This is a genomic window from Streptomyces sp. bgisy159 (assembly GCF_965341775.1).
Classification (GTDB): domain Bacteria; phylum Actinomycetota; class Actinomycetes; order Streptomycetales; family Streptomycetaceae; genus Streptomyces.
The window spans coordinates 111,936-166,584 of the sequence record NZ_CBDQZH010000007.1 but is presented as its reverse complement, the minus strand read 5'-3'; the positions used below and the strand labels follow the sequence as shown (position 1 = coordinate 166,584).

At 73.8% G+C, this 54,649-nt stretch carries 56 protein-coding genes (2 of these 56 only partly in view); 20 read left to right on the top strand and 36 right to left on the bottom strand.

What is annotated here, in order from left to right; genetic code table 11:
- The 5 genes from ACSLTV_RS10145 to ACSLTV_RS10125 form a co-directional block, all read left to right on the top strand.
- Positions 1-577 carry the final stretch of a ferredoxin reductase family protein gene (locus ACSLTV_RS10145; RefSeq protein WP_435611996.1) on the top strand. It extends 776 nt beyond the left edge of the window, so 577 of the gene's 1,353 nt are visible here — the last part of the coding sequence; its start codon lies off the left edge, out of view; it ends in the stop codon at positions 575-577.
- Positions 578-587: 10 nt separating this feature from the next.
- A complete protein-coding gene (locus ACSLTV_RS10140; protein WP_432155711.1) occupies positions 588-1,049 on the top strand; it encodes an FMN-binding protein in 462 nt (153 codons plus the stop codon).
- 78 nt (positions 1,050-1,127) lie between these two features.
- Positions 1,128-2,510, top strand: a complete 1,383-nt coding sequence (locus ACSLTV_RS10135) for a ferredoxin reductase family protein (RefSeq protein ID WP_432155710.1) — start codon at positions 1,128-1,130, stop codon at positions 2,508-2,510.
- 49 nt (positions 2,511-2,559) lie between these two features.
- Positions 2,560-3,348, top strand: coding sequence for an FMN-binding protein (locus tag ACSLTV_RS10130; protein ID WP_435611995.1), 789 nt, complete (start codon positions 2,560-2,562; stop codon positions 3,346-3,348).
- A 37-nt stretch (positions 3,349-3,385) separates the two neighbouring features.
- Entirely contained in the window at positions 3,386-4,126 is a 741-nt protein-coding gene (locus tag ACSLTV_RS10125; protein ID WP_432134630.1) for an FAD:protein FMN transferase, read from the top strand.
- Between the two features lie 171 nt (positions 4,127-4,297).
- On the opposite strand, the gene ACSLTV_RS10120 is transcribed toward ACSLTV_RS10125, so the two are convergent.
- Genes ACSLTV_RS10120 through argC form a run of 5 tightly spaced genes read right to left on the bottom strand, consistent with a single transcriptional unit; the run spans position 4,298 to position 9,128 of the window.
- On the bottom strand, positions 4,298-4,840 hold the full coding sequence (locus ACSLTV_RS10120) for an arginine repressor (protein ID WP_432134481.1): 543 nt from the start codon (positions 4,838-4,840) through the stop codon (positions 4,298-4,300).
- Positions 4,841-4,847: 7 nt separating this feature from the next.
- Complete coding sequence (locus ACSLTV_RS10115) at positions 4,848-6,044, bottom strand: acetylornithine transaminase (protein WP_435611994.1); 1,197 nt, start codon at positions 6,042-6,044, stop codon at positions 4,848-4,850.
- Positions 6,041-6,955, bottom strand: coding sequence for an acetylglutamate kinase (gene argB, locus ACSLTV_RS10110; RefSeq protein WP_432134483.1), 915 nt, complete (start codon positions 6,953-6,955; stop codon positions 6,041-6,043). Before argB ends, ACSLTV_RS10115 begins: the two co-directional genes overlap by 4 nt.
- Positions 6,952-8,103 carry a bifunctional glutamate N-acetyltransferase/amino-acid acetyltransferase ArgJ gene (gene argJ, locus ACSLTV_RS10105; RefSeq protein ID WP_432134484.1) on the bottom strand — a complete coding sequence of 384 codons (1,152 nt, stop codon included), beginning with the start codon at positions 8,101-8,103 and terminating at the stop codon, positions 6,952-6,954. Before argJ ends, argB begins: the two co-directional genes overlap by 4 nt.
- Positions 8,100-9,128: an N-acetyl-gamma-glutamyl-phosphate reductase gene (gene argC / locus ACSLTV_RS10100; protein WP_432155707.1), complete on the bottom strand. Its 1,029-nt coding sequence runs from the start codon at positions 9,126-9,128 to the stop codon at positions 8,100-8,102. Before argC ends, argJ begins: the two co-directional genes overlap by 4 nt.
- A 47-nt stretch (positions 9,129-9,175) precedes the next feature.
- On the opposite strand from argC, the gene ACSLTV_RS10095 reads away from it, so the two are divergent.
- Together ACSLTV_RS10095 and ACSLTV_RS10090 are read left to right on the top strand one after the other, a co-directional pair.
- The gene (locus ACSLTV_RS10095) at positions 9,176-9,352 is read left to right on the top strand and encodes a hypothetical protein (protein WP_435611993.1); all 177 of its coding nucleotides are present in this window, start codon (positions 9,176-9,178) and stop codon (positions 9,350-9,352) included.
- 42 nt (positions 9,353-9,394) lie between these two features.
- Entirely contained in the window at positions 9,395-9,856 is a 462-nt protein-coding gene (locus ACSLTV_RS10090) for a carboxymuconolactone decarboxylase family protein (protein WP_432134487.1), read from the top strand.
- Between the two features lie 18 nt (positions 9,857-9,874).
- Here the strand turns inward: ACSLTV_RS10090 and ACSLTV_RS10085 are convergent, their stop codons facing one another.
- From ACSLTV_RS10085 to ACSLTV_RS10070, 4 genes are all read right to left on the bottom strand, one after another.
- A complete protein-coding gene (locus ACSLTV_RS10085) occupies positions 9,875-12,349 on the bottom strand; it encodes an alpha-L-arabinofuranosidase C-terminal domain-containing protein (RefSeq protein ID WP_435611992.1) in 2,475 nt (824 codons plus the stop codon).
- A 155-nt stretch (positions 12,350-12,504) separates the two neighbouring features.
- On the bottom strand, positions 12,505-13,074 hold the full coding sequence (locus ACSLTV_RS10080) for a histidine phosphatase family protein (protein ID WP_432134489.1): 570 nt from the start codon (positions 13,072-13,074) through the stop codon (positions 12,505-12,507).
- A gap of 94 nt (positions 13,075-13,168) precedes the next feature.
- A complete protein-coding gene (locus tag ACSLTV_RS10075) occupies positions 13,169-13,588 on the bottom strand; it encodes a GNAT family N-acetyltransferase (protein ID WP_432134490.1) in 420 nt (139 codons plus the stop codon).
- A gap of 63 nt (positions 13,589-13,651) precedes the next feature.
- Entirely contained in the window at positions 13,652-15,088 is a 1,437-nt protein-coding gene (locus ACSLTV_RS10070) for a PLP-dependent aminotransferase family protein (protein WP_432134491.1), read from the bottom strand.
- Between ACSLTV_RS10070 and ACSLTV_RS10065 the strand changes: the two genes are divergently transcribed.
- Both ACSLTV_RS10065 and ACSLTV_RS10060 read left to right on the top strand, forming a co-directional pair.
- The gene (locus tag ACSLTV_RS10065; RefSeq protein WP_432134492.1) at positions 15,087-16,004 is read left to right on the top strand and encodes a DMT family transporter; all 918 of its coding nucleotides are present in this window, start codon (positions 15,087-15,089) and stop codon (positions 16,002-16,004) included. The genes ACSLTV_RS10070 and ACSLTV_RS10065 overlap by 2 nt on opposite strands.
- A 115-nt stretch (positions 16,005-16,119) precedes the next feature.
- On the top strand, positions 16,120-16,323 hold the full coding sequence (locus ACSLTV_RS10060; RefSeq protein WP_432134493.1) for a DUF1918 domain-containing protein: 204 nt from the start codon (positions 16,120-16,122) through the stop codon (positions 16,321-16,323).
- Between the two features lies 1 nt (position 16,324).
- Here ACSLTV_RS10060 and ACSLTV_RS10055 read toward each other — a convergent pair whose 3' ends face one another.
- Positions 16,325-17,569, bottom strand: coding sequence for a glycoside hydrolase family 10 protein (locus ACSLTV_RS10055; RefSeq protein ID WP_435611991.1), 1,245 nt, complete (start codon positions 17,567-17,569; stop codon positions 16,325-16,327).
- 181 nt (positions 17,570-17,750) lie between these two features.
- Between ACSLTV_RS10055 and ACSLTV_RS10050 the strand changes: the two genes are divergently transcribed.
- Positions 17,751-18,623 carry a 3-hydroxybutyryl-CoA dehydrogenase gene (locus ACSLTV_RS10050; protein ID WP_432134495.1) on the top strand — a complete coding sequence of 291 codons (873 nt, stop codon included), beginning with the start codon at positions 17,751-17,753 and terminating at the stop codon, positions 18,621-18,623.
- Between the two features lie 193 nt (positions 18,624-18,816).
- Entirely contained in the window at positions 18,817-19,074 is a 258-nt protein-coding gene (locus tag ACSLTV_RS10045; protein WP_432134496.1) for a hypothetical protein, read from the top strand.
- On the opposite strand, the gene ACSLTV_RS10040 is transcribed toward ACSLTV_RS10045, so the two are convergent.
- From ACSLTV_RS10040 to infC, 10 genes are all read right to left on the bottom strand, one after another.
- A complete protein-coding gene (locus ACSLTV_RS10040) occupies positions 19,071-19,601 on the bottom strand; it encodes an NUDIX hydrolase (protein WP_432134497.1) in 531 nt (176 codons plus the stop codon). The genes ACSLTV_RS10045 and ACSLTV_RS10040 overlap by 4 nt on opposite strands.
- Positions 19,602-19,698: 97 nt before the next feature.
- Entirely contained in the window at positions 19,699-21,039 is a 1,341-nt protein-coding gene (locus ACSLTV_RS10035) for a transcriptional regulator (protein ID WP_435611990.1), read from the bottom strand.
- A 208-nt stretch (positions 21,040-21,247) separates the two neighbouring features.
- Positions 21,248-22,294 (bottom strand): PP2C family protein-serine/threonine phosphatase, encoded by a 1,047-nt coding sequence (locus ACSLTV_RS10030; protein ID WP_435611989.1) that lies wholly within the window; start codon positions 22,292-22,294, stop codon positions 21,248-21,250.
- Positions 22,295-22,477: 183 nt separating this feature from the next.
- On the bottom strand, positions 22,478-24,991 hold the full coding sequence (gene pheT / locus ACSLTV_RS10025) for a phenylalanine--tRNA ligase subunit beta (RefSeq protein ID WP_432134500.1): 2,514 nt from the start codon (positions 24,989-24,991) through the stop codon (positions 22,478-22,480).
- A complete protein-coding gene (pheS, locus tag ACSLTV_RS10020; RefSeq protein WP_432134501.1) occupies positions 24,991-26,112 on the bottom strand; it encodes a phenylalanine--tRNA ligase subunit alpha in 1,122 nt (373 codons plus the stop codon). Before pheS ends, pheT begins: the two co-directional genes overlap by 1 nt.
- Before the next feature lie 136 nt (positions 26,113-26,248).
- Positions 26,249-27,388: an ATP-binding protein gene (locus ACSLTV_RS10015; RefSeq protein ID WP_432134502.1), complete on the bottom strand. Its 1,140-nt coding sequence runs from the start codon at positions 27,386-27,388 to the stop codon at positions 26,249-26,251.
- 90 nt (positions 27,389-27,478) lie between these two features.
- Positions 27,479-28,327, bottom strand: a complete 849-nt coding sequence (locus tag ACSLTV_RS10010; protein WP_432134503.1) for a TrmH family RNA methyltransferase — start codon at positions 28,325-28,327, stop codon at positions 27,479-27,481.
- A 100-nt stretch (positions 28,328-28,427) separates the two neighbouring features.
- Entirely contained in the window at positions 28,428-28,811 is a 384-nt protein-coding gene (rplT, locus tag ACSLTV_RS10005) for a 50S ribosomal protein L20 (protein WP_432134504.1), read from the bottom strand.
- A 96-nt stretch (positions 28,812-28,907) separates the two neighbouring features.
- Positions 28,908-29,102, bottom strand: coding sequence for a 50S ribosomal protein L35 (gene rpmI / locus ACSLTV_RS10000; RefSeq protein WP_007829094.1), 195 nt, complete (start codon positions 29,100-29,102; stop codon positions 28,908-28,910).
- 111 nt (positions 29,103-29,213) lie between these two features.
- Positions 29,214-29,867: a translation initiation factor IF-3 gene (gene infC / locus ACSLTV_RS09995; RefSeq protein ID WP_432134631.1), complete on the bottom strand. Its 654-nt coding sequence runs from the start codon at positions 29,865-29,867 to the stop codon at positions 29,214-29,216.
- 373 nt (positions 29,868-30,240) lie between these two features.
- Between infC and ACSLTV_RS09990 the strand changes: the two genes are divergently transcribed.
- Positions 30,241-30,633, top strand: coding sequence for a DUF1844 domain-containing protein (locus ACSLTV_RS09990; RefSeq protein ID WP_432134505.1), 393 nt, complete (start codon positions 30,241-30,243; stop codon positions 30,631-30,633).
- Between the two features lie 69 nt (positions 30,634-30,702).
- On the opposite strand, the gene ACSLTV_RS09985 is transcribed toward ACSLTV_RS09990, so the two are convergent.
- Positions 30,703-31,446, bottom strand: coding sequence for an SseB family protein (locus ACSLTV_RS09985; protein ID WP_435611988.1), 744 nt, complete (start codon positions 31,444-31,446; stop codon positions 30,703-30,705).
- A 150-nt stretch (positions 31,447-31,596) separates the two neighbouring features.
- On the opposite strand from ACSLTV_RS09985, the gene ACSLTV_RS09980 reads away from it, so the two are divergent.
- Complete coding sequence (locus ACSLTV_RS09980; protein WP_435611987.1) at positions 31,597-32,640, top strand: serine hydrolase; 1,044 nt, start codon at positions 31,597-31,599, stop codon at positions 32,638-32,640.
- On the opposite strand, the gene ACSLTV_RS09975 is transcribed toward ACSLTV_RS09980, so the two are convergent.
- Genes ACSLTV_RS09975 through ACSLTV_RS09965 form a run of 3 tightly spaced genes read right to left on the bottom strand, consistent with a single transcriptional unit; the run spans position 32,626 to position 35,074 of the window.
- The gene (locus ACSLTV_RS09975; RefSeq protein ID WP_432134508.1) at positions 32,626-33,015 is read right to left on the bottom strand and encodes a hypothetical protein; all 390 of its coding nucleotides are present in this window, start codon (positions 33,013-33,015) and stop codon (positions 32,626-32,628) included. The two genes, ACSLTV_RS09980 and ACSLTV_RS09975, sit on opposite strands and share 15 nt — an antisense overlap.
- A gap of 59 nt (positions 33,016-33,074) precedes the next feature.
- Positions 33,075-34,253, bottom strand: coding sequence for a type VII secretion-associated serine protease mycosin (gene mycP / locus ACSLTV_RS09970; RefSeq protein ID WP_432155700.1), 1,179 nt, complete (start codon positions 34,251-34,253; stop codon positions 33,075-33,077).
- Positions 34,250-35,074, bottom strand: a complete 825-nt coding sequence (locus ACSLTV_RS09965) for a hypothetical protein (RefSeq protein ID WP_432134510.1) — start codon at positions 35,072-35,074, stop codon at positions 34,250-34,252. The genes mycP and ACSLTV_RS09965 overlap by 4 nt, the downstream gene beginning before the upstream one ends.
- A gap of 1,916 nt (positions 35,075-36,990) precedes the next feature.
- Here ACSLTV_RS09965 and ACSLTV_RS09960 point away from each other — a divergent pair.
- Entirely contained in the window at positions 36,991-38,193 is a 1,203-nt protein-coding gene (locus ACSLTV_RS09960; RefSeq protein ID WP_432134511.1) for an amino acid deaminase/aldolase, read from the top strand.
- A 13-nt stretch (positions 38,194-38,206) separates the two neighbouring features.
- On the opposite strand, the gene ACSLTV_RS09955 is transcribed toward ACSLTV_RS09960, so the two are convergent.
- The 4 genes from ACSLTV_RS09955 to ACSLTV_RS09940 are packed head-to-tail and all read right to left on the bottom strand — an operon-like array spanning position 38,207 to position 42,061.
- Positions 38,207-38,470: a DUF2510 domain-containing protein gene (locus ACSLTV_RS09955; RefSeq protein WP_432134512.1), complete on the bottom strand. Its 264-nt coding sequence runs from the start codon at positions 38,468-38,470 to the stop codon at positions 38,207-38,209.
- 26 nt (positions 38,471-38,496) lie between these two features.
- Entirely contained in the window at positions 38,497-39,297 is an 801-nt protein-coding gene (locus tag ACSLTV_RS09950; protein ID WP_432134513.1) for a 3-oxoacyl-ACP reductase, read from the bottom strand.
- Positions 39,294-40,685, bottom strand: coding sequence for an aldehyde dehydrogenase family protein (locus ACSLTV_RS09945; protein WP_435611986.1), 1,392 nt, complete (start codon positions 40,683-40,685; stop codon positions 39,294-39,296). The genes ACSLTV_RS09950 and ACSLTV_RS09945 overlap by 4 nt, the downstream gene beginning before the upstream one ends.
- An 11-nt stretch (positions 40,686-40,696) precedes the next feature.
- Positions 40,697-42,061 (bottom strand): glutamine synthetase family protein, encoded by a 1,365-nt coding sequence (locus ACSLTV_RS09940; protein ID WP_432134515.1) that lies wholly within the window; start codon positions 42,059-42,061, stop codon positions 40,697-40,699.
- An 85-nt stretch (positions 42,062-42,146) separates the two neighbouring features.
- Between ACSLTV_RS09940 and ACSLTV_RS09935 the strand changes: the two genes are divergently transcribed.
- From ACSLTV_RS09935 to ACSLTV_RS09925, 3 genes are all read left to right on the top strand, one after another.
- On the top strand, positions 42,147-42,893 hold the full coding sequence (locus ACSLTV_RS09935) for a FadR/GntR family transcriptional regulator (RefSeq protein WP_432134516.1): 747 nt from the start codon (positions 42,147-42,149) through the stop codon (positions 42,891-42,893).
- A gap of 123 nt (positions 42,894-43,016) precedes the next feature.
- On the top strand, positions 43,017-44,462 hold the full coding sequence (eat, locus tag ACSLTV_RS09930; protein WP_435611985.1) for an ethanolamine permease: 1,446 nt from the start codon (positions 43,017-43,019) through the stop codon (positions 44,460-44,462).
- Between the two features lie 34 nt (positions 44,463-44,496).
- Complete coding sequence (locus tag ACSLTV_RS09925; protein WP_435611984.1) at positions 44,497-45,180, top strand: gamma-glutamyl-gamma-aminobutyrate hydrolase family protein; 684 nt, start codon at positions 44,497-44,499, stop codon at positions 45,178-45,180.
- A 576-nt stretch (positions 45,181-45,756) separates the two neighbouring features.
- On the opposite strand, the gene ACSLTV_RS09920 is transcribed toward ACSLTV_RS09925, so the two are convergent.
- The 3 genes from ACSLTV_RS09920 to ACSLTV_RS09910 all read right to left on the bottom strand — a co-directional run bounded on the left by ACSLTV_RS09920 (position 45,757) and on the right by ACSLTV_RS09910 (position 48,121).
- Positions 45,757-46,689 (bottom strand): LysR family transcriptional regulator, encoded by a 933-nt coding sequence (locus tag ACSLTV_RS09920; protein WP_432134519.1) that lies wholly within the window; start codon positions 46,687-46,689, stop codon positions 45,757-45,759.
- Between the two features lie 71 nt (positions 46,690-46,760).
- Positions 46,761-47,492, bottom strand: coding sequence for a helical backbone metal receptor (locus ACSLTV_RS09915; protein WP_432134632.1), 732 nt, complete (start codon positions 47,490-47,492; stop codon positions 46,761-46,763).
- A 62-nt stretch (positions 47,493-47,554) separates the two neighbouring features.
- A complete protein-coding gene (locus ACSLTV_RS09910; RefSeq protein WP_432134520.1) occupies positions 47,555-48,121 on the bottom strand; it encodes a helix-turn-helix domain-containing protein in 567 nt (188 codons plus the stop codon).
- 418 nt (positions 48,122-48,539) lie between these two features.
- On the opposite strand from ACSLTV_RS09910, the gene ACSLTV_RS09905 reads away from it, so the two are divergent.
- Positions 48,540-49,460 carry a 5'-3' exonuclease gene (locus tag ACSLTV_RS09905; protein ID WP_432134521.1) on the top strand — a complete coding sequence of 307 codons (921 nt, stop codon included), beginning with the start codon at positions 48,540-48,542 and terminating at the stop codon, positions 49,458-49,460.
- Between the two features lie 97 nt (positions 49,461-49,557).
- Positions 49,558-50,406 (top strand): siderophore-interacting protein, encoded by an 849-nt coding sequence (locus tag ACSLTV_RS09900; protein ID WP_432134522.1) that lies wholly within the window; start codon positions 49,558-49,560, stop codon positions 50,404-50,406.
- On the opposite strand, the gene ACSLTV_RS09895 is transcribed toward ACSLTV_RS09900, so the two are convergent.
- Both ACSLTV_RS09895 and ACSLTV_RS09890 read right to left on the bottom strand, forming a co-directional pair.
- Positions 50,301-50,630: a GNAT family N-acetyltransferase gene (locus ACSLTV_RS09895; protein WP_435611983.1), complete on the bottom strand. Its 330-nt coding sequence runs from the start codon at positions 50,628-50,630 to the stop codon at positions 50,301-50,303. The genes ACSLTV_RS09900 and ACSLTV_RS09895 overlap by 106 nt on opposite strands.
- The gene (locus ACSLTV_RS09890; protein WP_432134523.1) at positions 50,624-50,899 is read right to left on the bottom strand and encodes a hypothetical protein; all 276 of its coding nucleotides are present in this window, start codon (positions 50,897-50,899) and stop codon (positions 50,624-50,626) included. The genes ACSLTV_RS09895 and ACSLTV_RS09890 overlap by 7 nt, the downstream gene beginning before the upstream one ends.
- A gap of 87 nt (positions 50,900-50,986) precedes the next feature.
- Between ACSLTV_RS09890 and ACSLTV_RS09885 the strand changes: the two genes are divergently transcribed.
- Positions 50,987-51,964 carry a pseudouridine synthase gene (locus ACSLTV_RS09885; RefSeq protein WP_432134524.1) on the top strand — a complete coding sequence of 326 codons (978 nt, stop codon included), beginning with the start codon at positions 50,987-50,989 and terminating at the stop codon, positions 51,962-51,964.
- A 62-nt stretch (positions 51,965-52,026) separates the two neighbouring features.
- Here the strand turns inward: ACSLTV_RS09885 and ACSLTV_RS09880 are convergent, their stop codons facing one another.
- The 3 genes from ACSLTV_RS09880 to ACSLTV_RS09870 form a co-directional block, all read right to left on the bottom strand.
- Entirely contained in the window at positions 52,027-53,631 is a 1,605-nt protein-coding gene (locus ACSLTV_RS09880; RefSeq protein WP_435611982.1) for a cytochrome P450, read from the bottom strand.
- A gap of 69 nt (positions 53,632-53,700) precedes the next feature.
- Positions 53,701-54,321 carry a GTP-binding protein gene (locus ACSLTV_RS09875; protein ID WP_432134526.1) on the bottom strand — a complete coding sequence of 207 codons (621 nt, stop codon included), beginning with the start codon at positions 54,319-54,321 and terminating at the stop codon, positions 53,701-53,703.
- A protein-coding gene (locus tag ACSLTV_RS09870; RefSeq protein WP_432134527.1) for a DUF742 domain-containing protein crosses the window boundary here: on the bottom strand, positions 54,302-54,649 show its 3' portion. 93 nt of this gene lie beyond the right edge of the window; 348 of the gene's 441 nt are visible here — the last part of the coding sequence; the start codon falls outside the window, past its right edge; its stop codon occupies positions 54,302-54,304. Before ACSLTV_RS09870 ends, ACSLTV_RS09875 begins: the two co-directional genes overlap by 20 nt.

The following is a 54,649-nucleotide window of genomic DNA, read 5'->3' as shown; positions in this document are numbered from 1 at the left end:
GCGGGCCGGGCAGTTCTTCCGGTGGCGGTTCCTGACCCGGGAGCTGGCCTGGACCTCGTCGCCGTACTCGCTGTCGGCGCCGCCCCGCGGGGACCTGATGCGGATCACGGTGAAGGCGCTGGGCACGCACAGCGCGGGCGTGGCCCTGCTGCGTCCCGGCACCCGCGTGTGGGCGGAGGGACCGTACGGCGCGCTGACCGCCGACCGGCGGACCTCGCCCCGGTCGCTGCTGATCGCGGCCGGCGTCGGCATCACCCCGCTGCGCGCGCTGTTCGAGACGCTGCCGGGCGAGGTCACCCTGCTGTACCGGGCGCACGGCGCGGAGGACCTGGCGCTGGGCGGGGAACTGGAGGCCGTGGCGGCCTGGCGCGGGGCGCGGGTGCTGTACGCCCTCAACGGCCCGCACGGCGAGCGTCCCCGGCTGGACGCCGAGTCGCTGCGGTCGGCCGTGCCCGGTCTGCACGCGCACGACGTCTACCTGTGCGGCCCGCCCGGCTTCGCCCGGGACGTGTACGCGGCGCTGCGCGCCGCCGGGGTTCCGGACCGCCGTATCCACCACGAGTCGTTCGAGCTGTGAGGTCCGTGACGTGCACGCGCTGAAGAAGACCCGTCCGCTGCGCCGGATCGTGCTGGCGGGTGCCGCCACCGTCTCCGGGTTCGTCCTGCTGCTGTCGCTGAAGCCGCACACCGCGCCCGAGGCGGCGGCGCCCCCGCCGTCCGCCGCGTCGAGCGCGCCGAGCGCGTCGGGCGGCTCCAGCGGCACGAGCGGGGTCGACACGACGGTCACCGGCGACTCCGTGGACACCCGCTGGGGCCCTGTCCAGGTCCGGATCACCGTACGGGACGGGAAGATCACGGACGTGACGGCCGTGGAGTACCCGCAGGACAACCCGCGCGACGAACAGATCAACGCCTATGCCCTGCCGCGGCTGCGCAGCGAGGCGCTGGCGGCCCAGAGCGCGGAGATCGACACCGTCTCGGGGGCGACGTACACCAGTGACGGTTACCGGGAGTCACTCCAGTCCGCGCTCGACTCGGCCGGACTCTGAACGGGCGGCGCGGCACTGAACACTCGGCCGTCGTGGCACGTATCTGTGGGCCAAGGGTCAAGTCCCCACGGAGGAACCGTGACCACCACGATCGCAGGCGGGCGTGCCGCCCGCCGCCAGACGATGCGCCGCATCCGTCCGCGCCGCTCCCCGGCCGTCCCGCTGCTCGTCGCCGTTTGGGCGGGCGCGGCGGGAGTGCTGGGGCTGTGGTGGGCCAACACGCCGGCCGTCGCCGACGACACCGGCTGGATCCTCAACGCCGGCCGGATCACCGGACTGCTGGCCGGCTACCTGATGGCGCTGGTGGTGCTGCAGATGGCCCGGGTGCCCGCGCTGGAGCGCCGGGTGGGCTCCGACCGGGTGGCGCGCTGGCACGCGATGAGCGGCCGTTACACGCTCAGCCTGGTGGTGGCGCACGTCTTCCTCACCATGTGGGGGTACGCGCTGCAGGCCGGCAAGTCGCTGGGCGACATCGTCGGGCAGACCGTCGACTCCGTCAACCAGCTGCCGGACATGGGCAAGGCCGCCATCGGCACGGGCCTGCTGTTCGTCATCGGGCTGGTGTCCGTCGGCGGGGTGCGGCGCCGGCTGCCGTACGACACCTGGTACCACGTCCACCTGCTGACCTACGCGGCGGTGTTCCTGACGTTCTGGCACCAGATCACCACCGGCAACGACTTCGCCGTCGAACCGGCGGCGAAGACCGCCTGGTACGCGCTGTACGGCACGGTCACCGCCCTGGTGGTCTGGTACCGGATCCTCACCCCGCTCCGGCTGAACCTGCGCCACCGCATGAGGGTGGAGGCGGTCATCGAGGAGACGCCGGGCATCGTGTCGGTGCTCATCGGCGGACACAGACTGCACCGGATGGGTGCGGAGGCCGGGCAGTTCTTCCGGTGGCGGTTCCTGGCGCCGGGGATGCGGTTCAGCTCCCACCCGTACTCGCTGTCGGCCGCCCCGCGCCCCGACCTGCTGCGGATCACGGTCAAGGCGATCGGCGACCACAGCGCGGCGCTGCGCGGGCTGACGCCGGGAACCCGGGTGTGGGCCGAGGGCCCGTACGGCGCCCTGACGGCGTCCCGGCGCAGCCGGGGCAAGGTGCTGCTGGTGGCCGGCGGGGTGGGCATCACCCCGATGCGGGCCCTGTTCGAGACGCTGCCCGGCGCGGCCGGCGACATCACGCTGCTGTACCGGGCCAACAGCACCCAGGACCTGGCGCTGTGGGACGAGCTGGCGCGGATCGCCGACGAGCGCGGGGCGCGGCTGATGTACGCGGTGAACAGCCCGGACGGTGAGCGGCCCGACATCTCGGCCGACTCGCTGCGGCGCAAGATCCCCGACATCGAGGAGCACGACGTCTTCATGTGCGGCCCGACCGGGTTCGCCCGGGCGGTGTACGAGGCGCTGCGCGGCGCCGGGGTGCCGGCCCGCCGTATCCACCACGAGTCCTTCGAGATGTGAGCGGTCGTCGGGACCCTGCGGGCCTCGCGAGATCAGGAGCTTGGAACAGATGAGGAAGAGCCACCCCGTCCGGCGTGTCGTGCTCGCCACCGCGGCGACCGTGTCCGGCATCGTGCTGCTGCTGTCGATGAAGCCGGCGTCGGACCCGGCCGCCGCCTCGGCGGCGGGCTCGCCGCCCGGCTCGTCGGCGGTGAACCAGGAGTCCGCCCAGGGCGGGGCGGGAGCCCCGGCGGCCGGCACCGTCATGGGGGACGCGGCGCAGACCCAGTACGGGGCCGTGCAGGTCCGGCTGACCGTGAGCAACGGCAGGATCACGCAGGCGGAGGCGGTGCAGGCGCCCAAGGGCGGGCGCAGCGACCAGATCACCGCGGACGCGGTGCCGAAGCTCAACCAGGCGGCGGTCGCGGCGCAGAGCGCGCAGATCGACATGGTGTCCGGGGCGACGTACACCAGCACCGGCTACCGGCAGTCGTTGCAGTCGGCGATCGACAAGGCGAACGCCGGGGGCGGCGGGGCCGCCGAGGGGTCCGGGAAGGGGGCCGGGGAGTCCGGCGCCGCGCAGGCCTCCGGGACGTTCACCGGGTCGGTGGCGCAGACGCAGTACGGGCCGGTGCAGGTGCGGATCACCGTCAGCGCCGGGAAGATCACCGCCGCCGAGGCGGTGCAGGCGCCCAAGGGCGGGCGCAGCGACCAGATCACCGCGGACGCGGTGCCGAAGCTCAACCAGGCGGCGGTCGCGGCGCAGAGCGCGCAGATCGACACGGTGTCCGGGGCGACGTACACCAGCACCGGGTACCAGCAGTCACTGCAGTCCGCGCTGGACCAGGCCGGTGGCTGAGACGACTCCCGCCGCGGTGCGGCACGCGGAGGAGGTCATGGGGACGGTCTTCTCCTTCGACGTCCGCGGCGGGGAACCCGGTGCGGTCCGGTCGGCGCTGGAAACGGCGGTGGCCGGGCTGCACCGGATCGACGAGGTGTTCAGCACCTACCGTGAGGACAGCGACGTCTCGCGGCTGGCTCGCGGGGAGCTGACCGTCGGCGAGTGCGACCCGATGGTCGCCGAGGTGCTGGAGCTGGGCGGCCGGGCCCAGTCGCTGAGCGAGGGCTGGTTCAGCATGCGCTACGAGGGGCGGCTGGACCCGACCGGAATCGTCAAGGGGTGGGCCGTGGAGCGGGTGGCGCGCGGCCTGGCGGAGGTGCGCGGGGTGAGCGGGGTCAGCGTGAACGGCGGCGGGGACGTGCAGTTGCTGGGCGCGCCGGCGCCGGAGCGGCCCTGGCGGGTCGGGGTCTCGGATCCGCTGCGGCCGGGCGGCCTGGCCGCGGTGGTGTCGGCGGCCGGGGTCGGCGAGCTGGCCGTGGCGACCTCGGGGACGGCGGAGCGGGGCGCGCACATCGTGGATCCGCGCACCGCCCGGTCGGCGGTGACGGACCTGGTCGCCGTGACGGTCGTCGCCCCTCGGCTGACGTGGGCGGACTGCTGGGCCACCGCCGCCTTCGCGATGGGCTCCCGGGCCGGGCTGGCCTGGCTGGAGACCCTTCCCGACGTCGAGGCCCTCCTCATCACGGCCGGCGACGAGGTCCGCTGCACGGGTGGCCTGGCGGCCCGCCTGGGCTGACCGGGCGCGCCGGGCACGGGAAACCACGCGCCCGGCGGGCCGCCCGTCCGGCCCCTACGAAGTCCGCGGCCCGCCCCGCAACGCCCGCCCCGGGCGCACTCTCAGGGGCGCGGGGAACTGCGCGACACACCACCGCACCCCCACCCCCGAAACGCCACCCCGGCCCGCCCCTCAGTGACCGTTCTGCGCCAGCCGCAGCAGGTGGTCGGCGAGGGCCTGCCCGCCGCTGGGCTCCCTGCTGATCAGCAGCAGGGTGTCGTCGCCGGCGATCGTCCCGAGGATGTCGTGCAGTTCGGCCTGGTCGATGGCCGACGCCAGGAACTGGGCCGCACCGGGTGGCGTCCGGAGCACGACGAGGTTGGCCGAGGCCTCCGCGGAGATCAGCAGTTCCGAGGAGAGCCGCCGCATCCGCTCCTCCTTGGCCGACTCCCCCAGCGGCGCGCGCGGGGTGCGGAAGCCGCCCTCGCTGGGCACCGCGTAGATGAGGTCCCCGTCGGTGTTGCGGATCTTCACGGCGTTGAGCTCGTCGAGGTCCCGGGAGAGCGTCGCCTGTGTGACGCTCAGCCCGTCGTCGGCGAGCAGCTTCGCCAGCTGGCTCTGCGAGCGCACCGGCTGCCGGTTGAGGATGTCCACGATCCGCCGGTGCCGTGCGGTGCGGGTCTGCGGCACGGCGGGCCCGGCCCCGTGCTGATCGTGGTCCTGCGCCTGGCTCATGGTCGTCTCATTCTCCGGCTCGTCGGTCCCCACCCACTGCGTCGAGGATGCCGGGCAGGGCCCGCACCAGCGCCTCCACGTCGTCATCGCCGAGATTCAGCGGCGGCATCAGCCGAATGACGTCGGGGGCGGGCGCGTTCACCAGGAACCCGGCTTCCTGAGCCGCCTGCTGCGCCTGGGGCGCGAGGGGCTCGGTGAGCACGATACCCAGGAGCAGGCCCGCGCCCCGGACATGGTCGATCAACGGGTGGTTCAGCGACTCGACACCGTCCCGCAACCGCTCGCCCTGCCGCTTGACGTTCTCCAGCAGCCCGTCGGCGGCGATGGTGTCGAGCACGGCCAGCCCGGCCGCGCAGGCGACGGGGTTGCCGCCGAACGTCGTTCCGTGCTGGCCCGGCCCCAGCAGGTCGGCCGCGCGCCCGAAGGCGACCGTCGCGCCGAGCGGCAGGCCGCCGCCGAGCTGCTTGGCCAGGGTGACCACGTCGGGCAGCACCCCTTCGTGGGCCTGGTAGGCGAACCAGTGCCCGGTGCGGCCGACGCCGGTCTGCACCTCGTCGAGCACGAGCAGCGCGCCGGTGGCCGCGGTGATCGCCCGGGCCGCCTTCAGATAGCCGGGCGGGGGGACCACGACCCCGTTCTCCCCCTGGATCGGCTCGATGATCACCAGGGCGGTGTCCTCGGTGACGGCGGCGGCCAGCGCCTGGGCGTCGCCGTACGGGACGTGGGTGACCTCGCCGGGCAGCGGCAGGAACGGCTCCCGCTTGCCGGGCTGGCCGGTGAGCGCGAGGGCGCCCATGGTCCGGCCGTGGAAGCCGCCGTCGGTGGCTACGACGTGGGTCCGGCCGGTCAGCCGGCCCATCTTGAAGACGGCCTCGTTGGCCTCGGCGCCGGAGTTGCAGAAGAACACCCGGCCGTCGCGGCCGAACAGCTCCAGCAGCCGCTCGGCGAGCGCGACCGTCGGCTCGGCCAGGAACAGGTTGGAGATGTGGCCGAGGGAGCCGATCTGCCGGCTCACCGCCTCCACGATCGCCGGGTGGGCGTGGCCGAGCGCGTTGGTGGCGATGCCGCCGACGAAGTCCAGGTACTCCCGGCCGTCGGCGTCCCACACCTTCACCCCGGCGCCGCGCGCCAGGGCCAGGCGGGGGGTGCCGTAGTTGTTCATGAGCGCGCCCTGCCAGCGCGTGGTCAGCTCCTCGTTGGTCACGACTCCCCCTCGGTGTCCGCGTCGGGCACGACCATCGTGCCGATGCCCTCGTCGGTGAAGATCTCCAGCAGGATCGAGTGCTGGACCCGGCCGTCGATGACGCGCGCGGTGTTCACCCCGCCCCGGACGGCGTGCAGACAGCCCTCCATCTTCGGGACCATGCCGGAGGACAGCTCCGGCAGCAGCTTCTCCAGCTGGGACGCGGTGAGGCGGCTGATCACCTCGTCGGAGTTCGGCCAGTCCTCGTAGAGGCCCTCGACGTCGGTGAGGACCATGAGGGTCTCGGCGCCCAGTGCCGCAGCGAGTGCCGCAGCCGCCGTATCAGCATTGACGTTGTAGACATGCCCGTCGTCCTTGCTGCGGGCGATCGAGGAGACGACCGGGATGCGGCCGTCGGCGAGCAGCGCCTCGATCGCGCCGGTGTCGATGTCGGTGATCTCGCCGACCCGCCCGATGTCCACCGGCTCGCCGTCGATCTCGGGCTGGTGCTTGGTGGCGGTGATGGTGTGCGCGTCCTCACCGGTGAGGCCGACGGCGAGGGGGCCGTGCCGGTTGAGCAGCCCGACCAGTTCGCGCTGGACCTGGCCGGCCAGCACCATCCGTACGACGTCCATGGCGTCCTCGGTGGTGACGCGCAGGCCGGCCTTGAACTCGCTGACGATGCCGTGCCGGTCGAGGGCGGCGCTGATCTGCGGGCCGCCGCCGTGCACGACGACGGGTTTGAGGCCGGCGTGGTGCAGGAAGACGACGTCCTGGGCGAAGGCGGCCTTCAGGTCCTCGTCGACCATGGCGTTGCCGCCGAACTTGATGACGACGGTCTTGCCGTTGTGCCGCACCAGCCAGGGCAGTGCCTCGATGAGGATCTGGGCCTTGGGCAGGGCGGTGTGCTTGCGCGCGGGTGTGTTGGTCATGACGAGTAGGCGCTGTTCTCGTGGACGTAGTCGGCGGTGAGGTCGTTGGTCCAGATCGTGGCGGTCTCGGCGCCGGCCGCGAGGTCGGCGACGATGTGCACCTCGCGGTAGCGCATGTCGACCTTCTCGCGGTCCTCGCCGACCGAGCCGTTCTTGCAGACCCAGACACCGTTGATGGCGACGTTGAGCCGGTCGGGCTCGAAGGCGGCCGTCGTCGTGCCGATGGCGGAGAGCACCCGGCCCCAGTTGGGGTCCTCGCCGTGGAGGGCGCACTTCAGGAGGTTGTTGCGGGCGATGGAGCGGCCCACCTCGACGGCGTCGGCCTCGGTGGCCGCGTTGACGACCTCGACCTTGATGTCCTTGCTCGCGCCCTCGGCGTCGCGGATCAGCTGCCGGCCGAGGTCGTCGCAGACCTGGCGGACGGCCTCCGCGAACTCCGCGGGGTCCGGGGCGGTGCCGGAGGAGCCGGAGGAGAGCAGCAGCACCGTGTCGTTGGTGGACATGCAGCCGTCGGAGTCGACGCGGTCGAAGGTGACGCGGGTGGCGGCCCGCAGGGCCGAGTCCAGCGTCTCCTGGTCGACGTCCGCGTCGGTGGTGAGGACGACGAGCATGGTGGCGAGGCCGGGGGCGAGCATGCCGGCGCCCTTGGCCATCCCGCCGACGGTCCAGCCGTCGCGGGCCGCGACGGAGGTCTTGTGGACGCTGTCGGTGGTCTTGATGGCGATGGCGGCCTTCTCGCCGCCGTGCTCGGACAACTGGGCGGCGGCGGTCTCGATGCCGGGCAGCAGCTTGTCCATGGGGAGCAGGACGCCGATGAGGCCGGTGGAGCAGACGGCGACCTCGATGGCGCCGCGGCCCAGGACCTCGGCCACCTTCTCGGCGGTGGCGTGGGTGTCCTGGAAGCCCTTCGGGCCCGTGCAGGCGTTGGCTCCGCCGGAGTTGAGGACGACGGCGGACACCTGACCGCTCTGCACGACCCGCTCGGACCACAGCACCGGAGCGGCCTTGACGCGGTTGGCGGTGAAGACGCCCGCGGCGGCGCGGCGGGGCCCGTGGTTGACCACGAGGGCCAGGTCCGGGTTGCCGTTCTCCTTGATCCCGGCGGCGATGCCCGCCGCCGTGAATCCCTTGGCTGCCGTCACGCTCACGGCGCAACTCCGATCGTAGTCAGTCCGGTGGTCTCGTCGAGTCCCAGGGCGAGGTTCATGCTCTGGACGGCACCGCCCGCGGTGCCTTTGGTGAGGTTGTCGAGGGCGCTGATCGCGATGATCCGGCCGGCCGCCGCGTCGTACGCGACCTGGATCTGGACGGCGTTCGAGCCGTACACGGACGCGGTGGCGGGCCACTGCCCCTCGGGGAGCAGGCCGACGAACGGCTCGTCGGCGTAGGCCTTGTCGTAGGCGGCGCGGACCGCCTGAGCCGTCACCCCGTCGACGGCCTTCGCGCTGCACGTGGCGAGGATGCCGCGGGGCATCGGCGCGAGGGTCGGTGTGAAGGAGACGGAGACCCGCTCGCCGGCCGCCCCGCTGAGGTTCTGGATCATCTCGGGGGTGTGCCGGTGGCCGCCGCCGACGCCGTACGGCGTCATGGAGCCCATGACCTCGCTGCCCAGCAGGTGGGCCTTCGGGGCCTTGCCCGCGCCGGAGGTGCCGGAGGCGGCGACGATCACCGCCTCCGGCTCGGCGAGGCCCGCCGCGTACGCCGGGAAGAGGGCGAGGGTCGCGGCGGTGGGGTAGCAACCGGGCACCGCGACGCGCTTGGACCCCTCCAGCGCGGCGCGGGCGCCCGGAAGTTCGGGGAGGCCGTAGGGCCAGGTGCCGGCGTGCGGGGAGCCGTAGAAGGCCTCCCAGTCGGCGGCGTCCCTCAGACGGAAGTCGGCGCCCATGTCGATCACGAGGACATCGGGGCCGAGCTGTTCGGCGACGGCGGCGGACTGGCCGTGCGGCAGCGCCAGGAAGACGACGTCGTGCCCGGCGAGCGTCTCGGCGGTGGTCTCGCTCAGCACCCGGTCGGCCAGCGGCCACAGGTGCGGCTGGAGCGCGCCCAGCCGCTGCCCGGCGTTGGAGTTCCCGGTCAGGGCGCCGATCTCGACCTCGGGGTGGGCCAGCAGCAGCCGCAGAACCTCGCCGCCCGCGTATCCGCTCGCTCCGGCCACTGCCGCACGTACTGCCATGGACTCCTCCTCCTGGATGGCATGACTATACGTTTCGCTGCACGTTTATGCAATTGGGTGAGTGCCGGGCGCACCCGCTCACCCCGGTCCGCGCCACGCTGCGCCGGATCGCGCCCACGGTGACCCTGGACGAGCGCTCCAAGGGGCTGCCGCCGTGCGGCGAAGGGGGACCGCCTCGACCGGAGGACCCCCGGCTCGGGTGGCTGCGCCGCGACGGCCGCTGACGTTCCCCCCGCGAGCGCACTCCAGGCTCTAGGGTCGTGTTCATGACCGACCGAGAGCCCGACACGAGCGGGAGCACCACGCGCGCGGAGCGCTTCGCCCGGGGACTGGACGTGCTGCGGAGCGTCGACGGCGAGGCCGGGGAGCGGGTCGTGGACTCGCTCGCCGACATCAGCCCGGAGCTGGCCCACCAGATCGTCGCCTGGGGGTTCGGCGAGATCTACGCGCGGCCCGGCCTCGTGCCGCGCGACCGCCAGCTGGTGACGCTGGGCGCGCTCACCGCGCTCGGCGGCTGCGAGGCCCAGTTGGAGGTGCACGTCAACGCCGCGCTGAACGTGGGTCTCACGCCCGGACAGATCGTCGAGGCGCTGCTGCACTCCGCCGGGTACTGCGGGTTCCCGCGGGCGCTCAACGCGACGCTGGTGGCGAAGAAGGTCTTCGCCGAGCGCGGGCTGCTGCCGGTCGGGCAGCAGCCCGCGGACGGGACACCGGGTTCGCCCGCCTGATCCGGGTCCGCGTGAGCGCTACCTCTGTCTGATCCGCAGGAACGTCACCGAGTTCGCCGGGAAGGTGTACGTGAACCTCGCGGACACCCCGTCGAGGGTCGAGGTCACCGGCGTGACCGGGGTGTCCGTCTCGGTGTTGACCGCGTCGGCGGCGGCCGCCAGCGTGGTCACCCGGGCCCGGGAGCGGACCTTGACGTCGCCGAGGTCGATGGCGGTGCGGGCCCGGGCGTCCTGGGCGTTGACGACCTTGACGATCAGCTCACCGGTGTGCCGGTCCTCGGTGACGACCTGGCGGAAGGGCTCGGCCTTCTGGTCGTCGGTGAAGCTGCCCCACTCCTGGCCGTCGAGGTAGAGGGTCACCTGGCGGCCCCGCACCTTGACGTCGAGGTCGTAGGCGCGCCCGGTCTCGACGGATCCGGCCTTGGTGATCAGCGTGGACTTGGCGCCGTCCGCGGCCTGTTCGACGGCGGACCGCGTGTTGTTCCAGCCGCCGAGGTTCCACCAGTAGTAGTTGCCGGTGTCCTTGACTCCGAAGGCGACGAGGAAGCCTTCCTTGCCGGACTTCTTGGTGGCCTTCACGTGCAGGTCGTAGTCGTGCCAGCTCGGGTCGCCGGCCTGGACGAGGGTGTTCTCGGCCGCCTCGTCGGTCTGGACGTACTGGCCGTCCCGGATGCTCCAGCTGCCGCCGCCGGTGTGGGTCCAGCGGGAGGCGTCGCCGGAGAAGTCGTCGTCGAAGAGGGGGGCGCCGTCGGCGGCGGTGACCTTCACGTCGTCGTACGCCGCGCTGGTGGCCCAGGTGGACAGGCCGATGGCGCCGGTGATCGGGCCGCCGGCGGCGGGTGTGCCGCTGGCCCGCGAGGGGACCACGCGGTCGCCGGTGTTGGTCATGAACAGCTTCTGGACCTCGTAGTTGGCCGAGTTCCAGGAGGCGTGGTTGTTGAACCAGACCATGTCGGGACGCCACTGCACGTAGTCCTCGTTGGCGAACAGCGGTGCGTAGGAGGCCAGCCGGACGACGTCCGCGTTGCGCTCCAGGCCGGTCATGAAGGCCGCCTCGGCGAGGCCGTTGCGCCAGGCGTTGCCCTGGGAGGCGTACTCGCCGAGGAACACCTTGGGGCCCTGGCGGTCGTAGGAGTCGTAGCGGTCGTTGTTCCGCAGGAACCACTGCGGGCTGTTGTAGTAGTGCTCGTCGACCAGGGCGACGTCCGCGTCGCGGTTGAGCTTCCAGGCGGTGTCGAAGATCGCGCCGGTGTCGTCCGGGCCGGAGTTGGAGATGACGGTGATCTCCGGGTACTCGGCCTCGATGGCGGCCCGGAACTTCTGGAAGCGCGCGAAGAACTCCTCGGGCAGGTTCTCCTCGTTGCCGACCTCGATGTGGGTGAGGTGGAACGGCTCGGGGTGGCCCATCCGGGCGCGGACCTTGCCCCAGGTGGAGGTGGCCGGGCCGTTGGCGAACTCGACGAGGTCGAGGGTGTCCTGGATGTGCCGCCGGAGCAGCGCCTCGTCGTCGACGGCGCGGTTCTGTCCGCAGCCGGTCACCAGCGCGGGGACGACGGGCAGCGGCATGGCTCCGACGTCCTCGGCCAGGCGGAAGTACTCGTAGTAGCCGAGCCCGTAACTCTGGTTGTAGCCCCAGAAGTTGGCGTTGGTGGCGCGTTCCTCGACCGGGCCGACGGTGTCCTTCCACTGGTAGGAGCGGGCGCGCTGCCAGCCGCCGGCCTCGCTGTAGTCCTGCATGGAGCCGGTGTTGACCAGGCAGCCGCCGGGGAAGCGGACGAAGCCGGGCCTGAGGGCCTCGATCTTCTCGGCGAGGTCCTTGCGCAGTCCGTTGGGCTCGCCGCGGTAGGTGTCCCGGGGGAAAAGGGACACCATGTCGAGGGCGACCGGGGCGGTGGAGGCGACGGTGAGCCGGCCGTAGCTGCTGGTGCGGCCGGCCGTGAAGGTGGCCCTGTACTGTGCCCAGCCGCCCTCGACCGCGACCCGGCGGGCGGTGGCCAGCGGGCCGGGGGCGTCGGTGAGGGAGACGGTGAGGGTGGTGCCGCTCTCGGCGCGGGCCCACACCGAGAAGTCGTACCTCTTGCCCTTCTCGACCCGGACGCCGGTGTTGTAGCCGCTGTTGGTCACCGACGAACCGGCGTCCAGGGAGAGGTAGGCGCGGTTGCGGTCGTTGAGCCGGCCGGAGTCGTCGCGCACCTGAGCCGTGCCGTCGACGGACCAGGAGGTCAGCGGGGTGTAGGAGCGGTTGTCGACGGCGGAGTACTCGAAGGACCGGTTCTGCACGAGTTCGGCGTACAGGCCGCCGTCCGCGGCCCGGTTGATGTCCTCGAAGAACACGCCGTACATGGTGTCGGCGATGGACGCGCCCCGGGCGGCCGGGTCGACGGTGATCGTGTAGTCGGTGACGGCGGCGGCCTGGGCGGGGGCGGGCAGCGCGGCCGAGGCGGCGAGCAGGGCGGTGACGCTGAGACCGAGTCTCCAGCGGGTGCGTGACATGTGGGCTCCGCGGCTCTCTGTACACAGATGTTCGGGATATCGGACACTGGTCAGCACTTCGAACGAAAGATAGGCAAGAGGTGACAGGGCGTCAATGGTTCACACAACGATCAAGGGGCGGGCGGAGCCGCGGCGGCCGCCCCCGCAGGCTTGCGTCACCCGTCGAAGCGCAGGTTCCAGCGCCCGCCCAGCCCGGTCACCGTGGTCGTGGAGAGGGGGCGGATGTCGATGTTCCAGTACGTCGCCGGCGGGGCCTTGAGCGCGTAGACCAGCGCCGCGCGGATCACCGACGGCTCCGCCACCGCCACGATCCGGCCGCCGTCGCCCACCGGCCGCGTGTCGAGCCAGGCCCCCACCCGCACGATGAACGCGGTCAGCGACTCGCCGCCGTGCGGTGTCGAGCGCGGATCGGCCAGCCAGGCGTCCACCGCCTCCGGCTCACGGGCCATCGCCTCGCCCAGGGTGAAGCCGCGCCAGCGACCCATGTCGCAGTCCCGCAGCGCGAGCTGCACCAGCGGTGCGTAGCCGAGCGCGTCCCCGGTGGCCCGGCTGCGCGGCGTCGGCGAGCAGTAGCGCAGGTCGGCCGCGGCCAGCGGGACCAGCCCGCCCGCGGCGCGCTGCACCTCGCCCCAGCCTGCCTGGTCCAGCGGCTGGTCGTCCTCGAAGCGCTCCGCCATCAGGGGCGTGCTGCGCGCGGCGGCGACGAACGTGACCCGAAGTGACATGCGTGGATGGTGAGCCGCGAAACTACGCAGGTCAAGAGGTGTTACCTCGGAGTTATCGAGAGTTCCCCGGCAGGTGTTCCGGGCAGGCGGAGCGTCAGCCGGAGCCCAGCGCCATCCAGTGCTCGGGCCGCTGAAGCGGCGCGAAGCCGAGCTTCTCGTACACGCCGTGCGCGTCATGGGTGGCGAGCATGATCCGGCGCAGCCCGTACGGCGCCAGCCGGTCCCGCACGGCGGCCACCAGGGCGGTGCCGAGTCCCTTGCCGCGCACCGCCGGGTCGACGTACACGTCGCACAGCCAGGCGAAGGTCGCCCGGTCCGTCACCACGCGGGCGTAGGCGACCTGCTCCCCGGAGGCGGTGTCGTAGACGCCGAAGTTCAGCGACCCCTCGATCGCCCGGTCCTGCTTCTCGCGGGGGCGCCCGAGGGCCCAGTAGGCGTCGGTGGACAGCCAGCGGTGGACGCGCTCGGCGTCGATGCGGGCGGGGTCGGCGGAGATCTCGTAGCCGTCGGTCATGACGGGAACCTCTCAGGTCGGGGCCGTGGTGTCGAACGGATTGATCGGTGCCGCGGCCGCAGGTCAGGGCAGAACCTCGTCGCAGGCGGCCCGCAGCCGCCGCACGCCCTCGCTGATCTCGCTCTCCCCCGCGACCGCCGCGAAACTCAGGCGCACATGGGGAGCCGGGGGTTCGGCGCTGAAGTACGGGCGGCCGGGGGTGAGGGCGACCCCCGCGCGCAGGGCGGCCGCGGTGAACGCGCCCTCGTCGGTGCCGTCCGGGAGACGCAGCCACAGGTGGTAGCCGCCGGACGGCACGTGCGCGAGGCCGAGCTCCGGCAGCCGCAGCCGCAGGGCGGCGGTCATGGCGTCGCGGCGTGCCTTCAGCTCCGCGGCGACGGTGCGCAGATGCCGCGGCCAGGCGGGCGAGCCGACCAGTTCCAGGGTGGCCTCCTGCAGCGGCCGCGGCACGAAGAACATGTCGACGACCTGGATGGCCCGCAGCCGCTCCAGGACCGGTCCGCGCGCGGCCAGCGCGCAGACCCGGAAGCTCGGCGAGGTGGCCTTGGTCAGCGAGGCGATGTGCACGACGACGCCGTCGGGGTCCTCGGCGGCGAGCGGGCGGGGCAGGGGCCCGGCGTCCTCGTGGGCGAGCCGCCGCACGAAGTCGTCCTCCACGACGAAGGCGCCGGCCTCCCGGGCGATGCGCAGCACCTCGGCGCGCCGCTCGGGGGCGAGGACGGCTCCGGTGGGGTTCTGGAAGAGCGGCTGGCAGACGAGGACGCGGGCACCGCTCGCGCGGAACGCGTCGGCCAGCAGGTGCGGCTTGACGCCGTCGGGGTCGACCGGGACGGGGACGGGGCGCAGGCCGGCCGAGCGGGCGATGGCGAGCATGCCGGGGTAGGTGGGCGACTCCACGAGCACGGGCGCGCCGGGCGGGGCGAGCGCGCGCAGCGCGGTGGTCAGGGCGGCCTGGCCGCCGGCGCTCACCAGTACCTCGGCGGCGCTCACGCCCCCGCCGAGCTGGCGGGCGAACCAGTCCCGCAGCTCCGGCAGCCCCTCCAGCGGCGGCCGCCCCCAGGCGCCGGGGCGGCGTCCGGCCCGGGCCAGCGCCGCGGCCATGGCGCGCTCGGGCTGCAGCGAGGGGTGCAGATAGCCGCCGTTGAACTCGATCACCCCGGGCGGCGGCGCGGCCAGCGACACGGTGACCCCGGCGGCCTCCACGGAGCGCGGTACGAGATCGCCGGCGCCGCCGGCGCTCAGCGCGACCTCCTGCCAGGAGGTGTCGCCCTCGGGCACGGCCCGCGGCCGGGGCCGGGCACGGAAGGCGCCGGCGCCCGGCCGGGTCACCACCAGCCCCTCGGCGGCCAGCTGGGCCAGCGCCCGGGAGACGGTGACGGGGCTGACCCGGAAGCGGTCGACGAGCGCCCGGCTCGACGGGAGCTTTCCACCGGGAGAGTAGCGGTCCAGCTCTCTTCGCAGCTGATTCGCCAGTTCGTCCACGCTGCTACGCTCTTGCATGAAGACACAGAGTAGCGCTACCGCCTCACCTCGGATAGCGGTCGGCGGTCCGGTCCGGGCGCGGTCGGCCGGCACCCTGCAGGCGGGGCTCGGCGTCGTCGCCTTCTCGCTGACCTTCCCGGCCACCGCCTGGGGGCTGGAGGGCTTCGGGCCCTGGTCCCTGGTCGCCGTGCGCAGCGTGCTGGCCGCGGTCATCGCGGGCGGCTGCCTGCTGGCACTGCGGATACCGCCGCCCGCACGGCGGCACTGGCCGGGGCTGGCGGTGGTCGGCGCCGGCGTCGTGCTGGGTTTCCCGCTGCTGACCACGCTGGCGCTGCGGACGTCGACCACCGCGCACGCCGCCGTCGTGGTCGGGCTGCTGCCGCTGACCACCGCGGCGGTCTCCGCGCTGCGCATGGGCACCCGGCCCTCGCGCACCTTCTGGCTGGCGGCGCTGGCCGGCGCGGGCGCGGTCGGGGTGTTCACCGTGCGGCAGAGCGGCGGCGCCCTGACCACCGCCGACCTGTACCTGTTCGGCGCGCTGCTGGTGTGCGCGGCCGGGTACACCGAGGGCGGCCGGCTGGCCCGGGTGCTGCCGGGCTGGCAGGTGATCGGCTGGGCGCTGGTGCTGTGCCTGCCGCTGACCCTGCCCGCCGCGGCACTCGCCCTCGCCCACGAGCCGGTCCGGCTGACCGCGCACAGTGTGGCGGGGCTGCTGTGGGTGGCGGCGGGCTCGCAGTTCCTGGGGCTGGTGGTCTGGTACCGGGGCATGGCGGCGATCGGCGTCCCGAAGGCCAGTCAGTTGCAGTTGGCGCAGCCCCTGCTCACACTGGTGTGGTCGGTGCTCCTGCTCGGCGAGCACCTGACGGCGGCCGCCCCGTTGACGGCCGCGGCGGTGCTGGTCTGCATCGCGGTCACCCAGCGGGCACGCGGCTGAACGGGCCGGACGGCCCGCGGCCGGGCCGAGCGGGCCCGCTTCCCGGCGGACCACCGCACCGTAGACTCGAAATGCCACGGAGCCGCTCCCGCACACATCGTGAGGAGGCCGACAGATGCGCGCATCGGTGGGCGACCACCTTGTCCAGCACGGCAGGGTGGTGGGCCAGCACGATCAGGTCTCGGAGGTCGTCGAGGTGATGGGCGAGCAGGGCAACCCGCCCTACCGCGTCCGCTTCCCCGACGGGCACGAGGCCGTCATGTCACCGGGCCCGGACTGCGAGGTCCGGCACCGCGACCAGCAACGGATGCAGAGGTAGTTCAGCGCGGGGGCTTCGCCGGCCGCGTGTAGTGGTCGGCGATCACCCGCGCCAGGGCCCCGGCCCGGTCGGTCCGCACCTCCCGGGCCGCGAAGAAGACATGGCCGCGCGCCTCGGGGTACTTCTTGGCGAGCGTCAGGTGCCGGGACAGCTCGGCCGGATCCCGCCAGGCGGCGGGCTGCGCCGGGTCACCCGCCTTGTACAGCGCCTCCCCCAGGTAGAGCCGGGTGCGGCTGCCCCGCGCGACCTCCGCCCACCAGGGCACCAGCTTGGCGTAGTCGGCGGCGGCCAGGCCGATGTTCCAGTACAGCTGGGGGCAGACGTAGTCCAGCCAGCCCTCGCGGACCCACTTGCGGCTGTCGGCGTAGACGTCGTCGTACGACTGCAGCGCCCGGGTGTCCGAGCCGCGCGGGTCGGTGGCCGCGTTGCGCCACACGCCGAAGGGGCTGATCCCGAACTGGGTGGCCGGCCGGATCGCCTTGATGCGCCCGGCGGTCTCCACGATCAGCTGGTCCACGTTGGCGCGCCGCCAGGCCGCCCGCCCGGAGTGGCCGCCGCCGTAGCGGTCGTAGGCGTCACCGTCGTCGAAGGTCTGGCCCGCCACCGGGTACGGGTAGAAGTAGTCGTCGAAGTGGACGGCGTCGAGCGGGTACTTGCGCACGGCGTCGAGGATGGCGTCCTGGACGAAGGCGCGGACCTCCGGCAGCCCCGGGTTGTAGTAGAGCTTGCCGGCGTACCGCACCACCCACTGCGGATACCGGCGGGCGGGATGGGAGGCGGCCAGGCGGGTGGGGTCGGCGTGCTGGGCGATCCGGTAGGGGTTGAACCAGGCGTGCAGCTCCAGCCCGCGGGCGTGCGCCTCCGTGACGGCCGTGCCCAGCGGGTCCCAGCCCGGGGCCCTGCCCTGGGTGCCGGTCAGCACCTCGGACCAGGGTTCGTACGGGGAGGGCCACAGGGCGTCGGCGGTCGGCCGGACCTGGAGGATCACGGTGTTCAGCCGTCGGCGTACCGCGAGGTCCAGCCAGGAGAGCAGTTCGGCGCGCTGTTCGGCGGCGGTCAGCCCGGCCCGGGAGGGGAAGTCCCGGTTGGCGACGCTCGCCACCCACATGCCCCGCATCTCGGCCGGTTCCGCACGCGGATGGCCGGTGCCAACCGGCGCGGCCGCGGGTGCGGCCGCCGCCGAGCCCGTCGTCGTGACCGCGGTCAGGGCCGCGAGCGCGAAGGCCCGTCGGGTCAGTCGTCCCATGGCTTGTCCCGAGAACTCAGTGGATCCGCCCGGTCACGGATCGCGTCCGCGCCCCAGCATGCCGCCACCCTGCTGATCGATCATCGATACTTACTAGTAACGTGCACGATCGGAGCAGGCGTGCCGCGACCCGGAGGGCCTGCGCCGCACAGCCGGGACGAAGACAGGCGAAGGGAACGATGTGACGGGCACCCCAGCGGGAGACATCGCACGCGTCGGCGTGGTGGGCTGCGGGCAGATGGGGGCGGGCATCGCCGAGGTGTGCGCCCGCGCCGGACTCGACGTCAGGGTCGCCGAGACCACCGGCGAGGCCCTGGAGATCGGCCGCACCCGGCTGTTCAACTCCCTGGCCAAGGCCGCCGAGCGCGGCAAGATCACCGAGGAGGAGCGGGACGCCACCCAGGAGCGGCTCAGCTTCACCACCGACCTCGGGGAGTTCGCCGACCGCGATCTGGTGATCGAGGCGGTCGTGGAGAACGAGCAGGTCAAGACCGAGATCTTCCAGGTCCTCGACCAGGTGGTGACCCGTCCGGACGCCATCCTCGCCTCCAACACCTCCTCCATCCCCCTGGTGAAACTCGCGGTCGCCACCTCTCGGCCCGACCAGGTCGTCGGCGTCCACTTCTTCAACCCGGCCCCGGTGCAGAAGCTCGTCGAGCTGATCCCCGCGCTGACCACCTCCGAGGGCACGCTCGGCCGGGCGCAGCTGTTCGCCGAGAAGATGCTGGGCAAGCACGCCATCCGCGCCCAGGACCGCTCCGGCTTCGTGGTGAACGCGCTGCTGATCCCCTACCTGCTCTCCGCCATCCGGATGTTCGAGACCGGCATCGCCAGCCGGGAGGACATCGACAACGGCATGGAGCTGGGCTGCGCTCACCCCATGGGCCCGCTGAAGCTGTCCGACCTGATCGGGCTGGACACCGTGGCGTCGGTCGCGCAGTCGATGTACGACGAGTTCAAGGAGCCGCTGTACGCCGCTCCCCCGCTGCTGCAGCGCATGGTCGACGCGGGCCGGCTGGGCCGCAAGACCGGCGCCGGCTTCTACACGTACTGACCACGGACCGTGGCCACCGAGGGCCCGGCGCTCTTCCGAGCGCCGGGCCCTCGGCATTCACACACCGTGTGCGCGAGGGACCCGCATATGCCCCGCGCACACGCTCCCCCCGCGCCCACCAGGCGAGTTGACTCTTCATGCGCATGCAAGGGATGTGAATCCACGTGAGTCGACCACGGAAAGGAGCGGAGACGTGACCGCCGAGTCCGAACATCCCGTGACCACCGAGGAACTCGCAGAGTTACGCCGCCGGCTCGACGTGGCGTACGCCCGCGTCGAGGGGGGCTTCGCCCTGCTGACCCATCGCACCAAGGAGACCGCCAGGGAGCTGGACCAGCTGAGCACCCGCGTCATCACCCTGGAGCACCGCCGCTGGCCGCTGCCGTCGCTCGCGGCGGTCACCGGGATCGGCGCCCTCGTCGTCGCGGTCTGGCAGGCGCTCGGTCGTTAGCCGAGCCGCTGGTGGTGCAGGAGCAGTAACGCGGCCGCCATGTTGGCGGCCGGGACCTCCCCGCGGGCGATCATGTCGGGCACGAGTTTGAGCGGGACCCACTCGCGCCGGTCCGACTCGAAGGCGTCCACGGGGTGCCCCAGGTACTCGCCCTCGTCCGACCAGTAGACGTGGTGCCGGGCGTCGGTCAGGCCGTTGGACGGCTCCACGGTCATCAGGTGGTGCAGGGGCCCCGGCCGCCAGCCGGTCTCCTCCTCCAGCTCCCGCGCCGCCGCTGCGCGTATCTCCTCACCGTCCTCGACGACACCGGCCGCGAGTTCCCACCCCCAGCTGTCGGTGATGAAGCGGTGCCGCCACAGCAGCAGCACCTCGTTGGCCGGGTTGACCACCGTGGCGACGGCGACCGGCCGCAGCCGGATCAGGAAGTGGTCCAGATGGCGGCCGTCGGGGAGTTCGACATCCGCGAGGTTGACGCTGAACCAGCGGTTCTCATACACCGTTTGTTCGTTCTGTTTCGTCCACTGCACGGTTCTGCCACCTTCCGTTGGGTAAGGGGCAATATCGCAGCAGGGACACGGAACGGGTCAGGACCCACGGCGGCCCGGAGCCGGGCCCACGGCACGTCTACAGCGGTACCCGCAGTGCTCCGTCGATCAGTTCGGCGGCTTCCGCGGTGCCGGCGCCGCCGCTGCGCACCAGGTGTTCACGCACCGCCCGGAGTCTGTCGCGCAGCCGCTGCGACTCCATCCCCCGGGCCTGCTCGGCCATCTGCACCGCGATGGCCACGGCCTTGTCGGCGTTGCCCTGCCGCAGTTCGATCGTGCTCAGCATGGCCAGCCGGTGCACCCGGCCCCGGTCGTGCGCCGGGTTGTCCACGGCGGCCGCCGCGTGCTCGGCCGCCGCGTTCAGATCACCGAGACTCAGCAGGGCCTCCGCCACCTGCACGTTCACCAGGCCCGGCTGCACGTACCCGGTCTCGTCGGGCTCACCGCCGGGCCTGATGCGCTCGGCGGCGGCCTCCGCGCGCCGGATGCAGGACAGCGCGCTGCCGCCGTCGCCGAGGTGGGCGTACGCCTTGGCCTGCATCGCGTACAGGTCGGAGACCAGTGCGGGGGTGATGTGGTGGCCGGCGGCGCGCAGCGCGGCCTCCGCGAAGGCGACGGCCTGCCGGTACTCCCGCATGAACAGCGACTGGTTGACCAGCAGCGCGATGACGTACGCGCCCAGCCCCCGGTCCCCGCTGGCCTTCGCGAGGCGCAGCGCCTGGTGGAAGTAGCGCTGGGCGAGCCCGTGCGCGTCCGAGTCGTAGGCGCAGATACCGGCGACCGCCACCAGGCCCCCGGTCGCGCGGTGCAGTTGGCGTCCGGTGGCGTCGGTGTACCCGCCGCGCAGCAGGGGCGCCGCCTCGGCGTTGAGGAACCCGACGATCCGGGAGCGGGTCGCCACGCCGCCCGCCTTGCGGTACATCTGCTCGTAGTGGGTGCGGGCCGCACGCAGCATGTGGATGTCGGCCGGCGTGACCCGGTGCCGGCCGCCGCGCGAGACGTCCACGTCCTCGGGCGGGTTCTCCCACTCCCACACCGGCATCACGGCCGGTGTCCCGGTGACCGCCGGGGCGCCCAGGAGGTGGGGGCGCTGCTGCTCGTCGGAGCGCCACAGGGCGGTGGCCCGCTCCACGAAGCCGGAGAGCGAACCGGCGTGCGGGGCGGCCGGCTCACCCGGGACGCCGAGGCCGATGTCGTCCAGGGTCACCGACCGGTGCAGCCGGACCGCGAGCACCTCGCAGATCAGGTCGGGCACCTGGCCGCGCGGCCGCTGGCCCTTCAACCAGCGGGCGACCGCCGTGTGTTCGTAGCGCAGGGAGAGTCCGCGGGCGCGTCCCGCCTGGTTGACGTGGGCGGCGAGACCGGCGTGCGAGATGCCCGCCTCGTCCAGGATCGCGTCGAGCAGAGTGTTGGGCTGCATGGGTGCCCCCCGGTCGCCTCGGTGGTCGTCAGCGTAGTGGCTCCGCGTTCACACGGGGTGTGAACCAAGTGCCCGAATCCGCAGGGTGCGCGCACTGTCGCGGAGCGTTTCGAGTCGGTTGACTGAAATGCCGGGTCGCCGGCTCCCCCTCGTTGTTACGGCGACCCGGTTCACCGCTGGGCGACCCGGTTCACCGCTGGGCGACGCGTCATCCGGTGCGGTGCGCCGCGGCCCGTCCGGCGCTCGCCGGCGCCCGCGAAGTCGGGTGCGGGGAACGGTCGTTGCGCAGGGCGAGCAGCGCCATGTCGTCCTGCGGCCGGCCCGCCGTGTGCCGGACGAGCGCGGAGACGACGGTGCGGGGGACGAGGTGGGTCGGGTGACGGGCCACCCGGCGCAAGGCCGCCGGCAGCGAGAAGTAGCGGCCCCTGGCATCCCTGGCGTCCTCCACGCCGTCCGTGTAGAGGACCAGGGACTCGCCAGGGAGCAGCGGTCCGCAGGAGGTGGCCGCCAGGTCGGGCGGGAGGGGGAAGAGGCCCAGCGGTGGCAGCGGGTCCGTCCGGCACCCGGGCTCGACCCGGTCGCCGCTGATCAGATACGGCCAGGGGTGACCGCAGTTGAGGGCGCGGACCTCGCCGTCCCGGGCGATCTCCAGGAGCAGCAGCGTGACGAACTCCTCCGCGACCGGGTGGTCCGGGTCGCGTCCGCTCACCGCCGGGTGCTCCTCCCGGGCCCGCTGGCGCAGATGCCGGGCCAGGGTGCGGTCGAGTCTGCGCAGCACTCCGGCGAGGTCGGGCTCGTCGTGGGCGGCCTCGCGGAAACCGCCTAGCAGGGCGCCGACGGTGGCCGGCGCGGCCAGTCCGTGCCCGCGGACGTCGCCCATCACCACCCGTACGCCGTGCTCCCCGGCGATCACGTCGTAGAGGTCGCCGCCCACGCCGGCGCCGCGGTCGGCGGAGAGCTGGGCGGCGGCGACGTCCAGCCCGTCGACGCGGGGCGGCAACGGTCGCAGCAGCACGCTCTGCGCGGCTCCGGCGACCCGCCGGACCTGCCGCAGCTCCCGTATCAGGGCCCGCCGCACGTGACAGACCAGCCCGGTGCCGACGGCGAAGAACACGGCGCTGCTGACCAGCCGGGCGCCCAGCGAGGTCTGCTGGGCGAGCGGGCAGACGATCTTGTAGGCGATCGCGACGGCGCCCCAGACCATGGGCAACCCCGACGCGAGGACTCGCCGCAGCGGCCGCCTGATGCCGAACATGTCGATGGCCCCCCATCCAGGCCCGGACAGCACAGACAGACCGGCCCCGAAGGACCGGTCCGATTGTGTCGAGTCCATGACCCAGGCGGGCCATACCGCCCGAGTTCATCACCCGGATGAGTGAAGTGACCGCTCAGGGGTGGGGGGCCGTACCGGCAGCCCCCCACCGCGGCGGCGGGACGGCTAGCCGCGCAGAACGGCCCCCGTGCGCTCGCCCGCGAGGGCGACCGCCGCGTCCCGGGCCGCCGACGCCTCGTCGACGGTCAGGGTCCGGTCACCGGCGCGGAACCGCAAGGCGTAGGCCAGCGACTTCTTCCCGTCCCCCAGCTGGTCCTCGTTCTCGTAGACGTCGAACAGCCGGATGGACTCCAGCAGCGCGCCGGCGCCTTCCCGCAGCGCCGCCTCGACCTCGACGGCCGGCACCGGGCGGTCCACCACGAGGGCGACGTCCTGGGTGGCGACGGGGAACGTGGAGATGCCCGGCGCCTGGGGGGTGTCGTCTCCGACCCGCTCCAGCACGTCGAGGTTCAGCTCCATCGCGCAGGTGCGGGCGGGCAGTCCCAGCGCCTTCAGCACCCGCGGGTGCAGCTCGCCCGCGTGCCCCACGACCGTCTCCGTGCCGTCGGCGACGACCGTGAACTCGGCGCACCGGCCCGGGTGCCAGGGCCCGTACGCGCCCTTGCGGACGGTGAGCTCGGCACCGGCCTCACGCGCGACCAGACGCCCCGCCTCGACGGCGTCGGCCCAGTCGGCCGGGCGGCCCGCGCCCCACCAGCCGGCCTGCTCGCGGGCGCCCGCGAGGACGACGGCGGCATGGCGCGGCTGCTCGGGCAGCTCGCCGTTCAGCCCGGCGATCTCCTCGTCGGTGGGCCGCCGGTCCACGGGCAGGGCGACGGCGCGCCGCTGCTCCCCGCGCGGGTGGAAGACCAGCCCCGTCTCGAACAGCGCCAGGTCGTGCGAGCCCCGGCCGTCGTTGCGCCGCAGCGCGCCCAGCAGGCCCGGCAGCAGCGTCGTACGGAGCGCGGGCTCCTCGTCGTTCAGCGGGTTGGTGAGCCTGACGACCCGGCGGGTGGGGTCGTCGGACGCCAGGCCGAGCTGGTCGAAGACCTGCTCGCCGATGAACGGGTAGTTCGGGGCCTCGACGTACCCGGCGCCGGCCAGCGCCCGGCCGACGCGGCGGTGCAGCCGCTGGCGGTGGGTCAGACCCCGGCCGGACGGCGGCTTGGGCAGCGTGGAGGGCAGGTTCTCGTAGCCCTCCAGGCGGATGACCTCTTCGGCCAGGTCGTTCTGCTCCAGCAGGTCGGGCCGCCAGGACGGGACGGTGACGATCAGCTCGTCCTGCCCGTAGACGTCGCAGCCGATCTCCTGGAGGCGGCGCACGACGGTCTCACGACCGTACTCGACGCCCGCGACCTGGTCCGGGTGGTTCGCCGGGACGGTGATGGTGTGCGGCGCGGAGGGGGCGACGACCTCGGTGACGCCGGCCTCGGCCGTGCCGCCGGCGAGCAGCACCAGCAGGTCCACGGTCCGCTGCGCGGCGGCCGCGGCGGCGGCCGGGTCGACGCCCCGCTCGAAGCGGCGCGACGCCTCGGACGACAGCTTGTGCCGGCGGGCGGTACGGGCGATGGAGACGGCGTCGAAGTGGGCGGCCTCGATGACGACCTCGGTCGTGGCGTTCTCCACGTCCTCGTGATCGGCGATCTCGGTGTCGGCGCCGCCCATGACACCGGCGAGGCCGATGGGGCCGCGCTCGTCGGTGATGACCAGGTCCTCGGCGTCGAGGGTGCGCGCCACGCCGTCGAGGGTGGTGAGCTTCTCGCCCGGCTCGGCCCGGCGGACCCCGATGGCGCCCCGGACCAGGCCGCGGTCGTAGGCGTGCAGGGGCTGGCCCAGCTCCATCATCACGTAGTTGGTGACGTCCACGGCGAGCGAGATCGGGCGCATGCCGACCTTCTGCAGCCGGCGCCGCAGCCAGATCGGGGAGCGTGCCTCGGGGCTGAGGCCGGTCACCGTGCGGGCGGTGAAGCGGTCGCAGCCGGCCGGGTCGGAGACCTGGACCGGGTAGCCGAACGCGTTCGGGCCCGGTACGTCGAGCAGCGCCGGGTCACGCAGCGGCAGGCCGTAGGCGATGGCGGTCTCGCGGGCGACGCCGCGGATGGACAGGCAGTCGCCGCGGTTGGCGGTGACGGCGATGTCGAGGACCTCGTCGACCAGTTCCAGCAGCTCGACGGCGTCCCGGCCGACCTCGGTCTCCGGCGGCAGCACGATGATGCCCTTGGTGCCGTCGTCGCCCATGCCCAGCTCGTCGCTGGAGCAGATCATGCCGTGGGAGGTCTTGCCGTAGGTCTTGCGCGCGGAGATGGAGAAGCCGCCCGGCAGGGTGGCGCCGGGCAGGACCACGACGACCTTGTCGCCGACGGCGAAGTTGCGGGCTCCGCAGACGATCTCCTGGGGCTCACCGTTGCCGTTGGCGTGGCCGACGTCGACGGTGCAGAAGCGGATCGGCTTCTTGAAGCCCTCCAGCTCCTCGATGGTCAGCACCTGGCCGACGACCAGGGGGCCCTTGAGGTCGGCACCGAGGTGTTCGACGCTCTCGACCTCCAGGCCGGCCGAAATCAGCTTGGCCTGTACGTCACGGCCGGTCTCGGTCGCCGGCAGGTCGACGTACTCCCGCAGCCAAGAAAGCGGGACCCGCATCAGATCTCCATCCCGAACGGCCGGGTGAACCGGACGTCACCCTCGACCATGTCTCGCATGTCCTCGACGTTGTGGCGGAACATCAGCATCCGCTCGATGCCGAACCCGAAGGCGAAGCCGCTGTACTTCTCCGGGTCGACACCGCAGGCGGTGAGCACCCGCGGGTTGACCATGCCGCAGCCGCCCAGCTCGATCCAGCCTTCGCTGGAGCAGGTGCGGCAGGGCCGGTCGGGGTTGCCGACGGACTCGCCGCGGCACACGTAGCACACCATGTCCATCTCGGCGGACGGCTCGGTGAACGGGAAGAAGTTCGGCCGCAGCCGGGTCTTCATGCCCTCGCCGAACAGCGACTGGACCATGTGGTCCAGGGTGCCCTTGAGGTCGGCCATGGTCAGGCCCTCGTCCACGGCCAGCAGCTCGACCTGGTGGAAGACCGGGGTGTGCGTGGCGTCCAGCTCGTCGGTGCGGTAGACCCGGCCAGGACAGATCACGTAGACCGGCAGCTCGCGGTCGAGCAGCGAGCGGATCTGGACGGGCGAGGTGTGGGTGCGCAGCACCACGCCGGACTCGGTGCCGCCCTCCGGGCCGGCCACGAAGAAGGTGTCGTGCTCACCGCGGGCCGGGTGGTCGGGGCCGATGTTGAGCGCGTCGAAGTTGAACCACTCGGCCTCGACCTCGGGGCCCTCGGCGACCTCGTAGCCCATGGCCACGAAGATGTCCTCGATGCGCTCGGAGAGCGTGGTCAGCGGGTGGCGGGCGCCGGCCGGTACGCGGTCGTACGGCAGCGTGACGTCCACGTCCTCCTCGACCAGTACGCGGGCGTCCCGCTCGGCCTCCAGCTCGGCCTGGCGGACGCCGAGGGCCTTGTTCACGGCGCCGCGTGCCTGGCCGACCAGCTTGCCCGCGGCCGCCTTGGCGTGCGGGGGCAGGGCGCCGATCTCGCGGTTGGCGAGGGCCAGCGGGGAGGTGCCGCCGGTGTGGGCGACCTTGGCCTCCTGGAGCGCGTCGAGGGAGTCCGCGGCGGCGAAGGCGGCGAGCGCCTCGTCCCGCATGCGCTCGATCTCTTCCGGTTTCAACGCCTCGACCTCGACAGGGTCGTACGACTTATTGGGTGCCGACATCTCTTCCCGTGCTTCCGATTGGCTGGCGGATGGTCCCCGTCACCGGCTCATGGACAGTGCGTCCTGGTCTTCGGGACACAAAGGTGCCAAAGGCCGAGTCTAACGGGGTGGAGGTGGGGGAACGGCCCGCGGCCCGTCAGGCGAGATACGCCGGGGCGGCCACGGGCAGCGTAAATCGGAACTCCGCGCCGCCGCCGGGGGCACGGCCGACGGTGATGGTGCCGCCGTGGGCCTCGACGATGCCCTTGACGATGTACAGCCCGAGGCCGGTGCCGCCGCGCTTGCTGCCCCGCCAGAAGCGGGTGAAGACGCGGTTCATGGACTCCTCCGGGATGCCGGTGCCCTCGTCGCTCACGGTGACCGATGTGCCGGTGTCCTCTCCCTCTCGGGGGGAGGCGGCGGGCGTGATCTCAATGGTGACGGTTCCCTCACCGTGCCGCACGGCATTTTCGAGGAGGTTGCTGAGCACCTGGTCGATCTTGTCGGGGTCGGCCCACAGGGCGGGCAGCGGCTGCTCGATGCGGAGCAGGAAGCGGTCGGCGGGCTGGCCGGCGGCCACGTAGGCCTGGATGTGGCGGCTGACGGCGGCGCCCATGTCGACGGGCTGCCGGCGCACCTCCAGCCGCCCGGAGTCGATGCGTGAGATGTCGAGCAGCTCGGCGATGAGGCGGGTGACGCGGTCGGCGTCGGCGTCGACGGTCTCCAGCATCAGCCGCTTCTGGTCGTCGGTGAAGCGGGCCCACTTGGCGAGCAGGGTGGCGGTGAAGCCCTTGACGGAGGTCAGCGGGGAGCGCAGTTCGTGGGCCACGGTGGCTATCAGCTCGGCGTGGGAGCGCTCGGTGCGGCGGCGGGCCTCGGTGTCGCGCAGGGAGACGACGACGCGCCGGACGGGGCCGGTGGGCCGCGTGCGCACGTAGCGGGCGCAGACCAGGACCTCCCGCCCGCCCGGCAGCAGCAGGTTCCGCTCGGGCTGCCTAACCCGGGTCGCCAGTCCTCCGTACGGGTCGGTCAGCTGCCACCAGCGCCGGCCCTCCAGGTCCTCCAGGGGCAGGGCCTTCTCCAGGGGCTGACCGAGGGCGTCGGCGGAGGGGGTCGCGGTGATGCGCTCGGCGGCGGTGTTGAAGCAGACGACCCGGCCGCGTTCGTCGGCGACGACGAGACCGTCGGGCAGGTCGTCGGGGTCGAGGTCCGGCGCGCCCGGTGCACCGGGCGGTCGAGCCACCGGTGGGCGCCGCACGTCCCGGGCCTGCGGCGTGCCGCTCGTGCCCCCACTCATCCCCGTACCCCACCTCTCAGACGAGGGCCCCCGAGCTGGTCACCCTACTAGCTGGGGCCTGTTGTGAAAGTCCCTTCGCCCGTCGGGCGGTCAGTTCCCGGGGGCGGTTCGGCACCCGCCGGGGGCGCGCTGGGCGCGTGCCGACGCGTAGAGACATACGGCCGCGGCGGTCGCGAGGTTCAGGCTCTCGGCCTTGCCGTGGAGGGGGACGCGGACGACGGCGTCGGTGAGGGCGCGGGTGTCCTGCGGGAGTCCCCAGGCCTCGTTGCCGAAGACCCAGGCGGTCGGCCCGCCCATGGTGCCCCGGTCCAGCTCCTCGTCGAGGTCGCGGTCGCCGGCCCCGTCGGCGGCGAGGATCCGCACCCCGGCGTCCCGCAGGCCCGTCACGGCCCGTTCGACGGGCACGCCGACGGCGACGGGCAGGTGGAACAGCGAGCCGACGGAGGCACGCACGGCCTTGGGGTTGTAGAGGTCGACGGAGGCGTCGGTGAGGACGACGGCCTCGGCGCCGGCGGCGTCGGCGCAGCGCAGCACGGTGCCGGCGTTCCCGGGGTCCCGGACGTGCGCGAGTACGGCGACCAGCTTCGGCCGGCTCGCGAGGATGTCCTCGAACGGCGTGTCGAGGAACCGGCAGACCCCGACCAGGCCCTGCGGGGTGACGGTGGTCGAGATGTCCTCGATGACCTGCTCGGAGGCCAGGTGGACCCGGGCGCCGGCGGTGCGGGCGTCACCGACGATGTCGGCGTGGCGCTCGGCCGCGTCGAGGGTGGCGAACAGTTCGACGAGGGTGTCGCCGTGGGCGGCCGCCTCCCGCACGGCCTGCGGGCCCTCTGCGAGGAACAGCCGTTCCTTCCCCCGGAAGTTCCGCTTGGCGAGCCGCCGGGCGGCCACGACCCGGGTGGAGCGGGGGGAGATGAGCTCGGGGGAGACGGGGGGCATCCTCTTACCTTCGAACGTGCGCGGCTGGTGCAACAGCAGGACCCGCAAGCCGGAGGCCTGCGGGTCCTGCGGGTGGGCGTCGGCTAGCGCCGGCGTGGTGTCACGCGGCCTTCGGCGCGTTCACGTCCGCCGGCAGCGCCTTCTGCGCGGCCTCGACCAGCGCGGCGAACGCGCCCGCGTCGTTGACGGCCAGCTCGGCCAGGATCTTGCGGTCGACCTCGATGTTCGCGGCCTTCAGACCCTGGATGAAGCGGTTGTAGGTCATGCCGTTGGCGCGGGCAGCGGCGTTGATGCGCTGGATCCACAGCTGGCGGAAGTCACCCTTGCGCTTCTTGCGGTCGTTGTAGTTGTAGACCAGCGAGTGGGTGACCTGCTCCTTGGCCTTGCGGTACAGGCGCGAACGCTGACCGCGGTAGCCGGAGGCCTGCTCGAGGATCGCCCGGCGCTTCTTGTGGGCGTTGACTGCCCGCTTGACGCGTGCCACTTGTTAACTCCTTGTAGCGGGGCCGTGGGGCTGCTCACACGGCCCGGAAACGATTGGGTCCCGGTCAGAGATCAGGCGCGGGGTGCGCGCCCGACGTCACTTGCCGAGAAGCTTCTTGATCTTCTTGGCGTCGCCCGGGGCCATCTCGGCGTTGCCGGTGAGGCGACGCGTCAGACGGGACGACTTGTGCTCGAGCAGGTGGCGCTTGCCGGCGCGCTCACGGAGCACCTTGCCGGAGCCGGTGACCTTGAAGCGCTTGCTGGCACCGCTGTGCGACTTGTTCTTCGGCATAGCGCCGTTCTCTCCTCGTCGGTGGCGCTCCGGTGCCCGGTCGCGAAACCGGGCACGATGGAGCGTCGCTCTTGTATCGGTTATGTCCGCAGGGCCTCGCGGCCCACGGGATCACGCCTCGGCGGAAGCCTCGGCAGACGCCTCGGCGTTCACGGCGTCCGCGTCCGCGGCGTTCTGCGAGCGGCCGGGGTTGGCCTTCGCTTCCGCCTTGCGGGCCTCCTGCGCCTGGCGGGCCTCGGCCATCGCCTCGGTCTTCTTCTTGTGCGGACCGAGAACCATGATCATGTTTCGGCCGTCCTGCTTCGGGTTCGACTCGACGAAACCGAGGTCCTGGACGTCCTCCGCGAGACGCTGCAGCAGTCGGTAGCCCAGCTCGGGGCGGGACTGCTCACGGCCACGGAACATGATCGTGATCTTGACCTTGTCGCCCTGCTTGAGGAACCGGACGACGTGACCCTTCTTGGTGTCATAGTCGTGCGGGTCGATCTTCGGCCGGAGCTTCATCTCCTTGATGACCGTGTGCGCCTGGTTCTTGCGCGCCTCACGGGCCTTCATGGCCGACTCGTACTTGAACTTCCCGTAGTCCATGAGCTTGCAGACCGGCGGGCGGGCGTTCGCCGCGACCTCGACCAGGTCCAGGTCGTACTCCTGCGCAAGCTCCAGTGCCTTGGCCAGCGGGACGATGCCCACCTGCTCGCCACTGGGACCGACAAGTCGCACCTCGGGAACGCGAATCCGGTCGTTGATGCGGGGCTCGGCGCTGATGGATCCTCCTCGGTAGCACCCCGCGACTCTCTGGCTTGAGGGCCGCGATACGTGTGTGTTCGTTAGACCTAACCGCGCCGAAGCACAAAAAATGCCCCGGACGATCACAGGCGGGGCTCCAATGCTTCCGGAGCACCGCCGCGATGATCGCGGGGCGCTGTTCGGGCGACTCCATCGTCCGTACGGAACGATGGCGGCCGCCTGACCGGTGACCCGCCGTCCCGGGGGACGGTCGGGTGGGAGATCGGAGCCTCCACTTGTGGGCCGTACGCGCCGGTGGTGCTGGGGGCGAGTTCGGCCGGTCGTCACACAAGGTTAGCAGCTGCCCGGGGGTGGTGCGAACCGCCGGCCTCCGGGGCCTATCGTGTGGGGCATGAGTGAGACCCCTCCTGAATCCGCCGCGTCCGCCGCACCCGCCGCGGAAGCCGCGGATGCCGACTTCGACGCCATGGCCCGCGACATCGCCGAGGTCCCGGCGGTCGAGGTGATCGTGACGGTCGCCGTCAACCTGATGAGCGCGGCGGCCGTGAAGCTCGGTCTGACCGAGGAGGGCGACAAGTACAAGGACCTCGACGAGGCCCGCAAGCTGGTGACCGCGCTGGCCGGGCTGCTGGACGCCTCCACGACCGAGATCAGCTCCTTCCACGCGGCGCCGCTGCGCGACGGCCTGAAGTCGCTGCAGCTGGCGTTCCGCGAGGCGTCGGTCGTCCCGGACGAGCCGGGGCAGGGGCCGGGCGAGAAGTACACCGGCCCGGTCTACGGCTGACCCGCTCCTTCCACGACGGGCCCGGTCCTTCAACGAGCGGCCCGGTCCTTCCACGACCTGCTTGGTCTGTCAACGACCGGCCTGGTCCTTCACGTACAGGGGCTCGCCCGGGGGCGTGGTCCCGGCCGGCAGCAGTGCCAGGTCGAGGCCGCGCAGCAGGCGGGCCCTCAGCGTGTCGTCGTCGGCCAGCCGCCGGGCGACGGCACGGGCGGCCTCGGCGGGAGCGGCGGCGGGGTCCAGGACCAGGGCGAGGGTGCCGTCGGCCTGTCCGGGGCCCAGGTGGGCGCGGATCACGGCAGGCTCGGCGGCCACGGCGGCCCGTACGGCCTCGATGACGGCCGGGTCGGTGAGCGGGTCGGTGGTGGTGCGGCCCTCCGCAAGCGCCAGCAGTGCCGGCCCGGTCAGCTCGAACGGCACCGGTCCCGCCATGTCGAGCAGCAGGGTGTCCGCCCGCTCGTGCGCGGCCGCCTGGAGCGCCTGGTGCAGGGGAACGGCGACGGGGCGGGCCTCCGGGTCCCACCGGGCGAGGGAGTCGGTGGAGGCGAAGGCGGGCAGGGCGGTGCGGTTCCCCGCCCTCAGCGTGGGCACGGCCATGTCGCTGGTCTTCTCCCGGCGCAGCCCGTTCTCGTCCTCCTCGACCTCCCCGAGCACGGCGACGACGGGAACGAGCAGCCGGGCGCCCCGGAGCGCCTCCAGGACGGGTCCCACGGCCGTGCGGTCCTCGGCCCAGGCGGCGAGCGCGGCGGCCAGCCGGGGGTCGGCCGAGCCGTCGTCGTCGGAGTAGCCGGGGTCGGGAATGTTCTTGTTCGCCACGGTCCCCGACCCTATCGGGGGGTTGCTGCCGCGTTTGTGCGGGGCGGGAAACACGGCGTTCACCACTGTCACAGGTTTCCGGGCATTCTCTGACGTGGATCTCATCTTCCTCTGACGGCGGGCACAGCCGACGCCACCAGGATCGCGGTCATGCCGTCATCCCGAGCCCGCCGGCGCCGCCGGACCCGCCCGTCCCGGCGCCGTGCCGCCCTGCTGTGGACCGCCCTCGCCGTGGTCGCCGTCGTCGGGGTGAGCGCCGCGGGCACCGTGTACCGGACGGCGCGGGCCCGTTCGGGTCCGGCCTCCGTATCGTCGGCGTCGGCGTCGGCGTCGGCGTCGGCGAACGAGGAGACCGGGGTGGTGTCGGTGACGGAGCCGGTGGAGACGGAGCCGGCGGAGGCGAAGACGGCGGCCGACGCCGATGCCCTGCTGGCGGCGGCCATGGCGTCGGTGACGGTGCCGGACGACGCCGCGGTGTCCGTGGCGGTGCTCGACCCGGCGAGCGGCGGGCGCGCGGTGTACGGCGCGGACGCCTACGACACGGCGAGCATCGTCAAGGTGGACATCCTGGCGGCGCTGCTGCTGCGCGCCCAGGACGCCGGTCGGCGCCTGACCGCGCAGGAGCGGGCCCAGGCCGCCGCGATGATCGAGAACAGCGACAACGACTCCGCGACGGCGTTGTGGGACGCGATCGGGCGGGCGGAGGGGCTGGACGCGGCGAACGAGCGGTTCGGGCTCACGGAGACCTCCGGCGCGCAGGGCGCGCTGTGGGGGCTGACACAGACGACGGCGGCCGACCAGCTGGTGCTGCTGGAGCAGGTATTCGGCGAGGACTCGCGGCTGAGCGAGGCGTCCCGGGCGTACGTCCGGGAGCTGATGGGGCGGATCGCCGCCGGTCAGCGGTGGGGGGTCTCGGTCGTCGCGGACGGGTCCGGGTGGGCCCTGAAGAACGGCTGGCTGCCGCGCAGCACGACCGGGTTGTGGGACGTCAACAGCATCGGGCGGGTGACGGTCGGCGGCCACGACTACCTGGTGGCGGCGCTGTCGCGGGGCAACGCGACACAGGCGGCGGGCGTCGCACTGGTGGAGGCGGCGGCGCGGGCGGCGGTGTCGGTGTTCACCGGGACCGCCTCGTTCACCGGGGCCGCCTCGCCCTCCCCGTCCGCCGCGGCGACCGGGTCAGTCCCGCGGTAGCCGGCTGAAGCCGGACTGCCGGGTGTGGACGGTGACCTCGGCGCCGCCGAGGTAGGCGGCCTTCTGGCGGAGCTGGTCCAGGGCGGTCCGGCCCGGGTCGCCGTAGACGTCGATGGTCCGCAGCCGCACCAGCGTGGCGAACGCGCGGAACCGCTGCTCCCCGATCCGCAGGTGCAGGTCCAGCGACGCCGGGTCGGGATGGACGGCCACCGTGGTCATCGTCGTCCCGGCCTCGTCGAGGTAGAAGTGGTAGGCGATCAGCTGGGGTTCGTGTTCCTCGGCGAAGTCGGCGAGGTCGAGCATGCCGGTCCGTACCGCCTCGGCCTTCCCTTCGAGGACGTCCGAGCGGTCGACGTAGAAGAGTGGTTCGCTCACGGGGTCCGACGGTAGTGCCGGGTGTCCGGGACGGCCGGGCGGCGCGCGGGCCGGGTCCGTCAGGGGGTGGTGCCGTCCTCCCGACGGCCGCGCCAGAGGACGACGCCCGCCACCAGCAGGACGCCGCCCGCGCCGCCGGCCAGGGGCCCGGCCCAGTCCGTGCCCGTGTCGGAGGCGGGGCTGTCGGGGCCGGGGCCGAAGTACTGCCGACCGTAGGACCGGGCCCGCAGGCTCGCGGGTTCCAGGGCGGCGGCGGCCCGCAGGGCGGCGGCCGGGTCGACGAAGCCGTAGCCGCGCGAGTCGTCGCGACCGCCGGCCGGGGCGTCGCGGGCGGTGTCCTCCAGGAGCCGTTTGATCTGGGCGGGGGTCAGGCCGGGGTGGGCGGCCTTGACCAGGGCGACCGCGCCGGAGACGAACGCGGCGGCGGCGCTGGTGCCCCAGCCCTCGTAGTACTTGTGGTCCGGGTCCGCTATCACGACGTCGTCGCCGGGGGCGCTGACCGTGGCGTACCAGCGGCGGGTGGAGAAGGCGGCGCGGGTGCCGTAGCGGTCGACGGCGGTGACGGCGATGACGCCCGGGTAGGCCGCCGGGTAGGAGATGTGGTCGCCCTTCTCGCCGCCGTTGCCGGCGGAGGCGACGACGACGGAGCCCTTGGCGAGGGCGTACTGGACGGCCTCGTCCTCGGCGGGTTCCGGGTGGGCGGAGGCGGAGTCGTCGCCGAGGGAGAGGTTGATGACGTCGGCGCCCTGGTCGGCGGCCCAGCGGATGCCCTCGGCGAGGGCGTTGCCGCGGGTGTCGCGGGCGCGGGCCCGGGCCGGGTCGCCGTCCTCGAGGATCACCCGGACGGGAAGGATCTTCGCCTCGGGGGCGACGCCCAGGACGCCGTCGCCGCCCGCGTAGCCGTGTCCGTGGCCGGCGATGATGCCGGCCATCGCGGTGCCGTGCCGGGCCCAGGCGCGGTCACCCTCCCGGGCGCCGAAGCCGACCATGTCGCGGCCGGGCAGGACGTTGCCGTCGAGGTCGGGGTGGTCGGCCTCGACGCCGGTGTCCAGGACGGCGACGGTGACGCCCTTGCCCTTGGTGGTCTGCCATGCCTGGGCGGTGTGCATGGCTTCGAGGGCCCACTGCCGCGCGCGGATGGCGTCGGCGTGCGCGGTGGCGGGCGGTACGAGGGCCAGGGCCGCGGCCAGCAGGCAGCTGACGGCGCCGGCCCGGCGCGCGGTGCGGCCGCGGCTCATGAGGGCTGCTCCGAGGGGGAGACGGCGGCTCTGCGCAGGCCGCGTTCGACGCGGTCGGCGAGGCCCTGGGCCTCGTGGCCGAGGCCGGCCTGGGCGGTGGCCGTGGTGGCGCCGGCCCGGGTCGCCTCGGCGGCGGGCTGCGGGCTGTCGACGGTGCGGCCGTCGGCCCAGCCCGACACGGCGTAGACCACCACGGGGGCGTCGGTGAGCACCGAGATCGTCCAGGAGGCGCGCTGGGCGTCGCCGAAGGCGGCGGCGACGGTGTCCTCGGCGGCGTAGGGGCGGGGCATCAGGTCGGCGCGGCGGGCGAGGCCCTCCTTGCCGAACCGGGTGTCCAGAGCGCGCATGGCGGCGGCGTCGGCGGTGGTGAACAGCAGGCCCACGGTGGTGACGTGGCTCTGCGTGGCGTCGGTGTAGGTGGCGCGCAGGAGGCGTTCGCAGCCGACGGGGGCGAGGACCTGGCTCAGCAACGGGTCGAAGGCGTCGGCGCAGTCGCCGTCCGGGGCGACGGCGATCCGGGTCCAGGTGCGGTCGGAGCCGCCGGGGCCGGCGCCCTGTCCGTCCACGGTCGGCGGGAACAGCTGGTCGACGGGCAGGTTGTGCCACAGTCCGCCGGCTGTCGCGTAGGCGCCGGCGTCGCCGGCCGAGGCGTCGCCGACCAGCCAACTGCCCGTGACGGCCCCGCCGATGAGTCCGAGGCCGAGCACGACGCAGGCCGCGGCCGCGACGACCCGCCTGCGGGCGCCGCGGAGCCCCCGGCCGCCCTCACCGAATCCCTCGGGCTGCCCGAACGTCACCACGGTCGGGCCGGCGCCGGGCACCGCGGGGGCGCTCCAGGACAGCGCGGGGTCGGGGGCGGGGGTGTGCGCGATGTCGGTGGGGCCGGCCGTCCCGGGGGCGGGCGCCGGTCCGGCACCGGTGTACGCGGACCGGGGTGCGGGGGCGGGACCGGCGCGGTCGGTGTCCGGGCGGTACGGGCGGTCGCTGCCGCGGGTGGGCGCCGTGGCGGGAGGAGGCGGGGCCGGGTGCGGCGGCGCACCGAAGTCGGGGTGGCGTATCGGCGCGGTGGGCGACCAGGCGGGCTCGCTGTCCGGGGCCGCGGGGGCGGACGCCGGTCCGGCCGGGCCGGAGGGCGGGCGCGGGGTGAGCAGTCCGCGGCGCGAGAACGGCGTCCACGCGGCTCCGGCGGCCGGGGCGTGCGTACGGTCCGGGGATCTCCCGGCGGCCCCCGGGCCACCGCGTCCCTCATCACCGCCGCGATCGCCGACCGGTCCGGCCTCAGCGACGCCAGGCCGCCCGACCGTTCCCCGAGCGCTCCGGTCGGGGGCGGGGGACGCGGTCGGGGCCGGGGAGTGGCTGGGGGACGCGGTGCGGGTGGGCTGATGACCGGAGGAGGCCGCACCGGCCGAGGAGCGGGCCGACGACCCGGTACCGGTGGACCGACGACCGGAGGACGCCGTACCAGCCGAGGCTCCCGTACCGGTGGACTGACGACCGGAAGGCGCGGCACCGGCCGGGGAGTGCCCCAAGGACCCGGTACCGGCCGACTGAGAACCGGAAGACGCCGCACCGCCCGGGGTGTGCCCGGAGGACCCGGTGCCGTCCGAGGAACGGCCGGAAGACGCGGTGCCGGTCGGCTGGTGGCCGGAAGGCGCGCCGTCGGAGGCAGGGCGGCCCGAAGCCGGGTCCGGGGCGGAAGGGCGGCCCGAGGGGCCGTCGGTCACGCGAGCGGGGCCCGGGTTCCTTCCGGGGAACCGGGGCCCGTCCGGGGCCGTGTCACGCGCCTCGGGCCCGCCCGGACCGGTTTCGTCGGTCGGGGGACGGCCCTGTGCCGCATCGCCGGCCCGGGGGGCGGCCTGGACCGGGGAGCGGCGCGGGGAGGTGTCGGCGGCGCCGGTGGTCCGGGGACTCCCGTCGGCCCCGGGGGTCCGGGACCGGCCGGTGGGCGGCGGGGTGTCCGGGAAGCGGGCCGATGCGGCAGGCGGGGGCGGCGGTGTGGCCGGTCGGCGCGGCGCGGGGAACGGCGGCCGGGAGCCGGCCTGCCCGGGCGCGGCCGGGGGCGAGGCAGGGCGCGGGGGCGCCGGAGCGCCGCCCGGAGAGCGGCCGTCGGGCGCGGGCCGTGCGGGCGTCGAACCGGTCGGCGCGGTCCAGGAGGCGGGCGCCTCCCCCTGCGTGCCGGGGCGCGGGTTCCCGCCTGGCCGGAGGCGGCCCGCCGACCTCGAGTCGCCGGTGCCCCGGGGCGCGTCCCCGCTCGTGGTGGGGCGGGAGGCGTCACCGGTCGCCGCGGTGCCGGAGGCGTCCGGCCGGGGGCTCGGCGCGGCTTCGGCCGGGGCGCCCGGCGGGGGTGTGGCGGGGCGGGGCGGTACGGCGGGGCGGGGCGGGGTGTCCGGACGCGGGGGGATCGAGGCGCGGCGTGCTTCCGTGCTCATGCACCCCCCGTTTCTCGTCCCCGGGACGTTTCTGCTGTCCGCCCGGGCCCTGTCCGTCGCAGACCGACCCTGACCGTGCCGAACGCGAGCCGGGAGCGCCGTTCGGCGACCGGCCCGTCCTGGCACGCATACCCGTACGCGCGGACCGGCATCCCGGCGCGGATATCCGGCCGAAGCCGCCGTCCGTGCGTGCGTCCGCGTCACTCTACGGCTTGTTCCTGGTCGAGCGGGAACCAGTCCGCAGCCTCGGGGCATCTGCCCGGAACGTCCCCCTACCCTGCGGTAATCGCGTCTGGCAGGCTGCCGTCATGACTGCGCGCGCCGCCGACCGGGCCCGTTACGACCGGGCCACCGCCCCTCTCGACGCCCCTCTCGCGATCGTGGACCTGGAGGCCTTCGACGCCAACGCGGACGACCTCGTCCGTCGTGCGGGGGGCAAGCCGATCCGGGTCGCCAGCAAGTCCGTGCGCTGCCGCACGCTGCTGGAACGCGTCCTCGCCAAGGACGGTTTCGCGGGGATCATGTCGTTCACCCTCGCCGAGTCGCTGTGGCTGGCCCGTTCCGGATTCGACGACATCCTGCTGGCGTATCCGTCGGCGGACCGCGCCGGCTTCGCCGAACTGGCCGCCGACCCCAAGCTCGCGTCGGCCGTCACCGTGATGGTGGACGACGTGGCGCAGCTGGACCTGATCGACGCCGCGCGCGGCGACGGACGCGAAGTCGTCCGGGTCTGCCTGGAGTTGGACACCGCGCTGCAGCTGTTCGGCGGCCGGATGCGGGTCGGCGCCCGCCGCTCCCCCCTGCACTCCCCCGCCGAAGTCGCCGAGCTGGCCCGTACGGTGAGCAGGCGTCAGGGGTTCCGGGTGGTCGGGATCATGGCGTACGAGGGGCATGTGGCGGGGGTGGGGGACAAGCTCGCCGGGCGGCCCCTGCGGTCGCGCGCGATCCGGCTGATGCAGGCCGCCGCACGCCGGGAACTCGCCGAGCGCCGGGCCGCGGTGGTGCGCGCGGTGCGGGCCGTGGTACCGGATCTGGAGTACGTCAACGGCGGCGGCACCGGCAGCGTGCAGAGTACGGCCGCCGAGGACGCGGTGACCGAGATCGCGGCCGGCTCGGGGCTGTACGTGCCCCGGCTGTTCGACAACTACACCTCGTTCAGCGGGCGTCCGGCGGCGCTGTTCGCCCTGCCGGTGGTACGGCGGCCGGGCGTCGGCGTGGTGACGGTGCTGGGCGGCGGGTACCCGGCCTCGGGTGCGCCGGGGCGGGACCGGCTGCCGGTGCCGTATCTGCCGGAGGGGCTGCGCTACGACCCGCAGGAGGGGCCCGGCGAGGTGCAGACCCCGCTGCTGGGCTCGCCGGCCGACGATCTGCTGGTCGGTGACAAGGTGTGGTTCCGGCACGCGAAGGCCGGGGAGTTGTGCGAGCGGTTCGAGCGGCTGCATCTGGTCGAGGGCGACCGGGTGACGGCGACCGTGCCGACGTACCGGGGCGAGGGGCACACGTTCCTGTGACCCGCCCCGTGCCTCACCGCGGTTGTCGCTGGATGCCGCTGCCGACGCCGCCGCCGCGGGCCGCGTCGCCGACCGGGCGGATGCCCCGGGTGATGCGGTCCGTGTCGGCGAACGGCGACCCGTCGGCGCCGGCGTCGAAGACGCGGCCGGCCGCGGCCGCCGCTCCCGCCGCGGGCCGCGAGGCCGCCCGGCTGCGGGCCGTCCAGCCGGTACCGTCCCGCCAGCGCTCCGGACCGGGGGCTCGCGGGTGGCGGTACCAGCCGGGCGGCGGTGTCATGCTCGTCCCTGCACTGGAGAGGGCGGCTACAGGGGGGTGACGTACGCCCCGGAGATCCCCCCGTCGACGAGGAAGTCGGTCGCGTTGACGAAGGAGGAGTCGTCGCTGGCGAGGAAGGCGACGGCGGCGGCGATCTCCTCCGCCTCGGCGAACCGGCCGACGGGGATGTGGACGAGGCGGCGGGCGGCCCGCTCGGGGTCCTTGGCGAACAGCTCCCGCAGCAGAGGCGTGTTGACCGGGCCCGGGCACAGGGCGTTGACCCGGATGCCCTCGCGGGCGAACTGCACGCCCAGTTCCCGGGACATGGCGAGCACGCCGCCCTTGGACGCCGTGTACGAGATCTGGGACGTCGCCGCGCCCATCCGCGCCACGAAGGACGCGGTGTTGATGATGGAGCCCCTGCCCTGGCGCCGCATGTAGGGGATCGCGGCCTTGCAGCACAGGTACACGGACGTCAGGTTGACCTCCTGGACCCGCTTCCAGGCCTCCAGGCCGGTCTCCAGGATGGAGTCGTCGTCGGGCGGTGAGATCCCGGCGTTGTTGAAGGCGACGTCGACGCTGCCGTAGGTGTCGTACGCCGTCCTGAACAGCGCCTCGACCTGCTCGGGGTCGGTGACGTCGACCTTCGCGAAGGTGCCGCCGGCCTCCTCGGCGGCGGCCTTTCCGCGGGCTTCGTCGACGTCGCCGCAGACGACGTGGGCGCCCTCGGCGGCGAGGCGGCGCGCGGCGGCGAGGCCGATGCCGCTGCCGGCTCCGGTGATGACGGCGGTCCGGCCGACCAGACGACGGCAGACGGTCTCTTCGCTCGATGCGGGCGATTCGGTCACTGTGCGGGGCCCTCCGTGCTGATGAAGACGTTCTTGGTCTCGGTGAAGGCGGTGAGCGCGTCCGGGCCCAGCTCGCGGCCGAGGCCGGACTGCTTGAAGCCGCCGAACGGGGTCCAGTAGCGGACGCTGGAGTGGGAGTTGACGGACAGGTTGCCGACTCGGACGGCCCGCGAGACGCGCAGGGCGCGCCCCAGGTCGCGGGTCCACAGGGAGCCGGCGAGGCCGTACGGCGTGTCGTCGGCGAGGCGGATGGCGTCCGCCTCGTCGGTGAACGGGAGCAGGACGGCCACGGGGCCGAAGATCTCCTCGCGGGCGGCGTCGGAGTCGGGTCGCTCCGCCGTGAGCACGGTTGGCGGGAACCAGAAGCCGGGTCCGTCGGGCGCGGTGCCGCGCAGCGCCGGGGCGCCGTCGGGCACGAAGGACCGTACGCGGTCCAGCTGCTGCCGGGAGATGAGCGGGCCCATCCGGGTCTTCTCGTCGGCCGGGTCACCGACCACCACGGCGGACAGCGCGTCGGCGAGCAGCTCGGCGACCTCGTCGTAGACCGTCTCCTGGACGAGGATGCGGGTGCGGGCGCAGCAGTCCTGGCCGGCGTTGTCGAGGAAGGAGAAGGGGTCGACGGCCGCCTCCAGGTCGGCGTCGGCGAAGACGATGTTGGGGCTCTTGCCGCCGAGTTCGAGAGTGACGGGTTTGACCTGGCGGGCGCAGCGCTCCATGACCTCGCGGCCGGTGCGGGTGGAGCCGGTGAAGACGATCTTCGCCACGCCGGGGTGGTCGACGAGTGCGCGGCCCGTGATGTGGCCGTGGCCGGGCAGGACCTGGAAGAGCCCTTCGGGCAGCCCCGCCTCCAGGGCCAGTTCGGCCAGGCGCAGGGCGGTCAGCGGGGTGGTCTCGGCGGGCTTGAGGACGACGGCGTTGCCGGCGGCCAGGGCCGGGAAGGAACCCCAGGCCGCGATGGGCATCGGGAAGTTCCAGGGGGCGACCACCCCGACCACGCCGAGGGGTTCCTGGAAGGTGACGTCCCAGCCGCCGGGGACGGGGATCTGCTTGCCGAGGAGGCGTTCGGCGCCGCCGGCCGCGTAGAGCAGCAGGTCGCGGGCGTTGCCCGCCTCCCAGCGGGCGTTGCCGAGGAGGTGGCCGGCCTCGCGGACCTCCAGCGCGGCCAGTTCCTCGACGTGGGCGTCGACGGTGTCGGCGTACCGGCGCAGCAGGCGGGCCCGGTCGGCGGGGGCCGTGGCGGCCCAGGCGCGCTGGGCGGCGGTCGCGCGGGCGACGGCGCGGTCCACGTCGGCCGCGTCGGCGGCGGGGACGGTGGCGACGACCTCCTCGGTGGCCGGATCGAGGACGGTCAGCTCGTGCGGGTCGGACGAGGCGTGCGGCTCGGACAAGGGGTGGCCTTTCACATGCGTTCGAAGGAGCGGCGCAGCTCCCAGTCGGTGACCGCGGCGTCGAAGGCGTCGAGCTCGACCCGGGCCATGTTGCGGTAGTGGTCGACCACCTCGTCGCCGAAGGCGGCCCTGGCGACGGGGCTGTTCTCCCAGAGTTCGGCCGCCTCGCGCAGGGTGGTCGGGACGTGGGCGTACTCGGCGGTGTAGGCGTTGCCGGAGCAGGGGTCCGGCAGCTCCAGCTTCCGCTCGACGCCGTACAGGCCGGCCGCGACCAGCCCCGCGACGGCGAGGTGCGGGTTGACGTCGCCGCCGGGCAGCCGGTTCTCGAACCGGGTGGAGCGGCCGTGGCCGACGACGCGCAGCGCGCAGGTGCGGTTGTCGTGGCCCCAGGCCACGGCGGTGGGAGCGAAGGAGCCCGGCTGGAATCGCTTGTAGCTGTTGATGTTCGGGGCGTAGAGCAGCGCGAAGTCGCGCAGGGCGGCGAGCTGGCCGGCGAGGAAGTGCCGCATGACGTCCGACATCCCGTCGGGGCCGTCCCCGGCCATCACGTTGGTGCCGTCGGCGTCCGCCAGGGAGAGGTGGATGTGGCAGGAGTTGCCCTCGCGCTCGTTGTACTTGGCCATGAAGGTCAGCGAGACGCCCTCCTGGGCGGCGATCTCCTTGGCGCCGGTCTTGTAGATGGCGTGCTGGTCGCAGGTGACCAGGGCCTCGTCGTAGCGGAACGCGATCTCGTGCTGGCCGGGGTTGCACTCCCCCTTGGCGGACTCCACGGTGAGGCCGGCGCCGGCCATGTCGTTGCGCAGGCGGCGCAGCAGGGGCTCGATGCGGCCGGTGCCGAGGATGGAGTAGTCGATGTTGTACTGGTTGGCCGGGGTCAGGCCCCGGTAGCCGGCGTCCCAGGCCTGCTCGTAGGTGTCCTTGAAGACGATGAACTCCAGCTCGGTGCCGACCTGTGCGGTGAGGCCGAGTGCGGCGAGGCGCTCCAGCTGGCGGCGCAGGATCTGGCGGGGCGCGGCGGCGACCGGGGTGCCGTCGGCCCAGGCGAGGTCGGCGATCAGCAGCGCGGTGCCGGGGTGCCAGGGCAGGCGGCGCAGGGTGGCGGTGTCGGGGTGCATGGCGAAGTCGCCGTAGCCGCGCTCCCATGAGGACATCCGGTAGCCGTCGACGGTGTTCATGTCGGCGTCGACGGCGAGCAGGTAGTTGCAGCCCTCGGTGCCGTGCCGGAGGACCTCGTCGAGGAAGAAGCGGGCGGCGAACCGCTTGCCCTGGAGCCGCCCTTGCATGTCGGGGAAGGCGAGGACGACAGTGTCGATCTCACCGCCGGCGACGAGGGTGTGCAGTTCCTCGACGGTCAGCGGGGCTGTGCGGTCTGCCACGGGTAAGCCTCCTCGGGCTTCGTCGGTCAGCCGGGAGCCATAAGGTATTGCCCAGGACCATTGATTGGGAAGGGGGGTCGGCGACATGTCGCGGGCCGACACGGGGCACGGGATGCTCCAGGGCGGGGACCGGCTGACGTCGGTGCTGCGTCCGGTGCGGGCCGGCAACGGCTTCGAGGAGGCGCTGGAGCAGATCCTCCAGGTGCTCCGGCTCGGCCTGGTGCCGGACGGCGGACGGCTGCCGGCCGAGCGGGAGCTGGCCGACCGGCTGGGGGTCAGCCGGGTGACGCTGCGCGAGGTGCTGAAGGTGCTGCAGGACCAGGGGCTGGTGGAGTCGCGGCGCGGACGCTACGGCGGGACGTTCGTCCTGCCGCGCACCGACGCCCCCGGCGAGGAGGAGCTGCGCCGCCGCCTGCGGGACGTGGACGTGGAGGACACCCTGCGCTTCCGCGAGGTGCTGGAGGTGGGCGCGGCCGGGCTGTGCGCCACGCACGGCCTGGCCGGGGAGGGGGCGGACCGGCTGCGCGAGGCGCTGGCCCGCACCCACGACGCCCCGCTGGCCGAGTACCGCCGCCGCGACACCCTGTTCCACCTCACCCTGGCCGAGCTGTCCGGCTCGGCCACGCTCACCGCCCAGTACGCGGCCGTCCGGGCGACGGTGAACGACCTGCTGGACTGCATCCCGCTGCTGGTGCGCAACCTGGAGCACTCGCAGCGCCAGCACGCCGCGCTGGTCGAGGCCGTGATCGAGGGCAACGCCGAGCAGGCCCGGGAGATCACGCGCGAGCACTGCGAGGGCACGGCGGCGCTGCTGAGGGGGTTCCTCGGGTGAACCCGGGCGCGCGCGGATTTACGGACGCTTAACGCAGGGGTATTGCTTTCCCGGGACGGACCCCGCAAAGGTATGGCTCCATTCCATTGAGCTCTGTCCGCCGCCCCGTGGGGAGTCGTGCCCATGTCCATGGATTCCACCCGAACGCCCACCGCCCCTGAGCCGGACGACTATCTGGAGCGCAGATCGCTGCGCCGGGGCAGCGCCGGCTGGGTGCTGCTGACCGGCCTCGGCGTCGCCTACGTCGTCTCCGGCGACTACTCGGGCTGGAACTTCGGCCTGGCGGAGGGCGGCTTCGGCGGTCTGGCCGTCGCCATGGTGCTGATGGGCACCATGTACGCGTGCATGGTGTTCGCCCTCGCCGAACTGTCCTCGATCCTGCCCACGGCAGGCGGCGGATACGGCTTCGCCCGCCGTGCGCTCGGCCCCTGGGGCGGCTTCCTGACCGGCACGGCGATCCTCATCGAGTACGTTCTGGCACCGGCCGCCATCGTCATCTTCATCGGGGACTACGTCGAGTCGCTGGGCCTGTTCGGGCTGGAGTCCGGCTGGCCGGTGTACCTGGTCTGCTTCGCGGTCTTCCTCGGCATCCACCTGTGGGGCGTGGGCGAGGCGCTGCGGTTCAGCTTCGTCGTCACCGGCATCGCGGTCGTGGCCCTGGTGGTGTTCGCGGCGGCGGCGCTGCCGGACTTCAGCTTCGCCGCCCTGGACGACATCCCGGTGGACACGTCGGCCGCGGGCGCCGGTTCCTGGCTGCCGTTCGGCGTGCTCGGCATCTGGGCGGCGTTCCCGTTCGGCATGTGGTTCTTCCTGGGCGTGGAGGGGGTGCCGCTGGCCGCCGAGGAGACGCGGAACCCGGCCCGCACCCTGCCCAAGGCGATCCGCTGGTCGATGGGCGTCCTGGTGGTGCTGGCCGTGGTGACCTTCTTCGCGGCGGCCGGGGCGCGCGGCTCGGCGGCGATCCAGGAGGCGGGGAACCCGCTGGTCGAGGCCCTCCAGCCGAACGGCGAGGCCACCGCGCTGAGCCGGATCGTCAACTACGCGGGGCTGGCCGGACTGGTGGCGTCCTTCTTCTCGCTGATCTACGCCGGCTCGCGCCAGCTGTTCGCGCTGTCCCGCGCGGGCTACCTGCCCCGCTTCCTCTCCCTGACCAGCCGCCGCAAGGCCCCCTACCTGGGTCTGCTGGTACCGGGCACGATCGGCTTCCTGCTGGCCGCGGTCACCGGCGACGGGGCGCGCATGCTGAACGTCGCGGTCTTCGGCGCCACCATCTCCTACGCCCTGATGTCGCTCTCCCACATCGTGCTGCGCCGCCGCGAGCCGGGGCTGGCGCGGCCGTACCGCACGCCGGGCGGGGTGCTGACCTCCTCGGTGGCGCTGGTCCTGGCGTGCGCGGCGCTGGTGGCGACGTTCCTGGTGGACGTGACGGCGGCGGTGATCGCCCTGTCGGTGTACGGGGTCGCCGTCGCCTACTTCGGTCTCTACAGCCGCAAGCGGCTGGTGGCGAAGGCGCCGGAGGAGGAGTTCGCCGCACTGGCGGCGGCCGAGGCAGAGTTGGCACGGGACTGAGACCGCCGGGACCGCCGACCGTGAGGGAGCAGCAGTGAACAGACCGCTGATCGGCGTCAGCACCTACCTGGAGGCGGGCGCGCGCTGGGGCGTGTGGGAGCTGGAGGCGGCACTGCTGCCGGCCGGCTACCCCCGGCTCGTGCAACGGGCGGGCGGCCTCGCGGCGATGCTGCCGCCGGACGCGCCGGAGCACGCGGCGGCGGCGGTGGCCCGGCTGGACGCGGTGGTGATCGCCGGCGGCCCGGACGTGGACCCGGTGCGCTACGGCGCCGAGCGCGACCCGCGCACCGGACCGCCGGCGCGGGCCCGTGACACGTGGGAGCTGGCGCTGATCGAGGCGGCGCTGGCCGCCCGGGTGCCGCTGCTGGGCGTCTGCCGGGGGATGCAGCTGCTGAACGTCGCCCTCGGCGGCACCCTCACGCAGCACGTCGACGGGCACGCCGAGGCCCCGGGGGCCTTCGGCCGGCACCCGGTCAAGCCGGTGCCGGGCACCCGCTACGCCGGTATCGCCCCCGAGGAGACCTCCGTACCGACCTACCACCACCAGGCGGTGGACCGGCTGGGGGCGGGACTGGTCGTCTCGGCGTACGCCGAGGACGGCACGGTGGAGGCGGTGGAACTGCCTCCACCCGGCTGGGTGCTCGGCGTCCAGTGGCATCCGGAGATGGGCCGGGACTTGCGGGTGATGCGGGCCCTGGTGGCCGCGGCGACCCGCTGAGCCCCGACCGGCCGGGGCGGCGCCCTGCGGCCGGGGACCTGCGTGCGGACCGAGACGGGCAGGGCGCCGAGGCCGCTGCCGACGCCACGGACCACCACGCGGGCGGCGGCGAACCTGAGTCCGGCACCACGGGTGACCACGAGCCCGGGCCGCCCACCCGCCGCAGACCGGCACAGGTGGCAACAAGCCCCGGCCACCCCGCCAGCCGCCACCGGCACACGTCGCAGCGAGCCCCGGCCACCCCACCAGCCGCGGACCGGCACAGGTGGCAGCGACCCCGGACCGGCACAGCGGCCGGGACCACGGGCGGCAGGCAGTCCGGTCGCTCATCCCGGCCACGGACCGGGGCGGGGCTTGCCGCCCACAGAGCCCGGGGGCGGCCGCCGGAGGCCGCCGGCTGATGGACCGGCCGAGAGCGGCAGCGGGGCGGCAGCGGCGCGGGACGGCTGACCGGGCCACCGACCGGCAGCGAGCTGCGGTCGCCCCGACGGCCCTCGGGTCGGCGGGGGACATCGGCGGGGCAGCCGCGGGGCCGAGCACCGATGCGACCGGCGGGCCGCCTCGCCCGCCGCCGGGTCAGCCGCGGGTCAGGCTCAGCAGTTCCCGGGCCGGGCCCGCCGGGCGGTGGCCGGTGGGCCAGACGGCGCGCAGGGCGCGGGCCAGGGAGACGTCGTCGAGCGGGACGCTGACCAGGCGGCGCATGCCCAGCTCCTCGCCGACGGCGAGTTCGCTGAGGACCGCCGGGCCCGCGCCGCTGACCGCCGCCGCCTTCACCGCCGTCGTGGAGGACAGCTCGATCAGCGGCCGGGCCAGCCCGCCGAGCGCCATGTCCAGGACCTGCCGGGTCCCGGAGCCCTTCTCCCGCAGGATCAGCGGGGTGGCCGCCAGTTCCTCGGCGGCCAGCGGGCGCCGCCGCCGCGTCCACGGGTGTCCGGGCGCGGCGACGACGATCAGACGGTCGTGACCGATCACCGCCGAGTCCAGCCCGGAGGGCACCGTCAGCCCCTCCACGAACCCCAGATCGGCCTCCCCGGCGAGCAGTCGCTCCGCCACCGCCGCCGAGTTCCCGGCCAGCAGCGACACCGCCGTGTCGGGCCGCTGGGCCCGCAGCGCGAGCAGCCACCCCGGCAGCAGGTACTCCGCGATCGTCATGCTCGCCGCGACCCGCAGCCGGGAGTCCCGCCGGTCCCGCAGCGCCTGCGCGCCCACGTCGAACGCCTCCGCCGCCTCGACGATCCGCCGCGCCCAGTCCGTCACCAGCGCGCCCGCGTCGGTCAGCCGCGACCCGCGCGGCGACCGGTCCACGAGCGCCACACCCAGCTGGCGCTCCATGGAGCGGATCCGGCTGCTCGCCGCCGGCTGGGTGATCCCCAGCTCCCGGGCGGCCGCTCCGAGACTGCCCAGCCGGGCCACCGTCAGCAGCAGTTCCAGGGCGCCCAGATCCGGTACCCGATGGGCCAGCGAACCACCGGCCGGACGCCCCTCGCCTGCTGTCTCCCCACCGCTCATAAGGTCAGTTTATGCCCGGTTGGCGGCATACTCCCCGGTCGCGACGGCACGGGCGCCGGTGCGCGCGCCGCTCAGCACCGAGCCGCTCGCAGGGCGGCACCGAGCACCGCGGGAGCCTCGGCCAGCGACGGCCCGTACCACGTCAGGTGCCGTCCGCTGACCAGCGCGCAGGGCAGCCCCGGGAACGCCTCGGGGCCGTCGTCGGCGGCGAACCGGTAAGGCTCGTCGGGCAGCACCACCAGGTCGGGCCGTCGGGCGCTCAGCTCCTCCGCCGAGACCCGCGGGTACCGCTCCTCGTGACGGGCGTAGCAGTGGTCCACACCCAGGCGCGCGAGCACATCGCCCGCGAACGTGTCGCGGCCCAGCACCATCCAGGGGCGGCGCCAGACCGGCACGACGGCGGTGCGGCGGTGGCCGGGGCCCGGCACGGACGGCTTGGTCCAGGCGTCCTCGGCCTCGTCCAGCCAGCGCGGCCGACGGCGCGCACCGCACGCCGAGACCACCCGGTCCAGTTCCCGGAACGCCTGGGGCACGTCCCGCACCTCGGTGACCAGCACCTCCAGTCCGGCCGCGCGCAGGGCGGCCAGGTCCGGCGCGCGGTTCTCCTCCTCGTTGGCGATGACCAGATCGGGCCAGAGGGCGGCGACCCGGTCGAGATCGGGGTTCTTGGTGCCACCCACCCGGGGGACGTCGAGGCCCGCCGGGTGGCTGCACCAGTCCGTGGCGCCGACGAGCGCGCCGGGGACACTCGCGGCCACGGCCTCGGTGAGGGACGGCACGAGAGAGACGACGCGCGGCGGCACGGGGGTGCGCGGGGCGTCGTGTGCGGCGCGGGAGGGCCGGGGCTGCACGGGCTGCGGACCGTTCACCGCTTGCGGTCCCGCACCGCCTCGATGTGCTCCGCCACCGCCACGACGACCAGCCGGGTGTCCGGCCCCGTGGCCCGCCAGCGGTGCCGCACCCCGCCGGTCAGGTACAGGGTGTCGCCGCGGCCGAGCCGGTACACCCGGCCCTCGGCCTCGATCTCGACGGCGCCGTCGGCGACATACATCAACTGGTCGTTGCGGTAGCGCAGTTCGCGGCCCGCGTCATGGTCGCCGGTGAACTCGGTCGCCTGCATCTGGTGGTGTCCGCGCACCAGCGCCCGGGAGTGCGGGTCGGGCCCCGGCTCGGGGGCCTCGGCCGACACCACGTCCACGCTGCACGCCGGGTCGGCGGCGGCGAGCAGCTCGACGGCCGTGGTGCGCAGCGCGTCGGCGACCTTCTCCAGGGAGCTCTGGCTGGGCCGTGCCCGGTCGTTCTCGATCTGGCTCAGGAACGGGACCGACAGGCCGCTGCGCTCGGCCACGACGGCGAGGGTGAGTTCGAGGGCCCGACGGCGGCGGCGCACGGCCGCGCCCACCCGCAGGGGCTGTTCTTTGTGGTCGCCCATCGCTCCGGCTCCCTCCTTCGCTCGTCGGTCCCTTTCTGATGAGTTCTCTGCACCCTACGCATGTTCGGCAAACCGTTTCATGTGCCCGTCACATCGAGGACACGGCGGGCGGCCTTCGAGTGGACGGTTCACGCCAGTCGATCAGCCTGGCGGAGCGGCCGGGTCCGGGCAGGTTCGCACGGGCCGCTCCTAGGGTTCAATGCTCCGACGGCCACCGGTGTTCCGGCCAGGGCCGGGCGGGGCGGTCCGGGGGCCGGGCGGCTCCCCGGTTCGGGTGACGGCTTGGCTCTGCGTGGTTGGCCGGATCCCGCCCGTGCGCGGGTCCCCCGCTCGCGCGCCGGGGCGCACGCTCCGAAGCGGGCCGCACCGCCGAAGCCGGGCACGGGTCGCTGTCGGTGGTGTGCGGCATGATGCGCACGTGACCGGACGACTGATGCTGCTCGACACCGCCTCCCTGTACTTCCGCGCCTACTTCGGCGTCCCCGACTCCGTGAGGGCACCGGACGGCACTCCGGTGAACGCGGTGCGCGGGCTGCTGGAGTTCATTGACCGACTGGTCCGCGACCACCGGCCCGACGCACTGGTGGCCTGCATGGACGCCGACTGGCGCCCGGAGTGGCGGGTCGCGCTGATCCCCTCCTACAAGGCGCACCGGGTCGCCGAGGAGCACCAGACGGGCCCGGACGAGGAGGAGGTGCCGGACACCCTGTCGCCGCAGGTTCCGGTCATCGAGGCGGTCCTCGACGCGCTCGGCATCGCCCGGGTGGGCGTCGCGGGGTACGAGGCGGACGACGTGATCGGCACGTTCACGGCGCGGGCGGAGGGCCCGGTGGACATCGTCACCGGCGACCGCGATCTGTACCAGCTGGTGGACGACGTGCGCGGGGTGCGGGTCCTGTATCCGCTCAAGGGTGTCGGCACGCTGCAGCTGACCGACGAGGCGGTACTGCGGGAGAAGTATGGCGTCGACGGCCGCGGGTACGCGGATCTGGCGCTGCTGCGGGGCGACCCGAGCGACGGCCTGCCCGGGGTGCCGGGGATCGGCGAGAAGACGGCGGCCAAGCTGCTGGCCGAGTTCGGCGACCTGGACGGGATCATGGCAGCCGTCGACGACCCGGCGGCCAGGCTGACCCCGTCGCAGCGCAGGCGGCTCGCCGAGGCGCGGCCGTACGTGGAGGTCGCGCCGAAGGTCGTGCGGGTCGCCGACGACGTGCCGCTGCCGGCGGTGGACACGGCGCTGCCGCGTGCACCGCGCGACCCGGCGGCGGTGGCGGAGCTGGGGAACCGCTGGGGCCTGGGCGGCTCTCTGCGGCGACTGCTCGCCACGCTGGGCGCCTGAGCGGCCCCGGGGGCGTCACGTCGATGTTCTCGTGTGCCACAAACAGGGAAGTGCTAGCTTAGGCAAGCCTAAGCTTCAGGTCGACTGGGAGGCCGTCATGGCAGAACGCCCCGCACGCACGTCGCGGAAGCCGCACTCCGCGCAGGTCGTGCGCACCGAGCGGCTCACTCCGCACATGCAGCGTGTGGTGCTCGGCGGCGAGGGACTCGCCGGGTTCTCGGCCGGCACCTGCACCGACCACTACGTGAAGCTGCTGTTCGCTCCCGAGGGCGTGACCTACCCGGAGCCCTTCGACCTGGAGCGCGTGCGGGCGGAGTTCCCCCGTGAGCAGTGGCCGGTGACACGCACCTACACCGTGCGGTCCTGGGATCCCGAGCACCGCGAGCTGGCCCTGGACTTCGTGATCCACGGCGACGAGGGCCTGGCCGGCCCCTGGGCGATGCGCGCCCGGCCGGGCGACACCGTCCGCTTCATGGGCCCGGGTGGCGCCTACGCCCCCGACCAGGACGCCGACTGGCACCTGCTGGCCGGTGACGAGAGCGCCCTGCCGGCCATCGCGGCCGCGCTGGAGGCCCTGCCGGCCGGCGCGGTGGCGCACGCCTTCGTTGAGGTCTCCGGCCCGGAGGAGGAACTGAAGATCGACTCCGACACGGAGGTCGTCTGGCTGCACCGCGGCGACCGGCCGGTCGGCCGACCGCTCGTCGAGGCCGTGCGGGCGCTGCCCTTCCCCGAGGGCCGGGTGCACGCGTTCGTGCACGGTGAGGCCCACTGCGTGAAGGAGCTGCGCCATCTGCTGCGGGTCGAGCGCGGCATCCCGCGCGAGGACCTGTCCATCTCGGGCTACTGGCGGCTCGGCCACAACGAGGACGGCTGGCAGGCGTCGAAGCGGGAGTGGAACGCGCGCATCGAGGCGGAGCAGGAGACCACCGAGCCGGCGGCCTCCTGATCCCTTCCTCCGAACGGGGCGCGGTCGGCCGGTCGGTCGCCGTCGCCCCGGGCGTGCGGGCGCATGTCGTTCGGGCCGTCGGCGTGCAGGAGAGCACCGCGCTTGGTGCCCACCACCAGGAAGCCGGTCTTGGCAGCCATCCGGCAGGACGCCACGTTCGCCGTGGCGTGGGTCTGTTCCAGGCGGTGGAAACCGATCTCCTCCAGCGCCCAACGGGTCAGCACGGTGGTGGGCCGTACGGCGACGCCCCGGCCGCGGGCCCGGCCACCGTCCAGTGGGCGCCCTCGGCGAATCCGCTGCCGAGCAGGAGGCCGCACAGCGCGGCCCGGCCGAGGAGCAGACCGGTGTCCGCGTCGACGACGGCCCACCGCGCGGTCCGCTCCCGCGCCCACTCGGCCCGCCCGTCGCCGATCCGGTCGGCGGCCTCCGCCGCGGAGCCGGCGGCCCGCGCGTGCCACCGACGCGTCAGCGGGTCCTGGAACGCGGCGTGCACCGCGGGGCGCGTCCGCCGCCCGCCGGGGGCCGCCACCGGGCGGCGGACGGCCCCACCGGTTCTCCGGCGCCGTACCCTGGGTCCACGATGAGACGCCGTACGCCGCCCCCGCCCGCCCCGCTCCCCCAGCGCGACGGGGTCGACCCGGTGCGGGTGCGGCTGCCGGCGGCGGGCCCGTGGGCCACCGTGCGGGAACACCTGGTGGAGCGCCTGTCCGGGGCGGGCGACGGCATCGTGGACGGGATGTTCGCGGCGGGCGGGATCGTCGGCGCCGACGGGCGGCCGGTCGCTGCGGACGCCGCGTACGTCCCCGGGCTCTACGTGTGGTTCCACCGGGAGCTGCCCGCCGAGGTTCCGGTGCCCTTCCCGGTGCGGGTCGTGTACCGCGACGCCCACCTGGTCGTCGCCGACAAGCCCCACTTCCTGGCCACCACCCCGCGCGGCAGCCACGTCACAGAGACCGTGCTCGCCCGGCTCCGCCGCGAGCTCGGCATCCCCGCGCTGGGCGCCGCCCACCGGCTGGACCGGCTCACGGCCGGGCTGGTGCTGTTCACGGTGCGGCCCGAGGAACGGGGCGCGTACCAGGCGCTGTTCCAGGACCGGCGGGTCCGCAAGACCTACGAGGCCGTCGCCCCCTACCGTCCCGGGACGGCCCTGCCGCGCACGGTGCGCAGCCGGATCGTGAAGGAGCGCGGCGTGCTCACCGCGCGGGAGGTGCCGGGCGAGCCCAACGCGGTCAGCCGCGTCGAGCTGCTGGAGCACCGGCCGGACGGGCTCGCCCGCTACCGGCTGACGCCCGAGACCGGCCAGACCCACCAGCTCCGCGTCCATATGACCGCCCTGGGCCTCCCCATCCTCGGGGACCCCCTCTATCCGGCGGTCGCCGCGCCGGCCCGGCCGGGAGACTTCAGCCGCCCCCTCCAGCTCCTCGCCCGGGAGCTGGAGTTCACCGACCCCGTCACCGGGGTACGGCACCGGCTGCGCAGCGAGCGGGAGTTGGCGGCCTGGACGGCGTACCCGACATGGGCGGCGGAGGAACGGCCGGACGGGCCGCAGCTGTCGTAGCCCCGGTCCGCCCCGTACCCGACCGCCCGATCCGACCGCCCCGTAGCAGGCCGGTGAGCGCGTCAGTATCCCCGCCACCACGACAGGAAGCGCTGCCAGGCGCTCGGGCGGCGGGCCGCCGCCGACGCCGATGCCCCCGTCGCCGTCGGCTCGCTCGGCCGCGGCTCCCCTGCGGCCGGGGCCGACTCCGTTCCGCCCGCGGCGACCGGTCCGCCCGCGGCCACGGGTCCGCCGGCGGCATAAGGCGTGCCCACGGTGACGGACCCGCCCGCGGGACCGGGCTCGCTGGTGGGACCGGACTCGCTGGTGGGAGCCGGCTGCTCCAGCCGGAGGAACACCTCGGGGCGCTGCGGCGGCACCACGTCCAGGCCCATGGTGTCCAGGGACTCCTTCGGCGGCTTGGGGTCGAAGCGCACCGGCAGGGCCACGAGGTGGCGGGAGGCGATGGACGCGGTCCAGCGCAGGTCCTCCTCGCGGCAGGCGAGCTGGGCGTCCGGCAACCGGGTCAGCAGCGCGTCGACGCCCACGTCGGCGATGGCCCGGCCGACGTCCTGGCCGGGACACTCGTGCGGTCCGCCGCCGAAGGCGAGGTGTGAGCGGTTGCCCTGCATGCTGGCGGAGAGGTCGGGCCGGATCCGCGGGTCCACGTTGCCCGGCGCCGGCGCGAACAGCAGTCCGTCGCCCTTGCGGATGCGCCGGCCCCCCAGCTCCGTCTCCTGCTTGGCGAAGTAGGCGAGGATCGTACTGAACGGCGGCTCGTCCCACAGGGACTGTTCGACCGCCTCCGGCACCGTCATCTGACCGCCGTTGAGCCGGGCGTAGAAACGCGGGTCGACGATGACCCGGCGCAACACGTTGGCCAGCAGGTTGACCGTGGCCTCGTAGGCGGCGAAGAGGACGAGCCGCAGGTGTTCGCGGACCTCGTCGTCGGTCAGCCCGGCCGGGTGGGTGATGAGGTGGCTGGTGAAGTCGTCGGCGGGCTGGGCGCGGCGGCGGATGGTCAGCCGGTCCAGCGCGTCCATGACGTACCCATGGCTGGCGATGGCGGTCTCGGTGCCCTTGAGGGCGTCCCGGGCCGCGTGCACCATGCGGTCGCTGTACTCCTCGGGCATGCCGAGGACCTCGCACATCACGGCCATCGGCAGGTGCTCGGCGAACTGGCCGACCAGATCGGCGCGGCCCTGCCCGCAGAAGCGGTTGACCAGTTCGTGCGTGGACCGGTAGATGTGCCGCCGCACGCTGCGGTGGTCGATGGTGGCCATGGCGGACTTGACCGCCCCGCGCAGGCGCTTGTGCTCGTCGCCCTCGGCGTGGGAGCAGATCGGCTGCCAGGCGATGTGCGGCATCAGCGGGTGGTCGGGCTTGACCCGGCCCTCCAGCAGCGGGGTCCAGATGCGGCTGTCCCGGGTGAAGTGCGAGGCGGTTCGGACCATGTGCAGGTTCTCCGCGTGGCCGAGGACCACCCAGATCGGCACGTCGTCGTGGAGCAGCGCGGGGGCCACCGCCCCGTGCTCCGCCCGGAGTTGCTCGTACAGCTCGGCCAGGTCCTCCGCGCCGGGCCCGTACAGCCGGGCCAGTCCGTCCGGGCCGCGGTGGGCGGGACAGCCGGGAGGCGGGTCGAGGGTGAGGTCTTCCGTACCGGTCGTGGAGTGGTGTTCAGACGTCACGGGGGTCGCTTTCGAAACGATGGTGGGTCCGGGGGCGGGCGGGTGAACGGCCGTGCGGGCGGTCGACGTTCAGGTGAGGCTGCCGCTGAGGGTCAGCTTGGACAGGAACCGCATCAGCGTCAGGAGGACGTCGCGGCTGGAGGCGCGGCGGCGGGCGTCGCACTCCACGATCGGGATCTCGGGGGGCAGGTCGAGCGCCGTGCGCAGGGTGTCCAGCGCGTACTTCGGGCCGTCGGGGAAGGAGTTGACGGCGACCACGAAGGGCACCCCGCGCTCCTCCAGCCGGCCCATGACCTCGAAGCTGACCTCCAGGCGCCTGGTGTCGACGAGGACGACCGCGCCGAGCGCCCCCTCGAACAGGCCGTTCCACAGGAACCAGAAGCGCTCCTGTCCGGGGGTGCCGAACAGGTAGAGCACGATCTTGTCCGTGATGCGGATGCGCCCGAAGTCCATGGCCACGGTGGTGGCGGTCTTGGTGTCCGAACCGTAGTTGTCGTCGACGCCGAGGCCCGCCTGGGTCATGGTCTCCTCGGTGGTCAGCGGCTTGATCTCGCTGACCGAGCCGACCATGGTCGTCTTGCCGACGCCGAAGCCGCCCACGATGACGATCTTCGCCGCGGCCTCGGTGGTGTGCGGCAGGTGGTCCTCGACCCGTGGGCCGGGGAGCGTGTCAGAGCCTTTGAAGTCCATGCATCACCGCTTCGAGAAGGGACCGGTCGGGGAGCTGCTGCCGCACGATCGGCGCACGCGCCTGGACCAGCCCGGCCGCCAGCATGTCGGTGAGCAGCACGGTCACCACGCTGAACGGCAGGCTGAGGTAGGCCGAGATCTCGGCCACGGACAAGGGGGCGGCGCACAGCCGCAGCACCGCCGTCTGTTCCGGGGTCGCGGAGGAGGGCAGGTCGGCGCGGGCCACGATCAGCGTGACGAGGTCGACGGGAACGCGCTCCCCTTCACCCGAAATGACGAAAAGGCGCTCGGGGTTCTTGCCGTCACCCTCCTCCGGCGGTCGGCTCTC

What these genes read in the sequence shown, in the direction of transcription:
- ACSLTV_RS09885 (WP_432134524.1), top strand. Translation starts at nt 50,987, where the DNA reads ATGAGACGCCGTACGCCGCCCCCGCCCGCCCCGCTCCCCCAGCGCGAC.
- ACSLTV_RS10055 (WP_435611991.1), bottom strand. Translation starts at nt 17,569, where the DNA reads ATGGGACGACTGACCCGACGGGCCTTCGCGCTCGCGGCCCTGACCGCG.
- ACSLTV_RS10090 (WP_432134487.1), top strand. Translation starts at nt 9,395, where the DNA reads ATGACCGACCGAGAGCCCGACACGAGCGGGAGCACCACGCGCGCGGAG.
- ACSLTV_RS10015 (WP_432134502.1), bottom strand. Translation starts at nt 27,388, where the DNA reads ATGAGTGGGGGCACGAGCGGCACGCCGCAGGCCCGGGACGTGCGGCGC.
- ACSLTV_RS10030 (WP_435611989.1), bottom strand. Translation starts at nt 22,294, where the DNA reads ATGTTCGGCATCAGGCGGCCGCTGCGGCGAGTCCTCGCGTCGGGGTTG.
- ACSLTV_RS10070 (WP_432134491.1), bottom strand. Translation starts at nt 15,088, where the DNA reads ATGCAAGAGCGTAGCAGCGTGGACGAACTGGCGAATCAGCTGCGAAGA.
- ACSLTV_RS10065 (WP_432134492.1), top strand. Translation starts at nt 15,087, where the DNA reads ATGAAGACACAGAGTAGCGCTACCGCCTCACCTCGGATAGCGGTCGGC.
- ACSLTV_RS09955 (WP_432134512.1), bottom strand. Translation starts at nt 38,470, where the DNA reads ATGACACCGCCGCCCGGCTGGTACCGCCACCCGCGAGCCCCCGGTCCG.
- ACSLTV_RS09910 (WP_432134520.1), bottom strand. Translation starts at nt 48,121, where the DNA reads ATGGGCGACCACAAAGAACAGCCCCTGCGGGTGGGCGCGGCCGTGCGC.
- rpmI (WP_007829094.1), bottom strand. Translation starts at nt 29,102, where the DNA reads ATGCCGAAGAACAAGTCGCACAGCGGTGCCAGCAAGCGCTTCAAGGTC.
- ACSLTV_RS10060 (WP_432134493.1), top strand. Translation starts at nt 16,120, where the DNA reads ATGCGCGCATCGGTGGGCGACCACCTTGTCCAGCACGGCAGGGTGGTG.
- ACSLTV_RS09980 (WP_435611987.1), top strand. Translation starts at nt 31,597, where the DNA reads ATGCCGTCATCCCGAGCCCGCCGGCGCCGCCGGACCCGCCCGTCCCGG.
- ACSLTV_RS09920 (WP_432134519.1), bottom strand. Translation starts at nt 46,689, where the DNA reads ATGAGCGGTGGGGAGACAGCAGGCGAGGGGCGTCCGGCCGGTGGTTCG.
- ACSLTV_RS10075 (WP_432134490.1), bottom strand. Translation starts at nt 13,588, where the DNA reads ATGACCGACGGCTACGAGATCTCCGCCGACCCCGCCCGCATCGACGCC.
- ACSLTV_RS10080 (WP_432134489.1), bottom strand. Translation starts at nt 13,074, where the DNA reads ATGTCACTTCGGGTCACGTTCGTCGCCGCCGCGCGCAGCACGCCCCTG.
- ACSLTV_RS09935 (WP_432134516.1), top strand. Translation starts at nt 42,147, where the DNA reads ATGTCGCGGGCCGACACGGGGCACGGGATGCTCCAGGGCGGGGACCGG.
- ACSLTV_RS09900 (WP_432134522.1), top strand. Translation starts at nt 49,558, where the DNA reads ATGGCAGAACGCCCCGCACGCACGTCGCGGAAGCCGCACTCCGCGCAG.
- ACSLTV_RS10010 (WP_432134503.1), bottom strand. Translation starts at nt 28,327, where the DNA reads ATGCCCCCCGTCTCCCCCGAGCTCATCTCCCCCCGCTCCACCCGGGTC.
- ACSLTV_RS10035 (WP_435611990.1), bottom strand. Translation starts at nt 21,039, where the DNA reads ATGCAGCCCAACACTCTGCTCGACGCGATCCTGGACGAGGCGGGCATC.
- ACSLTV_RS09990 (WP_432134505.1), top strand. Translation starts at nt 30,241, where the DNA reads ATGAGTGAGACCCCTCCTGAATCCGCCGCGTCCGCCGCACCCGCCGCG.
- ACSLTV_RS10125 (WP_432134630.1), top strand. Translation starts at nt 3,386, where the DNA reads ATGGGGACGGTCTTCTCCTTCGACGTCCGCGGCGGGGAACCCGGTGCG.
- argB (WP_432134483.1), bottom strand. Translation starts at nt 6,955, where the DNA reads ATGACCAACACACCCGCGCGCAAGCACACCGCCCTGCCCAAGGCCCAG.
- mycP (WP_432155700.1), bottom strand. Translation starts at nt 34,253, where the DNA reads ATGAGCCGCGGCCGCACCGCGCGCCGGGCCGGCGCCGTCAGCTGCCTG.
- pheS (WP_432134501.1), bottom strand. Translation starts at nt 26,112, where the DNA reads ATGTCGGCACCCAATAAGTCGTACGACCCTGTCGAGGTCGAGGCGTTG.
- ACSLTV_RS10085 (WP_435611992.1), bottom strand. Translation starts at nt 12,349, where the DNA reads ATGTCACGCACCCGCTGGAGACTCGGTCTCAGCGTCACCGCCCTGCTC.
- ACSLTV_RS10130 (WP_435611995.1), top strand. Translation starts at nt 2,560, where the DNA reads ATGAGGAAGAGCCACCCCGTCCGGCGTGTCGTGCTCGCCACCGCGGCG.
- pheT (WP_432134500.1), bottom strand. Translation starts at nt 24,991, where the DNA reads ATGCGGGTCCCGCTTTCTTGGCTGCGGGAGTACGTCGACCTGCCGGCG.
- argC (WP_432155707.1), bottom strand. Translation starts at nt 9,128, where the DNA reads ATGGCAGTACGTGCGGCAGTGGCCGGAGCGAGCGGATACGCGGGCGGC.
- eat (WP_435611985.1), top strand. Translation starts at nt 43,017, where the DNA reads ATGTCCATGGATTCCACCCGAACGCCCACCGCCCCTGAGCCGGACGAC.
- ACSLTV_RS09960 (WP_432134511.1), top strand. Translation starts at nt 36,991, where the DNA reads ATGACTGCGCGCGCCGCCGACCGGGCCCGTTACGACCGGGCCACCGCC.
- ACSLTV_RS10120 (WP_432134481.1), bottom strand. Translation starts at nt 4,840, where the DNA reads ATGAGCCAGGCGCAGGACCACGATCAGCACGGGGCCGGGCCCGCCGTG.
- ACSLTV_RS10095 (WP_435611993.1), top strand. Translation starts at nt 9,176, where the DNA reads ATGCAATTGGGTGAGTGCCGGGCGCACCCGCTCACCCCGGTCCGCGCC.
- ACSLTV_RS09875 (WP_432134526.1), bottom strand. Translation starts at nt 54,321, where the DNA reads ATGGACTTCAAAGGCTCTGACACGCTCCCCGGCCCACGGGTCGAGGAC.